General features: G+C 71.3%; 53 protein-coding genes (1 of these 53 cut by a window edge). 32 read left to right on the forward strand and 21 right to left on the reverse strand.

The window, feature by feature from the left end:
- From ABZ928_RS38495 to ABZ928_RS38505, 3 genes are all read right to left on the reverse strand, one after another.
- Positions 1 to 1,093 carry the 5' portion of a thiamine pyrophosphate-binding protein gene (locus ABZ928_RS38495; RefSeq protein ID WP_361529290.1) on the reverse strand. Its footprint begins 602 nt before the window's first position, so 1,093 of the gene's 1,695 nt are visible here — the first part of the coding sequence; it begins with the start codon at positions 1,091 to 1,093; the stop codon falls past the left edge of the window.
- A gap of 195 nt (positions 1,094 to 1,288) precedes the next feature.
- Entirely contained in the window at positions 1,289 to 2,272 is a 984-nt protein-coding gene (locus ABZ928_RS38500) for an NAD(P)-dependent alcohol dehydrogenase (RefSeq protein WP_361529293.1), read from the reverse strand.
- Positions 2,269 to 3,456, reverse strand: a complete 1,188-nt coding sequence (locus ABZ928_RS38505; protein ID WP_361529296.1) for an FAD-dependent monooxygenase — start codon at positions 3,454 to 3,456, stop codon at positions 2,269 to 2,271. Before ABZ928_RS38505 ends, ABZ928_RS38500 begins: the two co-directional genes overlap by 4 nt.
- A 138-nt stretch (positions 3,457 to 3,594) precedes the next feature.
- Here ABZ928_RS38505 and ABZ928_RS38510 point away from each other — a divergent pair, with 138 nt between their 5' ends.
- On the forward strand, positions 3,595 to 4,374 hold the full coding sequence (locus ABZ928_RS38510; RefSeq protein ID WP_361529299.1) for an IclR family transcriptional regulator: 780 nt from the start codon (positions 3,595 to 3,597) through the stop codon (positions 4,372 to 4,374).
- Positions 4,375 to 4,402: 28 nt separating this feature from the next.
- Here ABZ928_RS38510 and ABZ928_RS38515 read toward each other — a convergent pair whose 3' ends face one another.
- Entirely contained in the window at positions 4,403 to 4,801 is a 399-nt protein-coding gene (locus tag ABZ928_RS38515; protein WP_361529302.1) for a nuclear transport factor 2 family protein, read from the reverse strand.
- A gap of 13 nt (positions 4,802 to 4,814) precedes the next feature.
- A complete protein-coding gene (locus ABZ928_RS38520) occupies positions 4,815 to 6,503 on the reverse strand; it encodes an MFS transporter (RefSeq protein ID WP_361529305.1) in 1,689 nt (562 codons plus the stop codon).
- A gap of 266 nt (positions 6,504 to 6,769) precedes the next feature.
- On the opposite strand from ABZ928_RS38520, the gene ABZ928_RS38525 reads away from it, so the two are divergent.
- Positions 6,770 to 7,516 carry an SDR family oxidoreductase gene (locus ABZ928_RS38525; protein ID WP_361529308.1) on the forward strand — a complete coding sequence of 249 codons (747 nt, stop codon included), beginning with the start codon at positions 6,770 to 6,772 and terminating at the stop codon, positions 7,514 to 7,516.
- 166 nt (positions 7,517 to 7,682) lie between these two features.
- On the opposite strand, the gene ABZ928_RS38530 is transcribed toward ABZ928_RS38525, so the two are convergent.
- Both ABZ928_RS38530 and ABZ928_RS38535 read right to left on the reverse strand, forming a co-directional pair.
- Positions 7,683 to 8,447, reverse strand: coding sequence for an SDR family NAD(P)-dependent oxidoreductase (locus ABZ928_RS38530; RefSeq protein WP_361529311.1), 765 nt, complete (start codon positions 8,445 to 8,447; stop codon positions 7,683 to 7,685).
- A gap of 9 nt (positions 8,448 to 8,456) precedes the next feature.
- A complete protein-coding gene (locus ABZ928_RS38535) occupies positions 8,457 to 9,722 on the reverse strand; it encodes an MFS transporter (RefSeq protein WP_361529314.1) in 1,266 nt (421 codons plus the stop codon).
- A 135-nt stretch (positions 9,723 to 9,857) separates the two neighbouring features.
- Here ABZ928_RS38535 and ABZ928_RS38540 point away from each other — a divergent pair, with 135 nt between their 5' ends.
- Positions 9,858 to 10,427, forward strand: coding sequence for a TetR family transcriptional regulator (locus ABZ928_RS38540; protein ID WP_361529317.1), 570 nt, complete (start codon positions 9,858 to 9,860; stop codon positions 10,425 to 10,427).
- 180 nt (positions 10,428 to 10,607) lie between these two features.
- On the opposite strand, the gene ABZ928_RS38545 is transcribed toward ABZ928_RS38540, so the two are convergent.
- The gene (locus ABZ928_RS38545; RefSeq protein ID WP_361529320.1) at positions 10,608 to 11,306 is read right to left on the reverse strand and encodes a Type 1 glutamine amidotransferase-like domain-containing protein; all 699 of its coding nucleotides are present in this window, start codon (positions 11,304 to 11,306) and stop codon (positions 10,608 to 10,610) included.
- Positions 11,307 to 11,421: 115 nt separating this feature from the next.
- The gene (locus ABZ928_RS38550) at positions 11,422 to 12,237 is read right to left on the reverse strand and encodes a phosphotransferase (protein WP_361529323.1); all 816 of its coding nucleotides are present in this window, start codon (positions 12,235 to 12,237) and stop codon (positions 11,422 to 11,424) included.
- Between the two features lie 159 nt (positions 12,238 to 12,396).
- Here ABZ928_RS38550 and ABZ928_RS38555 point away from each other — a divergent pair, with 159 nt between their 5' ends.
- Positions 12,397 to 12,789, forward strand: a complete 393-nt coding sequence (locus ABZ928_RS38555; protein WP_361529326.1) for a hypothetical protein — start codon at positions 12,397 to 12,399, stop codon at positions 12,787 to 12,789.
- A 213-nt stretch (positions 12,790 to 13,002) separates the two neighbouring features.
- Here the strand turns inward: ABZ928_RS38555 and ABZ928_RS38560 are convergent, their stop codons facing one another.
- The 4 genes from ABZ928_RS38560 to ABZ928_RS38575 are packed head-to-tail and all read right to left on the reverse strand — an operon-like array spanning position 13,003 to position 18,119.
- On the reverse strand, positions 13,003 to 13,818 hold the full coding sequence (locus ABZ928_RS38560) for an ATP-binding cassette domain-containing protein (protein WP_361529329.1): 816 nt from the start codon (positions 13,816 to 13,818) through the stop codon (positions 13,003 to 13,005).
- On the reverse strand, positions 13,815 to 15,575 hold the full coding sequence (locus ABZ928_RS38565; protein ID WP_361529332.1) for a dipeptide/oligopeptide/nickel ABC transporter permease/ATP-binding protein: 1,761 nt from the start codon (positions 15,573 to 15,575) through the stop codon (positions 13,815 to 13,817). The genes ABZ928_RS38560 and ABZ928_RS38565 overlap by 4 nt, the downstream gene beginning before the upstream one ends.
- The gene (locus ABZ928_RS38570; RefSeq protein WP_361529335.1) at positions 15,572 to 16,516 is read right to left on the reverse strand and encodes an ABC transporter permease; all 945 of its coding nucleotides are present in this window, start codon (positions 16,514 to 16,516) and stop codon (positions 15,572 to 15,574) included. Before ABZ928_RS38570 ends, ABZ928_RS38565 begins: the two co-directional genes overlap by 4 nt.
- A gap of 10 nt (positions 16,517 to 16,526) precedes the next feature.
- Positions 16,527 to 18,119, reverse strand: coding sequence for an ABC transporter substrate-binding protein (locus ABZ928_RS38575; protein WP_361529338.1), 1,593 nt, complete (start codon positions 18,117 to 18,119; stop codon positions 16,527 to 16,529).
- A gap of 381 nt (positions 18,120 to 18,500) precedes the next feature.
- On the opposite strand from ABZ928_RS38575, the gene ABZ928_RS38580 reads away from it, so the two are divergent.
- The 3 genes from ABZ928_RS38580 to ABZ928_RS38590 are packed head-to-tail and all read left to right on the forward strand — an operon-like array spanning position 18,501 to position 21,160.
- Positions 18,501 to 19,118 (forward strand): TetR/AcrR family transcriptional regulator, encoded by a 618-nt coding sequence (locus tag ABZ928_RS38580; RefSeq protein ID WP_361529341.1) that lies wholly within the window; start codon positions 18,501 to 18,503, stop codon positions 19,116 to 19,118.
- Positions 19,115 to 19,912: a sugar phosphate isomerase/epimerase gene (locus ABZ928_RS38585; RefSeq protein WP_361529344.1), complete on the forward strand. Its 798-nt coding sequence runs from the start codon at positions 19,115 to 19,117 to the stop codon at positions 19,910 to 19,912. Before ABZ928_RS38580 ends, ABZ928_RS38585 begins: the two co-directional genes overlap by 4 nt.
- A gap of 54 nt (positions 19,913 to 19,966) precedes the next feature.
- On the forward strand, positions 19,967 to 21,160 hold the full coding sequence (locus ABZ928_RS38590) for a family 1 glycosylhydrolase (RefSeq protein WP_361529347.1): 1,194 nt from the start codon (positions 19,967 to 19,969) through the stop codon (positions 21,158 to 21,160).
- 33 nt (positions 21,161 to 21,193) lie between these two features.
- Here the strand turns inward: ABZ928_RS38590 and ABZ928_RS38595 are convergent, their stop codons facing one another.
- From ABZ928_RS38595 to ABZ928_RS38625, 7 genes are all read right to left on the reverse strand, one after another.
- Positions 21,194 to 23,863, reverse strand: a complete 2,670-nt coding sequence (locus ABZ928_RS38595; protein ID WP_361529350.1) for a family 78 glycoside hydrolase catalytic domain — start codon at positions 23,861 to 23,863, stop codon at positions 21,194 to 21,196.
- A 74-nt stretch (positions 23,864 to 23,937) separates the two neighbouring features.
- Positions 23,938 to 25,290: an MFS transporter gene (locus ABZ928_RS38600; protein WP_361529353.1), complete on the reverse strand. Its 1,353-nt coding sequence runs from the start codon at positions 25,288 to 25,290 to the stop codon at positions 23,938 to 23,940.
- Between the two features lie 224 nt (positions 25,291 to 25,514).
- Entirely contained in the window at positions 25,515 to 27,326 is a 1,812-nt protein-coding gene (gene uidA, locus ABZ928_RS38605; protein ID WP_361529356.1) for a beta-glucuronidase, read from the reverse strand.
- Between the two features lie 51 nt (positions 27,327 to 27,377).
- The gene (locus ABZ928_RS38610) at positions 27,378 to 28,193 is read right to left on the reverse strand and encodes an SDR family oxidoreductase (RefSeq protein ID WP_361529359.1); all 816 of its coding nucleotides are present in this window, start codon (positions 28,191 to 28,193) and stop codon (positions 27,378 to 27,380) included.
- A 26-nt stretch (positions 28,194 to 28,219) separates the two neighbouring features.
- Entirely contained in the window at positions 28,220 to 29,422 is a 1,203-nt protein-coding gene (locus ABZ928_RS38615; RefSeq protein WP_361529362.1) for a family 1 glycosylhydrolase, read from the reverse strand.
- A gap of 259 nt (positions 29,423 to 29,681) precedes the next feature.
- Positions 29,682 to 30,290 (reverse strand): TetR/AcrR family transcriptional regulator, encoded by a 609-nt coding sequence (locus tag ABZ928_RS38620; protein ID WP_361529365.1) that lies wholly within the window; start codon positions 30,288 to 30,290, stop codon positions 29,682 to 29,684.
- A gap of 112 nt (positions 30,291 to 30,402) precedes the next feature.
- A complete protein-coding gene (locus ABZ928_RS38625; protein WP_361529368.1) occupies positions 30,403 to 30,996 on the reverse strand; it encodes a helix-turn-helix domain-containing protein in 594 nt (197 codons plus the stop codon).
- A gap of 99 nt (positions 30,997 to 31,095) precedes the next feature.
- On the opposite strand from ABZ928_RS38625, the gene ABZ928_RS38630 reads away from it, so the two are divergent.
- The 13 genes from ABZ928_RS38630 to ABZ928_RS38690 all read left to right on the forward strand — a co-directional run bounded on the left by ABZ928_RS38630 (position 31,096) and on the right by ABZ928_RS38690 (position 43,349).
- Positions 31,096 to 33,423, forward strand: a complete 2,328-nt coding sequence (locus ABZ928_RS38630) for a xanthine dehydrogenase family protein molybdopterin-binding subunit (protein ID WP_361529371.1) — start codon at positions 31,096 to 31,098, stop codon at positions 33,421 to 33,423.
- A complete protein-coding gene (locus ABZ928_RS38635) occupies positions 33,420 to 34,295 on the forward strand; it encodes an FAD binding domain-containing protein (RefSeq protein ID WP_361529374.1) in 876 nt (291 codons plus the stop codon). The genes ABZ928_RS38630 and ABZ928_RS38635 overlap by 4 nt, the downstream gene beginning before the upstream one ends.
- On the forward strand, positions 34,288 to 34,767 hold the full coding sequence (locus ABZ928_RS38640) for a (2Fe-2S)-binding protein (RefSeq protein WP_361529377.1): 480 nt from the start codon (positions 34,288 to 34,290) through the stop codon (positions 34,765 to 34,767). Before ABZ928_RS38635 ends, ABZ928_RS38640 begins: the two co-directional genes overlap by 8 nt.
- Positions 34,764 to 35,402 carry an SRPBCC family protein gene (locus tag ABZ928_RS38645; RefSeq protein WP_361529380.1) on the forward strand — a complete coding sequence of 213 codons (639 nt, stop codon included), beginning with the start codon at positions 34,764 to 34,766 and terminating at the stop codon, positions 35,400 to 35,402. The genes ABZ928_RS38640 and ABZ928_RS38645 overlap by 4 nt, the downstream gene beginning before the upstream one ends.
- A gap of 75 nt (positions 35,403 to 35,477) precedes the next feature.
- Positions 35,478 to 36,314 (forward strand): mycofactocin-coupled SDR family oxidoreductase, encoded by an 837-nt coding sequence (locus ABZ928_RS38650; RefSeq protein ID WP_361529383.1) that lies wholly within the window; start codon positions 35,478 to 35,480, stop codon positions 36,312 to 36,314.
- 25 nt (positions 36,315 to 36,339) lie between these two features.
- On the forward strand, positions 36,340 to 37,533 hold the full coding sequence (locus ABZ928_RS38655; protein WP_361529386.1) for a cytochrome P450: 1,194 nt from the start codon (positions 36,340 to 36,342) through the stop codon (positions 37,531 to 37,533).
- Positions 37,530 to 37,784 carry a ferredoxin gene (locus ABZ928_RS38660; protein WP_361529389.1) on the forward strand — a complete coding sequence of 85 codons (255 nt, stop codon included), beginning with the start codon at positions 37,530 to 37,532 and terminating at the stop codon, positions 37,782 to 37,784. The genes ABZ928_RS38655 and ABZ928_RS38660 overlap by 4 nt, the downstream gene beginning before the upstream one ends.
- 124 nt (positions 37,785 to 37,908) lie before the next feature.
- Positions 37,909 to 38,583, forward strand: a complete 675-nt coding sequence (locus ABZ928_RS38665) for a TetR/AcrR family transcriptional regulator (protein ID WP_361529392.1) — start codon at positions 37,909 to 37,911, stop codon at positions 38,581 to 38,583.
- Positions 38,584 to 38,624: 41 nt separating this feature from the next.
- Positions 38,625 to 39,410, forward strand: a complete 786-nt coding sequence (locus tag ABZ928_RS38670; RefSeq protein WP_361529395.1) for an SDR family oxidoreductase — start codon at positions 38,625 to 38,627, stop codon at positions 39,408 to 39,410.
- Complete coding sequence (locus ABZ928_RS38675; RefSeq protein WP_361529398.1) at positions 39,407 to 40,183, forward strand: SDR family oxidoreductase; 777 nt, start codon at positions 39,407 to 39,409, stop codon at positions 40,181 to 40,183. The genes ABZ928_RS38670 and ABZ928_RS38675 overlap by 4 nt, the downstream gene beginning before the upstream one ends.
- A complete protein-coding gene (locus ABZ928_RS38680; RefSeq protein WP_361529401.1) occupies positions 40,180 to 41,028 on the forward strand; it encodes an NAD(P)-dependent oxidoreductase in 849 nt (282 codons plus the stop codon). The genes ABZ928_RS38675 and ABZ928_RS38680 overlap by 4 nt, the downstream gene beginning before the upstream one ends.
- Positions 41,029 to 41,067: 39 nt before the next feature.
- Positions 41,068 to 42,543, forward strand: coding sequence for an aldehyde dehydrogenase family protein (locus ABZ928_RS38685; protein ID WP_361529404.1), 1,476 nt, complete (start codon positions 41,068 to 41,070; stop codon positions 42,541 to 42,543).
- Between the two features lie 29 nt (positions 42,544 to 42,572).
- Positions 42,573 to 43,349 (forward strand): carboxymuconolactone decarboxylase family protein, encoded by a 777-nt coding sequence (locus ABZ928_RS38690; protein ID WP_361529407.1) that lies wholly within the window; start codon positions 42,573 to 42,575, stop codon positions 43,347 to 43,349.
- 48 nt (positions 43,350 to 43,397) lie between these two features.
- Here ABZ928_RS38690 and ABZ928_RS38695 read toward each other — a convergent pair whose 3' ends face one another.
- Positions 43,398 to 44,036, reverse strand: a complete 639-nt coding sequence (locus ABZ928_RS38695; protein ID WP_361529410.1) for an XRE family transcriptional regulator — start codon at positions 44,034 to 44,036, stop codon at positions 43,398 to 43,400.
- 137 nt (positions 44,037 to 44,173) lie between these two features.
- Between ABZ928_RS38695 and ABZ928_RS38700 the strand changes: the two genes are divergently transcribed.
- The 12 genes from ABZ928_RS38700 (at position 44,174) to ABZ928_RS38755 (ending at position 55,740) form a co-directional block, all read left to right on the forward strand.
- Complete coding sequence (locus ABZ928_RS38700) at positions 44,174 to 44,695, forward strand: flavin reductase family protein (protein WP_361529413.1); 522 nt, start codon at positions 44,174 to 44,176, stop codon at positions 44,693 to 44,695.
- Positions 44,692 to 45,576, forward strand: coding sequence for an MBL fold metallo-hydrolase (locus ABZ928_RS38705; RefSeq protein WP_361529416.1), 885 nt, complete (start codon positions 44,692 to 44,694; stop codon positions 45,574 to 45,576). Before ABZ928_RS38700 ends, ABZ928_RS38705 begins: the two co-directional genes overlap by 4 nt.
- 1 nt (position 45,577) lies before the next feature.
- Positions 45,578 to 46,783, forward strand: a complete 1,206-nt coding sequence (locus ABZ928_RS38710; RefSeq protein ID WP_361529419.1) for an amidohydrolase family protein — start codon at positions 45,578 to 45,580, stop codon at positions 46,781 to 46,783.
- Between the two features lie 118 nt (positions 46,784 to 46,901).
- The gene (locus ABZ928_RS38715; protein ID WP_361529422.1) at positions 46,902 to 47,669 is read left to right on the forward strand and encodes an ABC transporter ATP-binding protein; all 768 of its coding nucleotides are present in this window, start codon (positions 46,902 to 46,904) and stop codon (positions 47,667 to 47,669) included.
- Positions 47,666 to 48,541, forward strand: coding sequence for an ABC transporter permease (locus ABZ928_RS38720; RefSeq protein ID WP_361529425.1), 876 nt, complete (start codon positions 47,666 to 47,668; stop codon positions 48,539 to 48,541). The genes ABZ928_RS38715 and ABZ928_RS38720 overlap by 4 nt, the downstream gene beginning before the upstream one ends.
- 52 nt (positions 48,542 to 48,593) lie before the next feature.
- Positions 48,594 to 49,766 (forward strand): hypothetical protein, encoded by a 1,173-nt coding sequence (locus tag ABZ928_RS38725; protein WP_361529428.1) that lies wholly within the window; start codon positions 48,594 to 48,596, stop codon positions 49,764 to 49,766.
- Positions 49,766 to 51,148: an FAD-binding protein gene (locus ABZ928_RS38730; RefSeq protein WP_361529431.1), complete on the forward strand. Its 1,383-nt coding sequence runs from the start codon at positions 49,766 to 49,768 to the stop codon at positions 51,146 to 51,148. Before ABZ928_RS38725 ends, ABZ928_RS38730 begins: the two co-directional genes overlap by 1 nt.
- Positions 51,145 to 51,936, forward strand: coding sequence for a creatininase family protein (locus ABZ928_RS38735; RefSeq protein WP_361529434.1), 792 nt, complete (start codon positions 51,145 to 51,147; stop codon positions 51,934 to 51,936). The genes ABZ928_RS38730 and ABZ928_RS38735 overlap by 4 nt, the downstream gene beginning before the upstream one ends.
- Before the next feature lie 10 nt (positions 51,937 to 51,946).
- Positions 51,947 to 52,378, forward strand: coding sequence for a cupin domain-containing protein (locus tag ABZ928_RS38740; RefSeq protein WP_361529437.1), 432 nt, complete (start codon positions 51,947 to 51,949; stop codon positions 52,376 to 52,378).
- A 2-nt stretch (positions 52,379 to 52,380) separates the two neighbouring features.
- A complete protein-coding gene (locus tag ABZ928_RS38745) occupies positions 52,381 to 53,907 on the forward strand; it encodes an amidase (RefSeq protein ID WP_361529440.1) in 1,527 nt (508 codons plus the stop codon).
- Positions 53,900 to 54,676 carry an isochorismatase family cysteine hydrolase gene (locus tag ABZ928_RS38750; RefSeq protein WP_361529443.1) on the forward strand — a complete coding sequence of 259 codons (777 nt, stop codon included), beginning with the start codon at positions 53,900 to 53,902 and terminating at the stop codon, positions 54,674 to 54,676. The genes ABZ928_RS38745 and ABZ928_RS38750 overlap by 8 nt, the downstream gene beginning before the upstream one ends.
- Complete coding sequence (locus tag ABZ928_RS38755) at positions 54,673 to 55,740, forward strand: acetamidase/formamidase family protein (protein WP_361529446.1); 1,068 nt, start codon at positions 54,673 to 54,675, stop codon at positions 55,738 to 55,740. Before ABZ928_RS38750 ends, ABZ928_RS38755 begins: the two co-directional genes overlap by 4 nt.
- The last annotated feature ends 148 nt before the right edge of the window (positions 55,741 to 55,888 follow it).

Genomic DNA, 55,888 nt, shown 5'->3' on the forward strand with positions numbered 1-55,888 from the left:
CCTCGTGGTCGTCGGTCTCGGCGGCGAGCGCGGAGCGGCGGGTGGCCGAGATGTCCCGCAGGGTCTTCAGCCACGCGTCGCGGCCCGACGGGACAGGCGTGTCGCCCAGCCGCTCGTTCAGCAGACCGACCGTGCCGACCGGGTCGGCCTGGACGCCGAGTTCGACGTCCTGCAACCGGCCGAGCTCGCGCCCGTCGGGGTCGATCTGGAAGAGCCGGGCGCCCTTGGGGAGCAGTCGGCCGGTGCCGAACTGGGTGGTCATGCCGAACCGCAGCCCGAGCATCAGGACCAGGTCGGGGCGCTCGTCCGCAGGGACGGTGGCGAGGGTCTGGACGAGACCGACCTGCTGGTCGGAGCCGGCGATCGCGCCGAGACCCTCCCAGTCGGAGAACAGGGGCACCCCGGTACCGGCGGCGAACGCGTGCAACTGCGCGCGGGCTTCGTCGGTCACGAAGGACTTGCCCACCAGCGCGACCGGGCGCCGGGCGGTGCTCAGCGCCTGGAGGACACGGTCGACGGCACCGGCGGGGGAGACGCCGGTGCCGTCGACCTGGACGCGGTAGTCGTCGACCTCGTCGACGTCCACCGACTGGCGCAGGACGTCCCAGGGGATGTCGAGGAGCACCGGGCCCCTGGGCTCTGACAGCGCGGTACGGACCGCCTGGGCGACCAGGCGGGGGATCAGCTCGGTGCGGGTGACGCGGTGCGCGAACTTGGTCACCGGGGTGGCCATGGCGACCTGGTCGAAACCGGCCTGCTGGTCGTTGACCTGGTCCGTCTCCAGCGGACCGGAGCCGGCGATGTACAGCACGGGGGTGCGGTCCAGATGGGCGTTGGCGATCGAGGTCAGGACGTTGGTGAAGCCGCCGCCGGCCGTGACGACGGCGACCCCCAGATCCCCGGTGACGCGCGCGTATCCCTCGGCGGCATGCCCGGCGTTCACCTCGTGGCGCACGTCGACGACGCGGAGTTTGGCGTCCAGGGAGTCCTGGAGGATGCCGTCGATGTGCGCTCCGGGCAGCCCGAAGGCCACGGTGACTCCGGCTCGCTGAAGGGTCCGAACGACGAGTGCGCTACCGGTTGCGGTTGCCATTCGATGGTCCGCCTCTCTGGGCGATTCAAGATTTCGACAAATGTGGGGGAGGGGCCACGTGCCCGGCCCCGTACCGGAGTCTCCGACCCCTCCTGGCCTGGGACAATGGCAGTGTTCGTTGGACGGTCAACACCTTGATCGACAGCGGCGGATCGCGACCGCCGGGCCGGGCGGTTCGCGGAAGCGATCTCAGCTCTACGGCATCCTGAGCACGGCTTTGATCACGTGGCCCTCGGCGGTCCGCGTCCACGCCGTGGCGAAGTCGTCGAAGGGGAACCGGCCCGCCCTCCAGTACTCGACCAGCTGGGGGATCAGGACGTGGGGGTTGGCCGAGCCGCCGATGATCCCCTGCAGCTTGCGACCGCCGGCCGGCAGGAAACCGGTGGACGGCGCGTTCGCGGTGACGTACGCGAAGTCGAAGCCGTCGGGCTCGATCCGCAGCAACTCCTTGTCGGCGCCGGTGTCGCCCGGTACGGCGTCGGTCGCGCCCAGCTCCACGGCGAGTTCGAGCCGAGGCCGGTTGACGTCCACGGCGACTACACGCCGGGCGCCCGCGAGGCGGGCCGCCATCACGGCCGCGAGGCCCACGCCCGCGGTGCCGAACACCGCGATCGACTGCCCGGGCCGGAGCCGGAACGCCTCCAGGACCGACCCGGCGCCCGTGATGACGCCGCAGCCGAGCGGTCCCGTCAGGTGCAGGGGCACGTCCTTGGGGAGCAGGACCGCGCTGCGGGCCGGTGCCAGCGCGTACGTCGCGAAGGACGACTGTCCGAAGAACATCGCCGCGACCCGCTCCCCGGACCGGGTGACCGGGGAGCTGCCGTCGAGCCGGGCTCCGCCGAAGGCTACGCGCATCGCCTGCCGGCAGTCGGTGGGCCGTGCGTCGAGACAACGCGGGCACGTACCGCAGGAGTTGCCCGAGAGCACCACGTGGTCGCCGGGCGCGAGACGTGTCACGCCGGCGCCGACCGCCGCCACGATTCCCGCGCCCTCGTGTCCGAGCACGATCGGGCGGGGCACGGGCAGGCCGCGGCCCTCGTGCGCGTTGATGTCGGTGTGGCAGATGCCGGTGGCCACGACGCGCACGAGGATCTCGTCCGGCCTCGGATCTTCCAGATCGACCTCTTCGAGCCCGGGGACGGTCGCGGCCTCGCGGGACACTGCGGCGGTGATCTTCATGAGAGGGCGACCTCAGGGTCGTAGGCGTAGATCCAGCCGTTCGTCCGCAGCGGGTCGGACTGTGCGTACGACCGGTCGCGCTCCTGCTGCTCGGGGCCGTCCGGGAGGTGGTTGATGTGCGACCTGCCGTGCGACACCTCCTGGAGGCGTGCCGTGCGGGGGCGGCGCAGTTCCTCGTAGCGGCCCAGCGCCCGGACCGGGGCGTCGGGGTCCGCGGCGAGGCAGAGGGCGAGGGCCGCCGCGTCCTCGATCGCCTGGGCGGCGCCCTGGGCGAAGAACGGGAACATCGGGTGGGCCGCGTCGCCGAGGAGGGTCGCGTTGCCTCGGTTCCAGTGGTGGAGGGGCTCGCGGTCGAGCAGGGCCCAGCGTCCCGGGGTCTCGGCGGCCCTGATCAGCTCCACCAGGCGCGCATCCCAGCCTGCGAACTCGTCGAGGAGTTCCCTGACCGTCGCGGTGGCCGTCCATGACTCGACGCTGTCGGTCCCGGCCGGGGCGAAGGCGACGAGGTTGACGTACTCCTCGCCGGAGACCGGATAGTGCACGAGGTGGTGGTCGGGGCCGATCCAGAGGGTCTGGGCGCGCCGCCGGGCGAACTCGGGTGCCTTGTCGGCCGGTACGAGAGCCCGGAAGGCGCAGATGCCGGACTCCCGGGCGTGTGTGGGGCCGACGACGGCGCCGCGCACGCGGGAGTGGATGCCGTCGGCGCCGATGAGGATGTCCGGTCGCACCGTCTCGCCGTCCTCGAAGCGGAGCACCGCCCGGTCGTCCTCGAACTCGACCGCGACGCAGCGCTTGCCCAGGTGGATCGAACGCTCGGGGACGGCCGATCGCAGGGCGCCCAGGAGGTCGGCGCGGTGGGCGGCGTAGGTGTGCTCGCCGTACAGGCTGATGCAGCCCTCCTCCAGGTTCTCCGCGGAGAGCACGGCGCCGTTCTCCCAGCGCCGGAACTCCCAGCCGATCTCCATGCGCACGGCCCGCTCGACGAACCGGTCCAGTACGCCGAGGCGGCGGAGCAGGCGGGCGGCGTTGGGGGCGATCACCAGGCCTGCGCCCACCTCGGTGAGGGCGGCGGCCTGTTCGTAGACCTCGCTCTCGAAGCCCTGGTCATGCAGGAACGCGGCGGCGGCGAGACCCCCGATACCGCCACCGAGGATCGCGATCTTGGGGCCGTGTGCTGTGCTCATGGTCTTTCACTCCCGTTGGCCTTGAGGGCTGGCTGCACGCAAGCGTCCGCCGTGATGTGCGTTGATAGAACAGATCTATCCATCCAACGAACATCGTGGGTAGGGTGAGTGGGGTCACGAGCCGCAGAGGAGAGGCCCATGCCTCGCGCCAACGAACCCGGACGGTCAGTCAGCTCCCGGCTGTGGGACCTGCTGTTCGCCTTCGACCCCAACAACACCGAACTGAGCCTCGCCGACCTGGTCCGGCGTACCGGCATGCCGCACGCCACCGCCAGGCGCCTCACCCTCGAACTCGTCGAGGTCGGCGCGCTGGAGCGCACCACCGACAACCGGTTCGCCATCGGCCTGCCACTGTGGCGCCTGGGGACCCTCGCGCCGCGCGCCGAGACACTCCGCAGCGCCGCGCAGCCGTTCGTCGAGGACCTGTACACGGCGCTGCGCCAGCATGTGCAGCTGGCCGTCCTCCAGGGCGACCAGGCCGTGATCATCGAACGGCTGTCGGCAGTCAACGCCGTCGGCCTGACCTCGCAGGTCGGCGGCCTGCTGCCGCTGCACTGCTCGGGTGTCGGCAAGGTGCTGCTGAGCCACAGCAGCCCGGCCTTCATCGACGAGGTGCTGGCGGGAAGACTCCAGCGCTTCACGCCCAGGACGATCGTGGACCCCGCCGAACTCCGCCGCGAACTGGCGTCCTGCCGGGCGACCGGCACCGTCGTCGTCAAGGAGGAGCTCAGCGAGGGGGCCGAGTCGGTCGCGACCCGGATCATCGACGGCACCGGCAAGGTCGTCGCGGCGCTGTCGGTGGTGGTGGCCGCCGGGTCCATCAAACTCCAGGCGGCGGTTCCCTCGCTGGTCGCGAGCGGACTGGGACTGTCCAGGAGCCTGGGATGGCGGCCGGGCATTCCCCTCCGCACCTCGTGACCGCCCGCGAAGCGGGGGAACCGGCGCGTCATACGGACGGCTGGCGCCGGGAGAGCTGCATATGGCCCAGGCGCCAGCCCTCGTCGGTCGCGAACCACACCCGGGTGGCCACGGCCTGCACGAGGAACGGCGGCAGATCCGGTACGCGCCTGATGCTCATCTTCTGATGGCACGTCACGACGGCCCGTCCCTCCCGCTCTTGACACGTCACGTTGCTGGTCTCGGCCTTGAGGGTGGCTCCCATGGACGCGTTGTAGTCGAGGAAGCGTTCACGGTCGTGCACGTTGCCGACCGGGCCGTGGACGATCACGCAGTCGGCCAGCATGAGCGCACGCTGCTCCTCGTCGCCCTGCGTGAGCGCGATCAGCCACGCCGCCTCGGCCTCGGCGACCGTGGCGGTGCCGGCTTCCGGATGTGCGATGGTCATGGTGCGACTCCTGTCAGTCGTCGAGATGCGTCTCCTGCGGACCGCCGCGCCCACCCAGGAGCGTCAGCGCCGCCGCCACGAGTGCGGCCACGCCGCCGAGCACGTACGCGTGGGAGTAGCTGTTGCTGAGGGCCTGGAAGGCGACGTCCTTGAGCGGGTTGAAGGGGATGACCTGACCGTCCGGCGAAGTGACGGTGGCCGGCACCGAGTTGGCGCCGAGCGGGCCCGAGGCCACGGCGTCAACGGCCGCCTCCAGTTGCGGTTTCTGGTCCGCGGGCGCATGGTCCGGAGCGGCCTGGAAGGCCGCGTAGGCCTTGCTCAGGGCGGGATTGGCGGCGACTTCGCGGGCCATCTCCTTGGCGGCCTGGCTCAGCGCGACCGCGCCCGCGATCGCGGGACCGAAGGCGAACCCGAGATCCCGGAACGTGCTCGTGGCACCGCTCGCCATCCCGGCGAGATGGTTGGGCAGCGAGTTGACGGCGACCGCGCTCATGGCGGCGAAGGCGAGTCCCGATCCGACACCGGCGAGGATCAGCGGTCCGACGATGGACGTCAGCGCCCGGTCACTTGCCGGGACTGTGGCGAACCACAGCCCGCCGACACCGATCAGGCTCAGGCCGGCGAAGAGGACCCACCGGGGGTTGAAGCGCTCCAGCAGCCTGTACGTGAGGGGCAGCAGTACGAAGCCGATGCCTCCGAAGAAGAGGTAGGCGACGGAGGACTTGAGTGGGCTGAAGCCCTGGACGCTGGTGAGGCGGATGCTGGTGGAGTACATGATCGCGAGGAAGCCGAACATGCCGATGACGGTGGCGACCGAGTTCACGGCGAACGCCCGGTTCTTGAAGGCGCTCAGCAGCAGGAGCGGTTCGGCCGCGCGTCCCTCCGCGAAGACGAACAGCACGAGGAAGACGCCCGCGGCGATGAACGCGATGACGATCCGCGGGCTGCCCCAGCCGCTCTCGGGGCCCTGGATCACCGCGTACAGCAGGGCGAAGAGGCCGAGCGCGGCGGTGATCTGCCCCGGCCAGTCGAGCGAACGCCACTTCGGGGAGGCGGAGTTCTGGGCGAGGAGCAGTGAAAGGAGCACGCTGATCGCGGCGATGACCAGGACACCGACGTAGGCCCAGCGCCAGTTCCCGGTCCCGTCCCAACCGGTGTGGATCTTGGCGGCGACGCCGGCGAGCAGCGGGCCGAGGAAGCCGCCGATCGACAGCGCGGCGGCCCAGACGGCCACGCCACGCGCGCGGGTGGCGGTGGTGTGCGTGCCGGCCGCCACCATGGCGAGGCTCGTCGGGAAGATGGCTGCGGCTCCGACGCCGCTGAGGACCTGGGCGGTGATCAGCAGCGTCACCCGGGTGTCGGTGGAGGACCCTTCGCCCGGTACCAGGACCGCCAGAGCCGAGCCCGCGACGATGAGGGCGGCGCCCCCGACGAGCAGGCGCTTGCGGCCGAAGAGGTCACCGAACACTCCGAAACCCAGTTCCAGCGCGGCGACGGGGATGAAGAAGGCGTCGACGATCCACGTCAGCTGCGCCGAGGACGGCGCGAGATCCTGCTGGATCAGCCCGGTGATGAGCGAGGGCACGGAGAGGGTCATCTGCGCGAGGCACACGGCGAGAACCACCGCGGCCAAAGTGCCGCGTCCCAGGGTGTATCTGTCACCCTCTCCCCGTGTCGCACGGGGCGAATCGGTCTGAACCATGGACGACTCCTTGCGCGCCAAGCGCTGCTGACGGAACCGGCGTCCGCCACCGGCCCCTGCTGTGAATGCTTCTTCGCGGCCCTTCGGCCAGACCTGATGCGGAGGCTCGGCGTGGTGACGGACCAGCGAGCAGCGACAACGTAGGAAGTGACGCCCGTCACGCTCAACGGACATGTTCATTGGACGGACAAGCGGCTCCCGCCGGCGGCCCTACGGCGCACGATCCAGTGACGGCCCGCGCGGGCCGAAGCGAGGAGTGATGAGCCATGGCGGGCAGACTGACGGGACGGACGGCCGTCGTGACCGGGGGCAGCGCCGGCATCGGGCAGGAGATCGCCCGCCGACTCGCTTCGGAGGGCGCGGACATCGCGGTCGCGGATCTCGACCCGGCGGACGAGACGCGGGAACTCGTCGCGGCGACCGGCCGGCGGTTCCTCGGCGAGAAGGTCGACGTGTCCGACGAGGCCGCGGTCCAGGAGTTCGCCGCGCGGGTCGGCGCCGAACTCGGCGGCGCCGACATCCTGGTGAACAACGCCGCCGTCGTCCTGCTCGCGGACATCGACCAGGTGACCTACGAAGACTGGCGCCGCACCTTCGCCGTCAACGTCGACGGACCCTTCCTGGCCTCCAGGGCGTTCCTGCCGCAGCTGAAGGAGTCCAAAGCGGGACGGATCATCAACATCACGTCGTCCAGCTACTGGACCCCGCCGCCACCCTTCGTCTCCTACGTCGCGGCCAAGGGCGCCCTGAACGGACTCACCTCGGTCCTGTCCGCCAACCTCGCCGCCCACGGCATCACGGTCAACGGCGTCGCGGCGGGCCTCGTCCGCACGGCCGCTGCTGTGGCCAACACGGACGAGGCCTTCTTCGAGCACGCCGTGCGGGGCCAGGACATCAAGCGCGTCCAGCTGCCGGCCGACGTCTCCGGCGTCGTGGCGTTCCTCGCCTCCGACGACGCCGCGTTCATCACGGGGCAGCTGGTTGTCGCGGACGGTGGGAGCACGCGCCGCTAGGACGGGGATTCATGGTGGCGCGCTACCGGACGGCGGGCAGGTGCGGCCGTCGACGGTGGTGGTCGGCGTCCCGGTCGCCTGGAACTTGTCGGTGCCCACCGGACGCGGGCGCGGCTGTGAGGCGCAACTGGCCGGGCCCGTTCGAGGGCGGCGTCGGCCCGCGGGTTCAGCGGGGATGGAGGCCGCCGTCCAGCGTGATCACCTTGTTGGTGAGATAGCCGTTGGTGACCATCGAGGTGGCCATGGCGGCGACCTCGTCGGGCGTCCCGAGACGTCCGACCGGGATGGGCGCGGGCAGTTTCCCGCCCTCGCCGGCGTCGGCGGGCAGCATCCCGGTGCCTCCGACCAGCGCGGGGGCCAGGGCGTTGACCGTGACGCCGGCTGCGGCGACACCGGCCGCCAAGGAGTGGGTCAGCCCGTGCAGGGCGGCCTTGCTGGCGGCGTAGTGCGCGCCGATGATGCCGCCGTTGAGGGCCGCGATCGACGAGATGAACAGGACGCGGCCCCAGCCGCGCTCGACCATCCCGGGAAGGGCGGCCTGCGCCATGAGGAAGGGCGCGCGCACGTTGACGGCCATGGTGGTGTCCCACGTGTCGGCGTCGACGTCGGCCCAGGCCAGCTGCTTTCCGACGCCCGCTCCGGCGATGAGCACGTCGACGGGGGCGAGAGCGAGGGAGGCGCGGTCGACCAGTTCGGCAGCGGCCGTCGCCTCGGACAGATCGGCCTGGAGGCTGACCGCCCGGCCGGAGCCGTGAAGCGCGTTGATCCGGGTGACGGTCTCCTCGGCGTCCTGGCCGTGGCTGCCGTACGCGAGGGCGATCCGGGCTCCGGCGTCCGCGAGGCGCAGGGCCACGGCGGTTCCGATGCCGCCGGAGCCTCCGGTGATCAGTGCGGTGCGGCCGGCGAGCGGGGTGGGGGAGATGTCGTTCATCAGGTGTCCTCAGGTGAGTCGCTGCGATTGCTGGTGGTCCGGCACAGCCGGGTGCAGCGGATGCGTGCTGTGTCGTTCGCGGCTCCCGGCCACGTACACCACGGCGGCCGACGCCACCGCGAGTGCGATGAGGGCGCAGACCGCCCACCAGCCGAGGTGGGTGTAGGCGCGGGTACCGAGCCATGATCCGGCGCTCGCGCCGAGGAACGAGCAGGTCATGTAGCCCGTGTTGAGTCGGCTGTGGGCCTGCGGGCGCAGGCTGAAGATGCGGGCCTGGTTGGCGACCTGGCCGCACTGCACGGCCACGTCGATCAGCAGCAGCCCGGCGGCCAGAGCCAGGAGCCCGGCGGCGCCACCGAGCGCGCCGGCTGCCAGTACCCCCGCCGCGGCGAGCCCGGCCCCGACGCACCACAGGTTGACGCGGTCCGGGCCGTACCGGTCCACCCACTTCCCGGCGGCGGGAGCGAACAACATGCTGCCCGCGCCGACCAGGGCGAGCACCCCTACGGCCTGCGTGCCCATGCCGTAGCGCGGCCCGGTGACCAACAGTGCGACCGCGGTCCAGGCGGCGCTGAACCCGCCGAAGACGGTGATCTGGAAGAGCACGGACCGGCGCAGTTTCCTCTCCGTACGCAGCATGCGCAGGGTGTCGGACAGCAGTGCTGGATAGCTGTCGCGGACCGCCGGGACTGTTGTCGGCAGGGCGGCGCCGAGCACCACGGCGAGCAGCGCGGTGAGCGCGGCGGCGACCAGATAAGGGGCCCGCCAGCCCAGGTGCTCGCCGAGGACGCCGCCGAAGGCGCGGGCCAGGAGGATGCCGCCGATGAGCCCGGCCTGCAGAGTGCCGATCACACGGCCGCGCCGCTCGGGTTCGACGAGCCCGGCCGCCATGGGAAGGAGGATCTGCGGCACCACGGTGGCCAGGCCGACGAGCGTGCCGGCGGCGAACAGCAGGCCGGTTCCGGGGGCGAGACCCGCGGTCAGCAGGGCCAGGCTGGTCACCGCCAGCAGCACGGTGATCAGCGGTCGCCGGGGCAGGCGGTCTCCCAGCGGCACGAGCAGGAAGATTCCGACGGCGTAACCGAGCTGGGTCAGCGTCGCCAGGGTCGTGGCCGTGGTCTCGGAGACGGCGAGACCACGGGCGACCAGGGGCGTGACGGCCTGCGGGAAGTAGGCGTTGGCCACGGTGACACCGCAGGCCAGGGCCATGACGACGGGGAGCCTGCGGCCGAGGTCCGTCGGCGCGAGGGACGGGCTGGGCGTGTCACGGGGCATGACGACCGAGTGCTCCTGTCGACGTGCGAACGGTCCCGTGGGACCGATCGAACGAACTAGATGGTTCGGTTGACTCGTCCAGCGTCGCACGCCGCGTCAGACAGGTCAAACGAACCAGTTCGTTAGCATGGGCGCATGGCATACGACTCCGCGGCCACCAAAGAGCGCATCATCACGGCGGCGACCGCCGAGTTCGCGGCTCACGGAGTCGCCGGCGCCCGCGTCGACCGCATCGCCGCCGCGGCCCGGGCCAACAAGCGCGCGCTCTACGACTACTTCGGCGACAAGAACGCACTCTTCGCTGTCGTCCTGGAGCGTCGCCTCGCCGAACTGGCCGAGGCGGTCCCCCCGTCGGAGGACCTGCCCGGCTACGCCGAGCGGCTCTTCGAGTACCACCGGGCGCACCCCGAGGCTCTCCGCCTGGTGATGTGGGAGGCCCTGGAGGTCGGCGACGGACCGGTCCCCGCGGAGGAGGAGCGCACCGCGCACTACGGCGACAAGGTGACCGCCGCGCAGGCCGGCGCGCCGGACGAGGACGCCCGTGCGCGTGTGTTCTTCACTCTCGCCCTGGCAAGCTGGAGCGTCGCCATGCCGCAGCTGCGGCGGATGGTGCTCGGCCCGGACTACGGCATGGACCGACTCCGCCAGGAGATCGCCCGGGCGGTGGCGGCGCTTCCTTCGGCGGGCGAGCGCGACGCAGGCTGAGGGACACCGGCACCGGGAGTGCGGCTACGTGCCGTCGGGCGCAGTGATGCCCTTCCGCATGAACGGCTTCAGCAGCCGGAGCGGATCGTGCGAGGGGCGGATCGTGCGGGGGATCGAGGAGGGCCTGGATCCGCGGTCCGTCCATCATGGCGAGCACCATGACCGCCCTGTCGCCATCGTTCAACTCCCCACCGGCCTCCTCGGCGCGCGAGGTGTCGTCCGCCGCCACCGGCCTTCAGAAATGACATCCAGCTTGCCGTCCCTGACGCGAACGGCCGTGGCGTCGTCGATGAAGTAGATCGGGAAGTCGGCACGCGCTGCGATGCGATCGGCCCAGGCGTCGTCCCGCTCGGGGAAGTCCGGTGAGTACAGGTGGGGCTTGAGATACCAGTCGAAGAGGCCGAACGGCGGCTCCACGGTCGTCGCGCCGAGCACATGGAGGTCCGCGGTGTCCCCGATGACGTCGGCGGAGTGACCGGTGAGATGACGGCTGAAGATCATTGATCCGGCGCTGAATCCCACATAGACCCGGCTCTCCAGCGCCTTGAGGAAGCCGTCGGCCAGGCCGTTGCCGGTGATGCTGCGGGCGAGGTGGTAGTGGTTGCCGCCCCCGACGTAGATGACGTCGGCGTTGAGCAGCCGGTCGAGCACCAGCTGCCGGGGGAGGCCGTTGAGCTCCAAGACGTCGAACTCCCGCCAGCCCAGCCCGTGCAGCCGGTTCATGTCCGCGATGAACCAGCCGTGGTCCCCGGGCTCGGCGACCGATGCCGTGGGCACGTACACGACGTTCGCCGACCCGAACGGCCTGCCCAGCATGTCCCGCAGTGCGTCCCGCAGCGTCTCGTTACTCAGGCCACTCGCCGTCAGCAGAAGGTTCATCGGGTGAGCCAAGCACGGCTGACGGGCGGGTGCAACGACGCCTGGACGCGCCCGTGCCGTCGCGCCGTGGCCGTATCAGGAAGGGGTACTTGTCCCGCGCCTCACCTTGAGCTCCTCATGCCAACAGGGCCGCCGTGAACAACTCGCGGTGCGCCGTCAGCCACTTCTGGATGCGGTCCCAACGCTGCCAGCCACCGCGCTCGGACAACGCCTGGAGGTAGACGGGGTCACCGTCGGCCACGCGGTGAGCGACGAAGGCCCGGCAGGACGCGGTGGCCTGTTCGATGACGCCGGGCAGTTCAGCGCGCTCCTGCGGCGAGAGGCCGTAGCCGTCGGCGAGGATCCGGAGGCGTACCGGGGCATCCAGCCCGGGTGGATAGAAACCTGCCGCGGACGTGGGATCGAGCATGGGCACCCAGTAGCGGGCGGTCATGGCGACGTCCCACACCGGCCGGCCGGGGGCCGCCAGGTCGAAATCGATCAGGGCCGCGGCCTGGCCGTCGCGGAAGACGACGTTCTCCGGGCACACGTCGTTGTGGCACAGCATCGTCCCTCCCTCCGGGTCGGCCAGAGACCGCGGCCACTCGGCGGATGCGTCAACCGCGATGGCCGCGCTCGCGTCGTGCAGGCGCCGCAGCAGGCTGCCCACCGAGCTCAACGCGGTCTCGGTCATCGCCCAGCGCGGAAACGGCGGGAGAGGGACGTCGCCGGGGAGGAAGGTCAGCTGCTCTCGGCCGTCGGCGGTGAGACGGATCGGCCGCGGCGCCGCGTCGAAGCCCTGCTCTTCGAGCGCGAGGAGATGGGCATGGAGGGCGCGCGCGGTGCGCGGAGCCGGGCGTTCCACCAGGGCGCCGTGGCGGAAGACCGCACCCGTGTTCACCATGCCACCGACCAGGGCTTCGCCCTCTGCTGTCCCGCCCTCAGCCGTCATTTCGATCACGCTACCGTCAGGTCGGCCGGGATCGTGCCGAAAAAGGCGGCAGGCGGCTGCACGACCGGGCCCGATCAGCCGCACTCGCTGAGACCTTTCGGTTCGTTCCGGACCCGGTGGTTGCGGTTCCGGGGACTTCATGACAGGGACTGGGCGTCGATGGAGCACGCGTACGGTTCGGCCGAGGAGGTGCCGACCCTGCTGACGGCGCTGCGCTCCCCGGACGCCGGGATACGCCGCGAGGCTCTCGACCGCTTCTACGGCGCGGTCCACCACCAGGGCAGCGTGTTCCCGCCCACGGCAGCAGCCTTTTCTTCCTGTTCGAGCGGGTCGCGGACTCGGCCACGCCTGACCGGGCTGCCGTGGTCGCGCTGCTGGCCAGCATCGGCCAGGAGTCCCGGCCTGGCCGCGGTTGCCGGGCTCGGTCTCTTCGTCGATGACGCCGGGTTCGCCGTCGCGGTGCTGCGCGAGCGGCTGGGCGCCGAGCACGGCATCACGGTCCGGCTGCGGATCGTCGAGGCGGCGGCCATGTTGGCGCTGAAGTCAAGCTGAGTCGTCGGCGTCACCGTCGAAGCAGCCGCACGCCATCTGATGGCCGGCCGCCTCGACATCACCGGCAGCGACAGGAGTGTGCCCGGCGCCGAAGCCGTACGCAGCCACCTCAGTTCGTTGCGCGGTCGCCAAGTTCATTGGCAGGCACGGCGGCCGGGGGGACCTCATGACGCGGACGGTGCGGAACTCGGGGGACGTGGTGCGAAGCGCGGGTCACAGATGTTGCCGTGCCGCGCGCCGGCGGTGCTGTTCGGCCGGGTTCGCGACCGGGGCGGCGAGCAACAGCCTTTGTGTGTAGGGGTGTTGTGGGGTGGTGGTGATCTCGCCCGCCGGTCCGGTCTCGACGATGTCGCCCCGGTGGATGACGCTGACGCGGTGGCTGATGTGCCGGATGACGGCCAGATCGTGCGAGATGAAGAGGTAGGCGACGCCGGTGCGCCGCTGGATGTCGATGAGGAGTTCGAGAACGCGGGCCTGGGTGGTGAGGTCGAGGGCGGAGACGGGTTCGTCGCAGACGATGAGCTGGGGGGCGGGCGCCAGCGCTCGGGCGATGGCGACGCGCTGGCGCTGGCCGCCACTGAACTCCCGGGGCAGCCGCTGGGCCGCGTCCTTCGGCAGCCCGACCTGGTCGAGCAGCTCCGCGACCCGCTGCCGGGCCTCACCCGCCGCGGTGCCCTGCACGACCAGCGGCTCGCCGAGGATGTCGCCGATGGTGAGGGCCGGGTTGAGGGAGGAGTACGGGTCCTGGAACACCACCTGGATGTCCCGGGCCAGCGCGCGCCGTTCCTTGCGCCCGGCGTGGGTGATGTCGTGTCCCCGGAAGCGGACCGTGCCGCCGCTGGGCGTGGCCAGGCCGAGCACGGACCGGCCGATGGTCGTCTTGCCGGAGCCGGACTCGCCGACGACGCCAAGGGTCTCGCCCTGGCCCACGGTGAGCGACACACCGTGCAGAACCTCGTGCGGGCGGGCCCTGAAGCCCCGTCCCGGGTAGGTGACGCACAGGTCGCTCACCTCCAGCAGGGTGGTCATCGGATCTCCTTCTCGAGCGCGCCCACGGACGCGGCGGGCGGGTCGGTGCGCAGTGTGGTCTCGTCGAGGATCGAGTCCAGGAGGCCGCGCGTGTACGGGTGTTGGGGCGCGGCGAACAGTTCCTTCGTCGAGCCGGTCTCCACGACCGTGCCCTCCCGCATGACGGCCACGCGCCCGCAGATGTCCGCGACCACGCCGAAGTTGTGGGTCACGAGCAGTACGGCCATGTTGAGGTCCTTCTGGAGGTCGCGCAGCAGGTCGAGGATCTCCGCCTGGATGGTGACGTCGAGGGCGGTGGTCGGTTCGTCGGCGATGAGCAGCCGGGGTTTGCCGGCGACGGCGCCGGCGATGAGGACCCGTTGTGCCATGCCGCCGGAGATCTGGTGCGGGTACGAGCGGAAGGTGCGCTCGGGGTCGGGGATGCCGACCCTGGCGAGGAGCGCCAGGACCCGTTCCCGGGCCTCGTCCCTCGGCATGGGCGTCGCGGCGCGCACCCCCTCGACCAGCTGGGCGCCCACCGTGACGGACGGGTCCAGGTTGGACATCGGCTCCTGAGGCACGTACGCGATGGACGTCCCCCGCACCGCGCGCAGTTCGCGCTCGCTCAGGCCGAGCAGTTCACGGCCGTCGAGCCGGATCGAACCGCGGGTGACGACCGCCTCCGAGGGCAGTACGCCGAGCACGGCGAACGCGGTCTGTGTCTTGCCCGAGCCGGACTCGCCGACCAGGCCGAGGGTTTCCCCGGCCGTGACGCTGAGGGTGACGCCGCTGACGACCTCCTTGAGTTCGCCGGTCGGCGTCGGGTAGGCGATGGCCAGGTCCTCCACGGTGAGCAGTCCGGAGACGGAGGCCGCCTGGGTGGCCGGTGGCCGGTACTCGGTCGCGGTGACGATCCGGACCGGTTTGGGACGGCCGCCCTCCAGAGCGTCCCGCAGCGCGTTTCCGAGCAGTACCAGCGAAGCGGTGATGACGCCGAGCACGAGGCTGGGCCACAGGAACTGCAGTGGTTCCTCGTACAGGTTGGAGAACCCCTCGGAGATCATCGCGCCGAAGCTGGGCACCGTGTTCGAGCCGACGCCCAGGAAGGCCAGGCCCGACTGGACGGCGATCGAGGATCCCGCGAGGAACGCCGTGGCGATGACCACAGGACCGCGCACCACCGTGAACACATGCCGCCGCAGGATCCGCCGGTCGGGCAGTCCCGACACCCGGGCGGCGTCCACGTACAGCTCGTTCCTCACGCCGAGGACCAAGTTGCGTACGAGGCGGTAGACGCCCGGGGAGAGCAGCACCCCGAAGATCAGCATGGTGGCCTTGTAGTCGCCCTTGGTCACCGGCATCAGGACGATGAGCAGGAGCAGCCCGGGGAACGTCATGATCAGGCTGAACAGCCACTCGGTGACTCCGCGCACGCGCCGGCCGAAGTACCCTCCGACCAGTCCGGACGTGATCCCGATCGCCAGGGCGATGCTCGTGCCGATGAGCGCCGAGACCACGCTCGTGTTGATGGAGAACAGGAGTCTGGCGTAGATGTCGCGTCCGCTCTTGTCCCCACCGAGCGGGTAACCGTGGTCGCCGACACCTGCGTTGACGGCGTCCAGGTTCGCCTCGTTGGCGCCGTGGCCGGTGAGGACGGGGGCGAGCAGCCCCAGCAGCACGATGACGATCAGCAGGCCGGCGCTTGCGACGGCAAGCGGGTCGGAGAGCAGCCGCCGCAGGGTCGAGCGGCGGCGCGTGCCGGCGTTCGGCGTTGTCAACTCGTCATCCTCGCCTTCGGGTTGAGCCAGCCGCCCAGGAGATCGACGACGAGGTTGACGGCCACGACGAGCAGCACACCGAACAGGCTGATGCCCATGATGATCGGCACGTCGCCCTGGAGGGAGGCGTTGAACGCGTACTGGCCGAAGCCGGGCAGAGCGAAGATCTGCTCGATGATCAGCGCGCCGCCGAGCATCTGGATGAACTCCAGGGACAGCACCGTCAGGGCCGGTCCGGCGGCGTTGCGCAGGGCGTGGCGCAGCACGATGGAGCGGGTGGGGATGCCCCGGGTGCGCAGGGTGCGGACGTAGTCCTTGCGCAGTTCGCCGATCATGGCGCCGCGGATCTGCGAGGTCAGGCTCGCGACCCCGCCCATCATCAGGGCGACCACGGGGATGGCGATACTGCTCGCCCAGCGGGCGGGGCTCTCGCCGAAGTCCGTGTAGCCGGTGGCCGGGAACACATGCAGCTTGATGGCCAGGACGTAGACCAGCGCGATGGCGACGAGCAGGCTCGGGACGAGGTAGCCGGTCATCGCGGCGGCCTGTGCGAAGCGGTCGACGGCACCACCGCGCGCGGCGGCGGCCACCCCGAGGGCGACACTGATGACCGAGGTGGCCAGCAGGGCGACGACGACGATGGACAGGGTGACGCCGAGCCGGGCGGTGATCGCGGAGCGGACCGGCTCACTGGTGAAGTAGGAGGCGCCGAGGTCACCGCGGACGGCGTGCGAGAGCCAGTCGGCGTACTGGACCGCCAGGGGCCGGTCCAGGCCCATCCGGGCCTTCTGGGCGACGACTTGCTGGGGCGTGGCGCCGTTGCCGAGGACGCTGCTCGCGACGTCGTCGAAGGAGGTGCTGAGCAGCAGGAACGTGATCATGGTCACCAGGACCGCGAGCACGAGGCCCGCGGTCAGGCGACGCAGCACATAGAGCGTCATGGGTGGCGGCTCACCCTCCGGACTTGGACGAGCCGGCCACGCCGAACTGCCGGATCGTGGACATCGTGGAGGAGCCGTCGCCGAGGTAGGTGATGCCCTTCTTGGTGGCCCAGTCGCTGCCGAGGTAGAAGACGGGGGACAGCCAGGCGTTCTCGACGCCGAACTCGTTGATCTCCCGGTAGATCGCGGCGGACTTCGCCGGGTCGAGCTCCTTGGCGGCCTGGTCGAGCAGCCCGGTCAGCTTCGGGTCGGTGGTGCGGAAGACGTTGCGGAAGCCGGTCGGGGTGTAGAAGCTGCGGGTCATGATCGCGTCGGAGGCGAGGCCCTCCACGAGGAGGAACATCGGGTACTTGCCCGACGCGACGGCGGAGGCGGTCTGCTGGGCGGGCACCGGCTCCCAGGTCACCTTCACGCCGATGTCGGCGAGTGCCTGGGTGAAGAGCGGTTCGAAGGACTTGGTGAAGACGAGACTCGGCATGGTGACCGAGAAGCCCTTCGGGTAACCGGCCTCGGCCAGCAGCTTCTTGGCCCGGGCGACGTCGTAGGGGTACTTGGCGTTGAGCGCCTCGTCGTAGGCCTTCCCCTTCGGGTTGAACAGCTGGTCGGTGGCCTTGCCGGAGCCCCGCAACACCTGGGTGACCATCTTCTGCCGGTCGAAGGCCATGTTGACGGCCTGGCGGACGCGCAGATCGCCCAGGGGCTTCAGCTTGGTGCCGGCGCGGTCGCCGAGGACGAGGAAGGCGCCGGCGGTCGCTTCCACATGGGTGATCTCGAAGCCGGCCGCCTTGAGCGCCGACAGCTGCGAGACGTCGGCGGTGCCGGCGTTGGTCTGGCCTGCCTTGAGGGCGTTGGCCGACGCGGTCGGGTCGGTGATCACACGGATCTTGACCGTCTTGAAGGGGTACGCCTTCTTGTTCCAGTAGTCGTCGCGCCGGTTGAGGACGTACACCGAGCCGTTGACCGTCGCCTTGGTGTCGAGGGTGTAGGGGCCCGAGCCGACCGGGTCGAGAGCCGTGCTCTTGGCGGCCATGGTCTTGGGGTCGCCGATCACCCCGGGTGCCGTCGACAGGGCACCGAGGAGCGACGCGTCGGGCCGGGAGAGCTTGAGGACGACGGTCGAGGCGTCGGGGGCCTCGACCGAGGCGACGGAGGCCAGCGACAACTGGCTCTGCCCGGGAGTCGAGCGGATCCGCTCCAGGGTGGCCTTCACGGCGTTCGCGTCCACCGGGTCGCCCGAGCTGAACTTCATGCCCTGGCGGAGCTTCAGGGTCAGCGTGCGGCCGTCGGCCGAGTAGGACCAGCTCTGCGCGGCGCCGGGGCGCAGTTCCCCCTTGTTGTCCATGAGGAGGAGCGTGTCGAAGATCGAGTCCCAGACGTAGGTCTGCTGGCCCTCGATGAGCTGGGCCGGGTCGAACGAGTTGGGCGTGCCGAGGATGGACAGCGCGAGCGTCGCGTCCGCGCCGGAGTCCGACGTGGCGGCCGGGGCGCTGTCGCACGCGGCCGTGGCCGTCGCCAGCAGCGCGACGGTGGCGACGGCGGCCAGGGTCTGCGAGCGCCGGCGCGGCAGTGGCCCGGGCCGGGAATGCGAGGGGCGGATGCGCATGGGTGGATTCCTTCGTCCTGGAACCTGACGGATGCATGCCTGCTGCCGATGCACGCGTGGGCTGTGCGGCGGAGCCCTGGGTGAAAGGCCGGTATGCGGTGGTGGACAGGGCCGCCGCGCCGGTCGTTGATCCGCCGGTGCGCCCCGTCACGCGAACAGTTACCACGTGGTCGAATTTCACTCGGAAGGTAAGCCTCGACGAAGGGTGCGGGAAGAGTGCGGGCCGCGTTCGTAACCAGAGCGTTATCCGGCGGAAAATCGCCGGGCCCTGCCCCTTGTGTTCGCGGCGGTCGCCGCCCACACTCCCAGCAGACCTTGAAAATCTAATCCCTGGAAGGTTTTTGAACACGTGCCACGGGATCCGGGAAGAGGAAGCGCACTGTGACCCAGGCCAAGGCCCGCGGCCAGTACACCAAGACCCCTGCCAGGCGAGCGGAGATCGTCCGGGCGGCGCGCGAGAGCTTCGCGGAACACGGGTTCACGAAGGCCTCGTTGCGGGACATCGCCGAGCGGGCCGGCATCACCCACGCCGGGCTGCTGCACCACTTCCGCACCAAGGACGACCTGCTCGCCGCCGTGCTCGCCGAACGCGACACCGAGGAGCGGCGGTACGCCGAGTCGAAGGTCCCGGACATGGACCACCTGGCGCCGTACCTCGGCGACATGCTGCGCCACCATCAGAAGGCGCCCGAGCTGATGCGCCTGTGGCTGGAGCTCGCGGTGGCCGCCTCACGCCCGGAGCATCCCGCGCACGGTTACTTCGTCCAGCGCTACGCCTGGGGAAGCGAGCAGTTCGCGCGGGGCATGCGCGGCAAGGCCGACCGCGGAGAACTGCACGAGGCGCTCGCCCCCGAACACGCCGCCACTCTGCTGCAAGCCGTCCTCAACGGCCTGCAGTTGCAGTGGCTGCTCGACCAGGAGCTCGACATCGTGGGCCCGGTCCTGGCCTTCATGCGGATGACCTTCCCGAAGACCGCACCACCAGAGGACGAAGCATGAGACCCGGCACCCTCGCCGTCCAGCTCTACAGCGTGATCGACGCCCTGGAGGCCGACCGCCCCGGCACGCTCGCGCGCCTGGCCGCGCTCGGCTTCCACCACGTCGAGCCGTTCGCGCAAGGCCTGTGGAACACCGCCCCCGACGAACTGGCCGCCTCCGCACGTGCGTTGCGCGCGGACCTGGACGAGGCCGGTCTCGGTGTCAGCTCCGCGCACATCGCCGTCTCGGCGGACAGTCAGGCATCCGCGATCGAGATCTGCCGCATCCTCGGCACGGACACCGCCTTCGTGCCGATTCCCTGGCTCGTCGACGGCTTCGACGAGCGGTCCCTGGAGACCCGCGACGGAATACGGGCCTTCGCCGGCCGTCTCAACGAGGCGGCGCGGGAGATGGCCGGGGCGGGGATCCGGCTCGGCTACCACAACCACCACTTCGAATGGGCCCGGCTGCCGGACGGCGCCCGGGCCTTCGACGTGCTGTGGGAGCTGCTCGACCCCGAGATCCTCGCCGAGGTCGACGTCTACTGGGCCGCCGTGGCGGGCCAGGACCCGGTCGACGTCATCAAGCGCCTCGGGGAACGCGCCGTGACCGCCCACCTCAAGGACGGCCCCGCCGAACGCGACACCCCGCAGACACCCATCGGCACCGGGGACATCGACATCCCGGCGGCGTTGCGCGCGGGCACCCATCTGCGCTGGCACATCACGGAGATCGACCAGACGGAGGCCGACCGTTTCGAACTCCTCGCGGCCAACCGACAGACCCTGCTGGAGGGCGGACTGACCCAGCCCTGACGAGGGGTGCGTCCGACCTCGCCCAAGATCACACCCATACCTCCGGGAGCGCCCATGCGCGGGAGCACGCCGTTCCTTTGGGGAGCCTCCAGCTCCCCGCACCAGACCGAAGGCAACAACGTCAACAGCGACTGGTGGGTGATCGAAGGACGCACGCCGGGCCTGGAGAGGAGCGGCGACGCGCTCGACAGCTACCACCGCTTCGAGGAGGACATGCGCCCGCTCGCGGACGCCGGCCTCAACGCCTACCGCTTCGGCATCGAGTGGGCACGCGTCGAACCGGTGCCCGGACACTTCTCCCGGGCCGAACTCGCCCACTACCGGCGCATGATCGACACCGCCCTGTCGCTCGGCCTGACGCCCGTCATCACACTCCACCACTTCTCCAACCCGCGCTGGTTCGCCGAGGAGGGAGGTTGGCTCGGGGAGAAGGCGGTCCAGCGGTTCACGCGCTACGCCGAGGCCGTCACGGACATCCTGGGCGACGTCCCCTGGATCGCCACCATCAACGAACCCAACATGCTCGCGATGATGATCACCATCGAGCGCCAGGGTCCGGCCGGTCCGAGCGGCGGCTCCCAGGGTCTGGCCGCGGCCGACAACACCCGGCCGAAACTGCCCGCCCCCGACCCGGAGATCGGCGCCGCCCTGGTCGAGGCCCACCACGCTGCCCGGGAGGTCGTCCGCGCCAACACCGACGCCGGCGTGGGCTGGACCGTCGCGAACCGCGCCTTCGCCGCACGGCCCGGCGGCGAGGACAAGCTCCGCGAGATCGAGTACGACTGGGAGAACCTGTACCTCGAAGCCTCGCGGGGTGACGGCTTCGTCGGTGTCCAGTCGTACTCCAGCGAGTGGGTCGGACCCGACGGCATCGAGCCGCATCCGCCGCACCCCGACAACACCATGGCGGGCAAGGCATACCGGCCCGACGCTCTCGGCGTGGCGGTCCGCCACACCTGGGACGTCACCGGCGGGGTACCGATCCTCGTGACCGAGAACGGCATCGCCACCGCCGACGACGATCGACGGATCGCCTACACACAGGAGGCCCTCGACCACCTGTTCGCCGCGATCGACGACGGTATCGACGTACGGGGCTACCTGCACTGGAGCGCCCTCGACAACTACCGCTGGGGCGACTGGAAGGCGACTCTCGGCCTGATCGCCGTAGACCGTGAGACCTTCGAGCGCCACCCGAAGCCGAGCCTCGCCTGGCTGGGCGCCACCGCCCGGCGCGGGCGCCCCTGAGGCCCGGCCCGCCGGACCGGGCCCCAGTTGGCCTCAACCCGCCTTCCCCACCCGCCGAGTGGCACTGAACCTGCCGCAGGGGAGCGGCTCCACGACGGTGCCGTCAGGGAACACGACGCGTGCCGTGGTGGCCGGGGGGACGTCGACCGTGACGGTGAGATCGTCGCCGGACATCCGCCACTCGACGGCGATCGTGCCCTGCGGGGACTCGTGGGTTCCCCGGGCCCAGGGCACGGACGGGTGCGGGACGGGCGCCACCTCGAAGGACTCCCAGGCGATCGACCCCGGCGTCTGCCGCAACCCCAGGACGTGGGTGTGCAGGAAACGGACCACCGCGCCCTTGCTGTAGTGGTTCAGGGAGTCGTGGGCGATGCCGGACTCGTCGACCCCCTCCCAGTCCTCCCAGACGGTGGTCGCGCCCCGGTCGAGCATGTACAGCCAGGACGGCGCGGTGCGCCGGAGGAGCAACTCGTAGGCGACGTCGGGGTGACCGGTGTCGGCGAGGACGGGCAGCAGGTCGCCGGTCGCGAGGAAGCCGGTGCCCAGATGGGTGCCGGCCGCGCGGATCAGCTCGACCAGGCGCGCGGCGGCGGCCTCGCGCAGGTCGCCGGGAACGAGTCCGAGGGACAGCGCGCGCACATAACCGGCCTGGGTGTCGCCGGCGGTGCGTCCGTCGGGGGACAGGAACTCGGTGCGCCACGCGTCACGGACCCGCTCGGCGATCCCGGCGTAGCGGTCCGCGTCTTCGGGGCGGTCCAGTACCCGGGCGACGTGGGCCAGGGTTGCCGTCGAGCGGTACAGGAAGGCCGTGCCGATCTCGCCCTTGTCGGACAGGAACCAGGCGACGGGATCGTCCTTGACCGGGTCGACGCGGGTGCCGTCGGCCGCCTTCGCCCTCGGCTCGGTCCACTCGCCCCAGTGGAAGGAGCCGTCCCACAAATACCGTTCGTGCGGCAGCGGTTCGGGCGAGCGCTCGGCCCGGGACGGGTGGCGGGTGGTGCGGGCGGTCATGAGCGCCCACTCCACCCAGCGGACCATCGCCTCCCAGTTCTCGGCCAGGATCTCCCGGTCGCCGTACGACTCGTACAGTTCCCACGGGACGGCGACGACGGCGTCTCCCCAGCCGGCCGAGCCGGTCATCATGGCGAACTGGTCGTCGAGGTGGTGTTTGATACGGCGTCCGTCGGGCGAGAAGTTGGCGATCCGGCCGTCGGGCAGCTGGTCGTCGCGGACGGAGCGCAGCCACTTGCGGCTGAAACCCAGGACGTCGTACAGGCGGGTCGCCGTGGGGGCGAAGACCTGGTAGTCGCCTGTCCAGGCGAGGCGTTCGCGGGTCGGACAGTCGGTGGGTACGTCGACGGCGTTGCCCCGGAAGCTCCACTCGGCGATCTCGTGGAGGCGGTCGAGATCACCGTGCCCGCAGGCGAACGTGCCAGTGCGGCGCAGGTCCGTGTGGATGACGCGCATGACGAGGCTGGCCGGGTCGAGCGGGGCACCGTCGCGGCGGACCCGGACGTACCGGAAACCGTGCACCGTGTGGCGCGGTTCGAACGTCTCGCCACCGCCCGCGGAGACGACCTCGTCGCGCTGGACGAAGGGGATCGGGGCCTGGCCGGGGCGCGTGGCGTCCAGGTGGGCGGTGGTCAGGTCTCCGTCGGGGCCGAGGAGCTCACCGTGGTCGACGACCGTACGCGTGCCGGCCGGGCCCAGGTCGCTCAGGGCGATCCGACCGGAGGCGTTCTGGCCGAAATCGGCGATCCACAGGCCGTCTTCGAGCTGTTCGACGGAGTGCGCCGGGCGCGACTGGACCACGCGTACCGGCGGCGCCGGCGACCAGTCGATCGCGGGCGCGGCCACCTGGTCGAGGAGGACGGGTCTGCCGGTACCGGGCGGCAGGCGGAAGTCGGTGGTCTGTCCGTCCATGAGGTCGGCCCGGGTGATGGCCGACTCGACGCTCGTCCACGTCCCGTCGGTGCGGACGACCTGCCGTGCGCCGTCCTCGTAGACGAGGTGCAGCTCGGCCCGTGCGCCGAGCACGGTGCCCCAGCCGGCCGGCTGGCGGAACGCGCCGACCTGCCCCCGGTACCAGCCGTCGGACAGCAGGATCTCCAACCGGTTGTCGCCCGCCTGGATGGAGGTCGTGATGTCGGACGCCTGGGCGTAGAGCGTGCGGTCGTAGGAGGTGGAACCCGGCGATAGTTCGGCGGTACCGGCCCGCGCACCGTTCACGTACGCCTCGTACACCCCGAGTGCCGTCGCGTACAGCCGTGCCGAGCGCACCCCGGCCAGCGCCTCGAACCGGGCCGACAGGACGTACGCGGGCCGGCTGCCGTATCCGCGATCGGCGGACTCGGCGGGACTGATCCAGCGCGCCCGCCAGTCGGCGGCGAGCAGACCGGTCTCGAACGTATGCCGCCGTGACCACGGCGAGTCGCCGTCGCCGTCGGTGCCGAGCGCCCGGACCCGCCAGGTCACGCGCCGCATGCTGTCCAGCGCCGCCCATGGCCAGGGGACGAACCGGTGACCGCCGACGGCGATGCTCACCACGGACCGTGCCTCGCCGTCGACGGCGCCTTCCACCTCGTACGCCACCGGGCGGGCCGCGTCCGACGGCGGCTTCCACGACAGCCGGGGCGTGGGCCCCGATACGGCGAAGGTGTCCCCGCCGCTGTCGATGCCCAGGTCGTACGGTGCGTTGCGCATGCTGTGCCTTCTCGGAACTCGGTGGGACGGGAAGCTTCTCGGGACGCCGACTGGACGCCGACTGGACGGCGGCGCTACCGGACCGACCTGACCTTGGACTTGACGATGAGGCCACCGGCCAGTGCCAGGGCCGCGCCGATCAGATAGAGCTGGGTGTAGTTCTTCTCGCCGCCGTCGCTGACGCCGAGGGTGATGACGAGCGGGGCGATCAGCGGGGCGACGGCGCTGGGAATCTTCTGCGCGAAGGCGACGACGGCGAGGTAGCGGCCGGCCTCGGCCCGGTCCGGGAGGACGGCGAACACGATCGCCTGGTCGACGGCGCTGAACACCGCGATGGCGAACTGCATCAGCACCGAGCCGACGACCAACTGGGGCAGCGAGTGGGCGAACGCCTCGGTGACTGCCCCGGCGACGAACACCGCGGAGCCGATCACGGCGAACAGCTTGCGCCGGCCGAGCTTGTCGGAGAGGAAGCCGCCCCCGACGGCGCCGCCCGCCGCGGCCACCACGCCGACGGTCCCGATCACCGCCACGATCCCGGCGACCTCCTTGACCGGCAGGTCGAGGCGCTGTGCGTAGAAGAAGGTGCCGAAGGCCGTGTTGAAGTACAGGCCCATGAAGAAGACGAAGCGGCCGAGCCAGTTCCAGCCGAAGTCCGGGTACTTGCGCGGGTTGAAGCCGTAACTGGCGACCAGGCGCCTCAAGGTCACGCCGCCGGTGTGCACCAGTGCGCGGGAGTCGCCCTCGGGCTTGAACACCGGGAACAGGATCACCAGGGCGGCGCCCAGGACGCCGGGGACCAGAAACACCAGGAAGGTGCTGGAGGCCACCCCGTAGGCGAGACCGATGCCGATCACGGGGGCGATCTGGGTCATGACACTGGTCAGGGCCGAGACCCGGCCGCGCTGCTCCTCGGGCACCCGGTCCGCCTGGATGTTCTGTATGGCCTGTCCGGCCGTGGCCCAGCCGATCATGCCGACCGCCCACGCCACGCCTAGCAGGAGGACCGACGGTGCGAGGGCGACCCCGACGAGCGCGACGGTGCCGAGCAGGGCGCCGCCGACCATGAAGGGGGCGCGGCGGCCGAACCGGGAACGGGTCCGGTCGCTCCAGAGTCCGATCAGAGGGCTGAGGACCAGGTAGAGGAACTGGGCGGACCCGGTCACGTAGCCGAGCCGCTCCTCGTGTCCCGGCGCCAGGTCGTCGATCCGCACCGCGAGCGAGTAGGACAGGGGGACCATCAGGGCCAGGGAGCCGCCGAAGCCGGCGGTCATCAGCCAGAGGAGATAGTCCCTGCCGACCTTTTGCAGCGGCGGTGCCTCGGTCTCGGGCGTGGCGGGCGGCTCGGTGGGATGTCCGGCGGCGCTTCGAGGTGACGCCGGGGGATGAGGAACCGTCACGCTGACGTCCCGGTCGTCGTGAGGCATGTGGACTCCTTTGTCCATGATCGCAAGGGGCGGCGCCGAAGCGGTGGTTGCCGGGATGCCGGCGGCACGGTCGATGCCGTGCCGCCGACCGGACCCGCTGCGGTGCGGGACCGGGAATCCGGAGACGCCGGTGAGGGACGACCGGGGCGGCGCCTGCGCACGGGCTCCCCTCGTCGGTCGTTGCGACAGGGCGGCCTCGGGGTGCCAGGGAGTGCCGGCGGGTTTCAGTCGGCCGCGTTCTGGCCGGGCTTGTGGCCGGCGAGGCCGTGCCAGCGTCGGCGCAGGGCGAATGCGGCGGACTTGGGTTTGCGGTCGCGGGTGAACACGCCCTTCTTGTTGCCGTCGACCCGGTGGATGCCGGGCGAGGTCTGGAAGTCGGCGAAGTTCCACACGTGTTCCCCGACGAACTCGGGGATGCGGTCGAAGACCCGGTGGTACATGGCGAGGAAGTCGCTCTGGTACTCCTCGCTCCACGGGGCGTCCCAGACGGAGTGCAGGCCGGGCTGGGTGTCGGCGCCGTACTCGGACATCATGACCGGCTTGCCGAAGCGCTGGACCCACCCGCGCAGATCCCGCTCCAGATACCCCTCGGCGGTCGCGAGGTCGCCGGTGAAGAGGTACCAGCCGTAGTAGCGGTTGATGCTCAGTACGTCGAACAGGTCGCCGATCCGGTCGTTCTGCGGCGTCGCGAACATGACGGCGGCGTAGGTGAGGGGCCGGGTCGGGTCGAGCTTGCGAGCCAGTTCGACCAGCGGTTCGAAGTATTCGCGCGCGCCCTCCTCGTTGGAGGCCGGCTCGTTGGCGAGACACCACATCACCACGCTCGGGTGGTTCCTGTCCCGCTCGATCAGCTCCCGCAGATGCTGGGCGTGGACGTCCCGCGTCGTCCCGCCGAAGTTCTCCGGCGCGAACGTGGGCGTCGGCGGAACACCGGTGAGGCCGCCCTGGACGCCCAGGTTGAGACCGACGGCCGCTGTCTCGTCGATGACGACGATGCCGTGGCGGTCGGCGAAGTCGAGGACCTCCTCGGCGTAGGGGTAGTGGGAGGTGCGGAAGGAGTTGGCGCCGGTCCACTCCATCAGCTGGAAGTCGTGCACGAGGTAGGCGTCGTCGTGGCCCTTGCCCCGGACCGGGGTGTCCTCGTGCTTGCCGAAACCGGTGAAGTAGAACGGCTCACCGTTGATGAGGAAGTCGGTGCCCCGCACCTCGACGGTACGGACGCCGAAGGGCTGGGTGTAGCTGTCGACGGTCTCACCGTCCACGGCCGGCTCCACGACGAGGTCGTAGAGGTAGGCCAGGCCCGGCTGCCACAGCGTGACGTCCTCGATGCGCAGGACGCCCTCGGCGCCTTCCCCCTCCGCGACGGTCCGGCCCGCCTCATCGATCACGCGCACCCGTACCGTGGCCGTGTCGGCGTGTGCGCCCGCGGTCTCCACGCGGTAGCTGACGGTGCCGGCCGTGCCGTCCCGTCCGGTGACGACGGTGACGTCCTCGACGAAGGTCGTCGGGGTGCTGTACAGGCGGACCGGGCGTGCGATGCCGGCGTAGTTGTAGAAGTCGTGCAGGTACGACTGCCGTTCACGTCCGTCGGGGCTGGTGGTGACGGTGCCCGGCGGGATGGTCACGTTCGTCAGGCGGTTGTCGACGCCCACCGTCAGCCGGAACTCCTCGCCGGGGCGGACGATTCCGGTGAGGTCTGCCTCGAACGGTGTGTAGCCGCCGCTGTGTTCGGCCACGAGCCGTTCGTCCACATAGACCCGCGCGGCGTGGGTGACGGACCCGAAGCGCAGGACCACGCGCTCGCCGGTCCAGCCGCGCGGTACCCGCACGTCGCGCTGGTACCAGACGACTCCGACGTGGTCCCGGATCTCCGGGTCCACGAACAGGTCGTTGTAGCTGGCGGGGACGGGGACTTCGAGGGGCGGGGCGAGCCGTGACGTCCACGGCGCGGTGCCGGCCCGGGTGTCGAGGGCGAACCGCCACAGGCCGTCGAGGCCGACGATGTCGCGGGTGGGACTGGTACGGGGCGAGAGCATGAGGTTCCTAGGCGTCGTCGCGGAACGATGGCGGGGGTGTGGCGGGGCGGATCAGGCCGTCTCGCCCGCATCGGCGAGCAGGGTGCTGCCCGTCATGAAGGCCGAGAGGTCGCTGGCGCAGAACAGCACCACGCGGGCGATGTCGTCGGGCACGCCCAGGCGGCCGAGCGGGCCCGGTTGCATCACGGACAGGAACGCGTCGCCGGGGACGCCGGCAGCGGCGGCGGCCGCCATGTTCCCCTCGGTCGGCACGAACGTCGGCGCCACGCCCAGGACGCGGATGCCGAACGGGGCGAATTCCAGGGCGAGTTGGCGGGTCAGGCCGCGTGCCGCGTGCTTGGAGCCGACGTATGCGGCGAGCCCGGGCCCCGTCCCCCGGAAGCCGGCCGTGGAGACGACGTTGACGATGACGCCCCCGTGTCCGGCCTCGGTCATCCGGCGCGCCGCCTCCCGGGAGCCGAGGAAGACTCCGCGCGCGTTCACGGCGAACACCTCGTCCCACGTCTGGTCGGACATCTCCAGCGCGGGTACGGCGGGGAAGATCCCGGCGTTGTTGACCCAGATGTCGACCCCGCCGAGTTCCTGATCCGCGAGATCGGCCGCCGCGGCCACGCTCGCGGCGTCGGTGACGTCGAGGTGGGCGGCCAGCGCCCGGCCCGCACCGAGGGTGCCCAGGTCCTTGGCGGCAGCGGTGGCCAGTTCCCGGTCCAGGTCCGCGACGAGGACGTCCGCTCCGGCTTCGGCCAGACGCTGGGCGACGGCGCGGCCCAGTCCGCGGGCCCCGCCGGTGACGACGGCGCGCCGCCCGGACAGCGAGACGAGTTCGGCCAGGGACTTCGACGAGACGTCGGGTACGGAAACCTGCATCGTGTGTCCTTCCGGTGGCGGGGCGGTCAGATCCGGCCGCGGCGGGCGGTTTCGCCCAGCCACGCGAGGGACGGCTTGGGGCGGCGCTCGAACGTCTCGCGGTCGACCTCGACCAGGCCGAACGTCGGCGCCCAGTGGCCCCACTCGTAGTTGTCGAGCAGGCTCCAGTGCAGATAGCCGCGTACGTCCGCCCCGTCGGCGATCGCCTTGCCCAGGTGTTCCAGGGCTTCGCCGGTGTAGGCGATGCGGCGGGTGTCGTCGCCGGTGGCGATACCGTTCTCGGTGATCAGGATCGGCAGGCCGCCGGTGAACTCGGCGGTGTGCCGTACCGCGATGCCCAGGGCGTCGGGCCGGTAGGCGGTGCCCACGAGGGTGTTGTCCGGGTGCGGCGGGTACGGTTCGAGGCCGTCCGGGCCGACCCACTGGCTGGAGTACGACTGCACCCCCACGAAGTCGTCGCCGTGTGCCCCCTCCAGGTAGAGGTCCTCCCAGACGTGCTCCAGTTCCCGCTTCTTCTCCTCCGCTCCCGGGCGGGCCACGAAGGCGCGGTTGGCGACCGTCCAGCCGACCTTGGCGCCGGTGCGCTCGCGCAGCACCTCCCGCGCGGCACGGTGCGCCTCGATGAGACGCTCCCCGATCGCGGTGTCGGGGGCCGGCAGCGGTGGACGCGGGCCCTCGTGGTCGAGGGTGGGGCTCTGCCATTCCCCGTCGGCCTGCGGGTTCTGCATCGCCCGCGCCATGCCGACCATGATGGCCAGCATGTTCGGCTCGTTCATGGTGACGACCCACTCGACGCCGTCGAGGATGGGCGCGACCGCCTCGACGTAGCTCCGGAACCGGTCGACCGCGCGCTCGCCGAGCCAGCCGCCCTCCTGGGCGAACCAGAGCGGGCTGGTGAAGTGGTGCAGCGTCACGACCGGAGTCAGGCCGAGCTCGAAGGCCGTTTCGATCATGCGCCGGTAGTGGGCGAGTTCGGCGCGCGAGACCAGGCCGGGGACGGGCTCGACACGGGCCCATTCGATGCCGAAGCGGTAGGCGTTGAGCCCGGCGTCGGCGAGCAGCCGCATGTCCTCGCGGTACCGGTGGTAGCTGTCGCAGGCGTCGCCGCTGCGCTCCATGCCCGGGACGCGCCCTTCGTTGGCCCAGAAGTCGCTGTTGAGGTTGTTGCCCTCGATCTGGTGCGGCGCCGTGGAGGCTCCCCAGAGGAACCCGGGCGGGAATTCGGTCATCGTCGACTGCTTTCTGACGGGTGGCCCCAACCAACTCTTACCGTGTGGTTAGTTTTCGTTGGGACGGTAGACCGGGGTCGCGAGGGCGGGAAGGATGCCGTCCGGCTTCGTGATCGGAACGTTATGTGGAGTGGCCGCCCGCATTTCGGGCGCGGGAAATCGCAAGCCGGCGGAGCGTGACCTGGCGTCGGCCGTGGAGGTGCGCTCGGCGCACGTGATCACCCCAGGGGCGTGCGGCGCGCGCTGCTAGCGAATGCGTTTACTCTGCGGCGCCGTCGTGGCCGAAGAGCAGGTGTACGAAGTCGGTGACGGGCCCGGTGATGTCGAGGTCCTGGTCCAGCACCCACTGCAACTGGAGCCCGTTGAGCACGGCGTGGAAGAGGATCGCCGCGCTCTCCGGGCTGACGCCCTCGCGCAGCCCGCCGCGTGCGGCCTCGTTGTCGAGTCCCTCGGCGAACTGCGCGCGCCCGCGTTCGTAGCGTTCGACGAAGTAGGCGTGGGCGGGGTGATCCGGCCGCGAGGCCGCGGCGGCGAGCTCGATCCACAGGCGCATCAGCTCGGGCGCCTTCTGGTGGTGGCGGATCAACTCGCCGAGGTAGGGGGCGAGCTGGTCCAGGCTGTCCACCGCTTCCAGGCCCTGCTGCCATTCCTCCGCGTCGCGTTGGGCGAGCACCTCGGCGAGGAGTTCGTCCTTGTTCCGGAAGTGGTGCAGGAGGCCGGCGTGGGTGATGCCGGCGCGTTCCGCGATGTCACGCAGGGAGGCTTTGGCGTAGCCGTTCTCGGCGAAGCTGTCGCGTGCCGCTCGCACGATCTCCGTCCTGCGGGCCGGCGTCTTGGCGTACGGTCCCCGCGCTTTGGCCTGACCCACTGTGAGCTCACTCTCCTTGATCAAGTCGGTCCGGGACGGCCGTACGCCGCAGTTGAGCGACTAAAGCTTCCCATACGGTCGGGATTCACGCTCCACTCCGCGTCGACTGCCTTCAGCTGTCGGCGGGGGCGCCCTCGTAGCGCTGGAGGAACCGCTCCACGAACTCGAGGGCCTCCGCGTGCCGGGCGGTCATGCCCATCGTGTTCTCCATCATGAGGATCCGGCCGAGCGCGTTGGTCAGCATGAGCAGCACGGCGGGGGTCACCTCCGGCGGCAGTTCGACGCCTGTGTCCGCGAGACGGCGTGTGAGCGCCTCCAGTTGGGCCTCGCGGTAGCGCTCGGCGCGGGCGGCGAGTTCGGCGCGGATCGCCTTGCGGTGATTGGCCAGAGCGGTGAACTCCGTGGTCAGAGCGTTTCCCGGGTGGCTGGCGATCTGCCACAGGGCGTGTATCGGCTGCGGGCCGTCCAGGCGGCGGACCACCCGCTCCAACTCCTCGTCGCCACGCCGTCGCAGCACGGCGAGGAAGAGGTCGTCGAGGGTGCGGAAGTAGTAGAGCACCAGCGCCGGGGCGACCTCGGCCTCCCGTGCCACCCGGCGGACGCCCACGGCGGCGTATCCCTCCCTGAGCATCAGCCGCTCGGTGACGTCGAGCAGCAGCAGGCGCGTCTTCGAGTTCTCGGTGCCCATACGGCGAGGTGCGGTCATGCCGCTCATTCTCCTTGACGGCCTGCCGAGGGCGCTGTTAAACAGATGTTCAGCGCTCGTGTTAAACACTCGTTCAGTCCGAACGGAGGGGCACGGCACATGGCTCGCTCTACGGGCACCCGCACCCTGCGCGTCGAGGACCCACGGCTCCTGACCGGCACCGGCACCTATGTCGACGACGTCGTACGGCCCGGAATGCTGCACGCCTGCTTCGTCCGCAGCCCGGTCGCACGGGCGCGCATCGCCGGCATCGACATCACGGAGGCGCTCCGACTGGACGGCGTACACGCCGTGTTCGTCGCTCAGGACCTCAACCCCGGTGTGCGCGAGCAGTGGTACACGTTGAACGGGCGCGACGACCCCGACACCCCCCGCCCGCCGCTCGCCGAGGGCGAGGTGCGGTTCGTCGGGGACCCGGTGGCGATGGTCGTCGCCCAGGACCGCTACACGGCCGAGGACGCGGCCGAGCTGATCGTCGTCGACTACGACGAGCTGCCCCCGGTCGTCGACTACGCCACCGCGCTGGAGTCCCCCGAGTCGGTGCACGCGACCCACCCCGGCAACCTGGTGGGGGAGCTCACCGGACGCCCGATGGCGGACCTCGCACCCGTCTTCGACGCCGCGCCGCACGTGGTGGGCGTGACCGTCCACCAGCAGTCCTACGGCCCGGTCCCGATGGAGACCCGCGGCCTCGTGGCCGAATGGGCGGCGCCCGCCGGGGAGATGACCATCTGGGCGGCGACGCAGTCCCCGCACGAGGTCCGCTCCTTCTGCGCCCGGCTGCTCGGCGTCGACGAGCACCGGGTGCGGGTGGTGACGCGGGACACCGGCGGCGGCTTCGGACAGAAGGTGCTGCCGCAGCGCGAGGACATGTGCGTCATGCTCGCGGCCGTCAAGCTGCCCGCCGCGCTCAAGTGGATCGAGGACCGGCAGGAGCATCTGCTGGCGGCCGGACAGGCACGCCACGAGCACGGCGAGGCGAGACTGGCCCTGGACGCCGACGGCCGCATCCTGGCCGCCACCCTCGACCACGTCCAGGACGCCGGTGCCTACCCGACCCCGTCGCCCGTGCAGAGCGGCATCGCCGTCGGCCTGCTCTTCCCCGGCCCCTACCGCATCCCCGAGGGCACCTTCCGCTCCCGGTTCGTGTTCTCCAACACCAGCGGCCGGGTGGCGTACCGCGGGCCCTGGCAGTTCGAGTCGATGGCCCGTGAGGTCCTCCTCGACACCGCAGCCCGCCGGCTCGGCATGGACCCGGTCGACCTGCGCCGCCTCAACATGCTGCGCCGCGAGGACCTGCCGACCGCCAACTTCAACGGCATGCCCTACGACCACATCACCCCGTACGAGACCTTCGAGCAGGCGCTGGAGATGCTCGACCACCCGGCGTTCCGGCGCGAGCAGGAACGGGCCCGCGCCGAGGGCCGCTACCTGGGCGTCGGCACCTGCACCTATGTCGAACCGACCGCCGGGGCCACGCCGTTCCACGGCACCGAGGGAGCGACCATCCGTATCGAGCCCTCCGGCAAGGTCAACGTCTATGTGGCCGGGGGATCGTGCGGCAACAGCCTGGAGACGACCGTCGTCCAGCTCACCGCCGACGCGCTCGGCGCGGCCATCGAGGACGTCAGTACCGTGCAGGGGGACACCGCGATCACCCCCTACGGCGCCGGAACCGGGGGCAGCCGGTCCGGCTCCATGACCGCCGGTGCGATCGCCGAAACGGCGGCCGGACTGCGGGCCCGCATCCTCGCGATCGCCGGGCACCGGCTCGAAGTGGCCGTGGAGGAGCTGGAGTTGTCGGACGGCCGGGCGTCGGTCAAGGGCGACCCCGACAAGGCCATCACCCTCGCCGAGATCGCCGACATCGCCTACTTCCAGGTGCACGCCCTGCCGCCGGGTGTGCCGGCGGGGCTGGAGGCCAGCGGCCGCTACCACACCCCGCACCTGATGATCTGGGCCAACGCGACCCACCTGTGCACCTGCGAGGTGGACGTGCTCACCGGCGCGGTGAAACTGCTGAGGTACATCGTCAGCGAGGACTGCGGGCCCATGATCAACCCCAGCGTGGTGGAGGGACAGATCTACGGCGGCACCGTCCAGGGGATCGGCGGCGCCCTCTACGAGCACCTCGTCTACGACGGCGACGGCAACCCGCTCACCACCACCTTCATGGACTACCTGCTCCCCACGGCCGCCGAGGTGCCCGTCATCGAGCTCGGCCACATCGAGACGCCGAGCCCAGGTCCCGGCGGGTACAAGGGAGTCGGCGAGGGCGGGGCGATCGGCGCCGCCCCGGCCGTCGTGAACGCGGTCGCGGACGCCCTCGCACCGCTGGGCGTCGAGATCACCCGGCTGCCGCTCACACCGGCGTCGATCGTCGAGCTGGTCGAGGAAGCCCGGCAGCGAGGGACGGTGACCGCGTGAAGCCCGCGCCGTTCGAATATCGCGTCCCCGACACCGCCGAGGAGGCGGTCGCACTGCTTGCCGAGCTCGGGGACGAGGCGAAGGCCATCGCCGGCGGCCAGAGCCTGGTGCCCATGCTGGCGCTCCGCCTCGCGGCCTTCGGACACCTCGTCGACCTGCGCCGGCTGGACGAACTGCGGGGCATCGAGCACCAGGGCCAGGCCGTGTGGATCGGTGCGGGAACCACCCAGGCCGCCATCGAACGCTCCGACGCGGTGCGAACCGCCGTACCGCTGCTCGCCCGTGCCACCCCGCTGATCGGCCACTTCCAGATCCGCAGCCGCGGCACCCTCGGGGGCTCGCTCGCCCATGCCGACGCCGCGGCCGAGTACCCCGCGGTGGCACTGACCCTGGACGCCGGACTCGAAGCACTCTCGCCCCGCGGGCGCCGCACCATCCCCGCCGCGCGCTTCCTCACCGGTACCTGGAGCACCGCGCTGGCGGAGGACGAGCTGCTGACCGGCGTCGTCTTCCCGGCCCGGAACGGCAGATGCGGGTTCGCGGTCGAGGAATTCGCCTGCAGACGCGGGGACTTCGCGATCGCCGGCGCCGCCGTCGCCGTGGGGCTCGGCGACGACGGGACCATCGCGCGGTGTGCCATCGGCCTGTTCGGACTCGGCCCGACCGCGTGCCGGGCGGCCGAGGCGGAGGCGGCACTCGTCGGTTCCGAACCCGCCGAGGCGGAGGCCGACGACATCGGGCACCTGGCGATGTCGGGCCTCGACTCGGTCCCGTCCGACCTGCACGGATCGGCCGGCTATCGCAGACGCGTGGGCGCGGCCGTGGTGGCCCGCGCCTGGCGGCACGCCGTACAGGAGGCAGTCCATGACTGACATCGACATCCGGTTACGGGTCAACGGCATCCCGCGCCGGGACACCGTGCCGCCCCGGCTCACCCTCGCCGACTTCCTGCGGGTCAACTGCGGCCTGACCGGCACCCACCTGGGCTGCGAGCACGGCGTCTGCGGAGCCTGCACGGTGCTGCTCGACGGCGAGGCGGTCCGGGCCTGCCTGGTGTTCGCGGTGCAGGCCGACGGCGGCGAGGTCGTCACCGTCGAAGGGCTCGCCTCACCCGGCGGTGAACTCTCCGTCGTACAGGCCGCGTTCCGAGAGCACCACGGTCTCCAGTGTGGATTCTGCACCCCGGGCTTCGTCGTCTCGGTCACCGCGTTCCTCGCCGAGAACCCCAAGCCCACCGACGAGGAGATCCGCGAGGCCCTGTCCGGGAACCTGTGCCGCTGCACTGGCTACCAGGGCATCGTCAACGCCGTCCGGGCCGCCGCCGACCGCGAGGACTCCGTATGAAATTGCACAACACGCTCACCGTTCCCGCGTCTGTCGAGGAGGCCTGGCGGGTCCTGCTCGACATCGAACGCGTGACTCCGTGCGTGCCCGGGGCAACGCTCACCTCCCGGGACGGCCACCGCTTCGAGGGCCGGATCAAGGTCAAGCTCGGCCCCGTCAGCCTGACCTACCAGGGCACGGTCACGTTCCTGGCGCGGAACGAGGCGGACAGGACAGTGGTGCTGGAGGCCGGCGGAAGGGAGACCCGCGGCAACGGGACGGCCAAGGCGCGGGTGACGTGTCGTCTGGTGGCCTCGGGCACGAACTCCACCGACGTCCTGGTGGACACCGACCTCGCCATCACGGGCAAGCCCGCCCAGTTCGGCCGCGGCACCCTCGCCGCGGTCGCGGGAGCCCTCACCGGGCGGTTCGCCGAGAACCTGGCCGCCGAACTCGCCGTACCCGCCCCGGGAGCCGAGGCCGAACCCGCCCTGCGGACCGCAGGCGCACCCGCTCCCGTCGTCGCCGAACCCCTCGACCTCATCGACGCCGCAGGCTCGGGCGTCCTCAAGCGCATCGGGCCGCCGGCCACCGTGCTCGCCGCGCTGCTCCTCCTCGCGCTCCTCGCGCGCGGCCGCCGACGCACCGACCGGTGACCAGGCCTCCCCGCCACCGTCACCTCACCCCACCCGCTTCAACCCACCACCCCGCCCCAGGAATCGAGGTCACTCATGCCCGGACGAGTCGAAGGCAAGGTCGCCTTCATCACCGGTGCCGCCCGCGGTCAAGGCCGCAGCCATGCCGTACGGCTGGCCGAGGAGGGCGCCGACATCATCGCCGTCGACGTGTGCAAGCAGCTCGACGGCGTCACCTTCCCGATGTCGACCCCCGAAGATCTGGAGGAGACGGTCAACCAGGTCCAGAAGCTGGGCCGCCGGATCCACGCCGTACAGGCCGACGTCCGCGACCACGACGCGCTCAAGGCCGCGGTGGACGACGGGGTCGCCGAGTTCGGGCGGCTCGACATCGTCGCGGCCAACGCGGGGCTCGGCAGCGACGGAGCCACGCTCGACGCGATGGAGGAGAAGACCTGGCGCGACATGATCGACGTCAACCTGACCGGCGTCTGGCTGTCCGCCAAGGTCGCCATCCCGCACATCGTCGCGGGCGGACGCGGTGGCTCCATCATCCTGACCAGCTCCGTGGGCGGCCTGAAGGGCTACGCGAACATCGGCCACTACATCGCCGCCAAGCACGGCGTGGTGGGCCTGATGCGCACGCTGGCGGGGGAGTTGGGGCAGCACGGCATCCGCGTCAACAGCCTCCATCCCACCCAGGTGAACACGCCGATGGTGATGCACGAGGGCACCTACCGGATGTTCCGCCCCGACCTGGAGAACCCCACCGTCGACGACTTCGCGGCGGTGTCCCAGGGCATGCACATGCTCCCCACGCCGTGGGTGGAGCCGCTGGACATCAGCAACGCCGTCCTCTTCCTCGCCTCCGACGAGGCCCGTTTCGTCACCGGCGTGACGCTGCCGATCGACGCCGGCGCCCTGCTCAAGTGAGCCGCACACAGAGGGAGTTACATCCATGACCACTGCCGACACCATCTACTGGGACCCCTACGACCCGGCCCTCGCCCGCGACCCCTATCCCCTCTACGCGCGCCTGCGCGAGGAAGCCCCGCTCTACTACAACGAGCAGCACGACTTCTACGCCGTCAGCCGCTACGCCGACGTCCAGCGCGGCCTCGCGGACTGGCAGACCTTCTCCTCCGCGCGCGGCGACATCCTGGAGATCGTGCAGGCGGACATCGAACTCCCGCCCGGCACGCTCATCTTCGAGGACCCGCCCGTCCACGACATCCACCGCAAGCTGCTCGCCCGGGTCTTCACCCCGCGTCGCATCGCCACCCTGGAGCCCCGCGTCCGCGCCTTCTGCCGGCGCGCGCTCGAACCGGTCGCTGAGGCCAAGAGGTTCGATCTCGTCGAGGTCGTCGGCGCCGAGATGCCGATGCGGGTGATCGGGATGTTGCTGGGTATCCCGGAGTCCGACCAGCCCGCCATCCGCGACTACACCGACGACACGCTGGGCACCGAGGGCGGCGGAAAGATCAACCATGAGGAGATCCTGAGCACGGACGCCTTCAGGGACTACATCGAGTGGCGCAAGGAGCACCCGTCGGACGACCTGATGACCGAGCTGATGACCGCCGAGTTCCAGGACGAGAAGGGCGTCACCCGTACCCTCACCGACGAGGAGGTCCTCACGTACTGCACGGTGGTCGCCGGCGCCGGGAACGAGACGACCGGCCGCCTCATCGGCTGGTTCGGCGCGTTGATGGCCCGCTATCCGGAGGCGCGCCGGGAGCTGGCGGCCGACCCGTCCCTCATCCCGGGCGCCATCGAGGAGATCCTGCGCTTCGAGCCGACCGGCCCGTTCACCGCCCGGCATGTGACCAAGGACGTCGAGCTGTACGACCGGACGGTGCCGGCCGGCAGTGCCATCCTGTTCATCCAGGCGGCCGCCAACCGCGATCCCCGGCGCTTCGACGACCCGGACCGTTTCGACATCCACCGGGTCACCCAGCACATGAGCTTCGGTGTCGGCGCCCACTACTGCCTGGGCGCGGCCCTGGCCCGGCTGGAGGGGCGGATTGCGGCCGAGGAGATCCTCAAGCTGTTCCCCGGCTGGGACGTGGACTGGGATCACGCGGAGCTCGCGCAGACCTCGACCGTCCGCGGGTGGAAGACCTTGCCGCTGGTCATCGAAGGAGCCCGATGACGACCGACCCGATGACGACCGAGCGGTGGAACGTCACCGTCGACAAACGCATGTGCGTCCGCACCGGGCTGTGCGCCGCCTCCGCGCCCGAGCGGTTCGAACTCGACGAGAACGGCCAGGGGCACGCGAGGTCCGCCACCCTGCCCGCGTCCGAAGAGGTCCTGGAGGTGGCTGAGTCCTGCCCGATCGAGGCCATCGGCATCAGGGACGCGGACACCGGTGAGCGGGTCTTCCCGCCGTCCGGCGCCTGAACATTCCTCCATCTGACTGACTGCTAAGGCAGTTGACTTCACACCGCTCCATAACTAGATTCCTGTCATGCGGAAATGAAGTTCTCGAATCTGCGTAACACTGCTCTCCAAGGAGTCTGGTGTCGTGGTTCAACCGTCCGTGAAGGAACAGATCGTCCTGGCCGCCGAGCGGCTCTTCGCCGAGCACGGCCTCGACGGGGTGTCTCTGCGTCAGATCAGCGCGGCGGCCGGGAACGGCAACAACACGGCGGTGCAGTACCACTTCGGCACGAAGGAACACCTCGTCCAGGAGATCTTCGAGTACCGCCTGCCGGAGCTGAACGAACGACGCAGGCTGCTGGTCGCGCGCCGGCGCCCGGACGATCTCAGATCATGGGTGGAGTGCCACCTCCTGCCCGTCCTGGAACAGGGCGAGCAGGAGGGCAGCCACTACCTCAGCTTCGTCGCGATGCTCCAGCAGCACGGCCGCCGCGACGTCTTCGAACGCCTGCCAGGCGAACTGAGCAAGCCCACTCTTGACTTCGTCGAGCGGATCGGCACCCTGCTGCCCCACCTTCCCGAGCCGCTGCGCGGCCACCGCATCTCGCAGGCCCTGGCCTTCGGCGTGCATGCCGCCTCCCAACGCGAACGAACCCGGGCCCGCGGCAGGCCCGTGCTGTCCTTCGCCGCCCATGTCGGCGACCTGCTCGACGGCCTGGTCGGCTTCCTCCAGGCCCCGGTGTCCCCGACGACCTCGTCCGTGCTCGACGAGACCGGACCGAGCCAACCGGTCCTGCCGCTCCATCCCTTCCACCTCTGAAGAGCCGCCCTCCCGACCGCGAGCGGAGGAACGACGTCGCGATGAGTATCGATCTGCACAACGCCGTGGCGGTGGTCACCGGCGCCGGCAGCGGGATCGGCCGGGCCGCCGCCCACGCCTTCGCCCGGCGCGGCGCGCGCGTCGTGGTCACCGACCTCGTCGGCGAGCGGGCGCACACCGTCGCCGGTGAACTCGGCGACCGGGGTGTGTCCGTGAGGTGCGACGTGACCAGCCTCGACGACCTGCGAGCGGTCCGGGACCTGGCCCTCGACCGCTTCGGCCGCATCGACCTGGTCATGAACAACGTCGGCATCCTGGCCGTCGGCCCGGTCGAGGACATCCCTCTGGATGCCTGGCAACGCGTCATCGACGTCAACCTGTTGGGCGTCGTGCGCAGCAACCTCGTCTTCCTGCCCCACCTGTTGGCGCAGGGCTCCGGCCACGTCGTCAACACCGCCTCCACGGCGGGCCTGTTGCCCTACGGATTCGACCGCCTGCCGTACACCGCGACCAAGCACGCGGTCGTCGGCCTGTCCGAGGCACTCGCGCTGTACCTGCGCCCGCGCGGCATCGGCGTCTCCTGCCTGTGCCCGGCCGGCGTGGCCACCAACATCGTCGAGCAGATCAGCTTCTACGGGGAGCCCGCACCGCCCCGAGGCCCCGACTTCCCGGTCCTGGACGCCGATTCGGTCGGCGAGCTCGTCGCTGAGGGAGTCACCCACGACCGCTTCCTCATCCTCACCGCACCGCAGGCCGCCGACGAACTGCGCGAGCACGGTGCCGATGTCGACGCCTACCTGTCCCGTCTGACGAAGGATGCCCCATGAGCAGCACACTCGACCGGCTCCGCCTGGACGGCAAGGTCGCCGTCGTCACCGGGGGCGCCGGCGCCATCGGCCAGGTCTACGGCCGGGCCCTGGCCGAGGCCGGCGCCTCCGTCGTCCTCGCGGACCTCAATGGCGAAGGCGCCGAGCAGGCCGCCAAGACGCTGGCCGCCGACGGCCTGCCCACGCTCGGCGTGCAGGCCGACATCACCGACCGCGCCTCCGCGGCCGCCATGGCTGCGAAGACCACCGACGCCTTCGGCGGAATCGACATCCTGGTGAACAACGCCGCCCTCATGGCCGAGATCCCCCAGGTCGACATCCTGGACCTGCCCACGGAATGGTTCGACAGGGTCATGCGCGTCAACGTCCTCGGCGCCGTCATCTGCGCGGGCGCGGTGAAGGCCTCGATGGTCGAGCGCGGCGGCGGACGCATCATCAACCAGGTCTCCGCGGGCGCCTTCATGGGCGGCGGCATCTACGGCGTCAGCAAACTCGCCCTGGTCAACGTCACCGTCGGCCTGGCCCGCTCCCTCGGACCGCTCGGCATCAACGTCAACGCCGTCGCCCCCGGCCTGGTCGAGAACGAACCCGGCCTGCGCAGCCTCCCGGCCGACCACCCCGCACGCGCCGCCCTCACGGCCGCCATCCCGGGCAAGAAGTCCGCGCCCGCCGAGGACCTGCTCGGCACGCTGCTGCTGCTCGCCTCCCCGGCCGGCGAGTGGATCAACGGCCAGACCATCAGCGTCGACGGCGGCTGGGTCACCCGGCTGTGACGCGCGCCGGGACACCCAGGACCCGGGTCGGCTTCATCGGACTGGGCAGCCAGGGCGCACCGATGGCCCGCCGCATCACCGAGGAGTCGTTCCCCCTGACACTGTGGGCGCGCCGCAGCACCTCGACGGACGCGTTCACCGACACGGCCGCCACCGTGGCGGCCACACCGGCCGACCTGGGCGCGGCCAGCGACATCGTGTGCCTGTGCGTCGTGGCGGACGCGGATGTCGAGGACGTACTCCTGCGGCCCGACGGCGTACTGACCGGCATGGCTCCCGGCGGGGTCGTCGCCCTCCACTCCACCATCCACCCCGACACCTGCCGGCGCATCGCCGAAGAGGCCGCCAAGCGGGACATCGCCGTGGTGGACGCCCCCGTCAGCGGCGGAGGCGGAGCGGCCGCGGAACGCAGGCTCCTGGTCATGGCCGGCGGACAGGAGGCGGACCTCGCCCGCTGCCGCCCGGTGTTCGACACCTTCGCCGACCCGGTCATCCACCTCGGACCGCTGGGCAGCGGCCAACTCGCCAAGCTGCTGAACAACTTCGTGTTCACCGCCCAGGTCGGCCTGGCGCTGGACACCTTCGCCCTCGCCGACGGACTCGGCATGGACCGCCCCGCGGTCGCCCAGGTACTCGCGCACGGCACCGGCGGCAGCCGCGCCGCGGCCATCCTCGCCGCTTCCGGCTTCAATACGAACGGGCTGCGCCAGGCCCTGCCGCTGCTGCGCAAGGACGTCGGCCTCCTGCTCGACGTCGCCGACACGGCCCGGGCCCCCAGGCCCCCGACGCTCGCGGACCTCACCGCGCACACCCTGTCGACGCTGGGCGAGTTTCCAGCGCCCTGACCACCAGCCCCACCCGGACGACCCCAAGGCGGCACCGACATGACCACGTCCCTGTCCCACGACCTCGGCACCACCGGCCCCCTCGTCGACGGCACCTGGCTCGACACCACCTCCGCCGGCCGACAGGACCACATCAACCCCGCGACCGCCCGCGCCAACGGCACCGTCCTGCTCGCCGGACCACAGGAGGTCGACGCGGCCGTCGCCTCGGCGAAGAAGGCCTTCCCCGCATGGCGGGCCATGTCCCCGGACCAGCGCCGCCGCATCCTCCAGCGCGTGGAGGAGCTGATGCTGGAGCGCGTCCCCGAACTCGGCCGCCTCAACACCCTCGAACTCGGCGTCCCCTTCCGAGTGTCGGCGGCACTGGCCCATCTGTCCGCGGGCTGGTTCGGCTACTACGCCGGCTGGGCCGACAAGCTGGAGGGCGCCACCATCCCGCCCAGCCCGCGCATGGTGCCCGGCCTCGACTACACCGTCCCCGAGCCGTACGGCGTCGTCGGCACCATCCTGACCTGGAACGGCCCGATCATGTCGGTCGGCATGAAGATCGCCCCCGCGCTCGCCGCCGGGAACTGCGTCATCGTCAAGTCGCCCGACCTGGCGCCCTTCACCGTGGCCCGGTTCGCGGAGATCGCCCTGGAGGCCGGGCTGCCCCCGGGCGTGCTGCACGTCCTGCCCGGCGGTCCGGAGGCCGGCGAGCGGCTGGTCCGCCATCCCGACGTCGCGAAGATCTCCTTCACCGGCGGCATCCCGACCGCGAAGAAGATCCTCGACGCGGCACGGCACACCCTCAAGCCCGTCCTGCTCGAACTCGGCGGCAAGACAGCCAACATCGTCTTCCCCGACGCCGACCTCGACGCGGCCGTCGCCGAGACCGTCCGCTCCTGCTACACCCTCTCCGGCCAGGGCTGCAACCTCACCACCCGCATGCTGGTCCACCGCGACGTGTACGACCAGGTGGTCACGGCCACCGCCGACGCGGCCGCCGCACTGCGCGTCGGAGACCCCTTCGACCAGGCGACGGCCCTCGGCCCGGTCATCGGCGAGGCGGCCCACGAACGCATCCTCGGAGTGATCGAACGCGCGGCCAAGGACAGCCGCGTCATCACCGGAGGCCACGCCACCGACCCGTCCACGCTGCCCCCGGACAACCGCGACGGCTACTTCATCGACCCGACGGTCCTCGCCGACGTCGACCCGCACAGCGAGGTCGCACAACACGAGGTCTTCGGCCCGGTGCTGTCCCTGATCCCCTTCGCGACCGAGGACGAGGCGGTCGAACTGGCCAACTCCACCCCCTACGGCCTCGGCACCGCCGTCCACACCCACGACGTGTCCCGCGTCCAGCGCATCATCCCGCACCTCCAGTCGGGCACCGTCCTCGTCAACGGCGCCTCGGGCCAGCCACCGGGCGCCCCGTTCGGGGGCTACAAGCAGAGCGGCTACGGGCGTGAGGGCGGAAAAGAGGGTCTGTACGAGTTCCTCCAGACCAAGAACGTCTTCATTCGCGCGTGATCAGCCAACCAAAAACTCTCGGAGGCCTGATGGACGACGCCCAGGCGGACCGCACCCTGGCGGAGGTCCTGCCCACCCATGAACCGCCCTCGACCGCCACCCCCTTCGGCCGTGCCGCACGCGACTTCCTCTACGGCGAGGTCTGGTCACGCCCCGGCCTGAGCCGCCGCGACCGCCGCTGGGTCACCCTCACCTGCGTGGCCGCCGCCGATGCCCCGCAGCCCATCGAGGACCACGTCCACGCGGCGCTCGCGAGCGGCGACATCGACCTGGAGGCCATGCTGGAACTCGTCCTGCACTTCGCCGTGTACTGCGGCTGGCCCAAGGCCTCCCACCTGGAGGGAGCCATCGCCCGCCAGTGGGACCGCATCCACCGCGAACGGGGTGAACAGACCCCGCCCTGGCCGCAGTTGAGCAACGACACCCTCGGCCCCGCCGCCTGGGGCGAACGGCTCAAGCGCGGTGTGGAGGAGTTCATCGACGTCAACCTCACCCCCGCACCGCCCATGAACTCGCCGTACCGGCACGCCGGCATCCTCAACTTCGTGTTCGGGCACGTCTGGCAGCGCCCCGGGCTGACCCGGCGCGAGCGCCGGATCATCACGGTCGCCAGCGTCGCCCTCGACGACTCGCCCGTCCCCCTGCGGACGCATGTCAGGGCCGCGCTCCACTCCGGAGATCTCGGCAAGGAGGAGATGGACGAGATCGTGCTGCAGTTCGCCGCGTACTACGGCTTCGCCAAGGGGGAGGCCCTCGCGGACGCGGTGGAGACGGCGTGGGCGTCCTTTGAGCCGCCGACCCCCTGACCTCCACGTGTGGGCGGGGGAGCGCCGGCCGGACGCCCGGCGGTCGGGTCAGGAGTGGTGGTCGGACGGCGTGGCGTTCTGGACGGTGAGGAGCCGCACCAGAGATCCGTCACCGACCGCGCGCCAGCGGTGCGGCGTGACTCCCGGGTAGCAGATGCTGTCTCCCGGGCCGAGGACGTGGGATTCGGGCCCGTCGGCGCCCCGCAGTTCGATCTCGATCTCGCCTGCCACGACGTAGACGAACTCGTCGCCGGGGTGGTCGTAGTACTCCTCGAACCGTTCCGGCGCACCGATGTGCTCCACGGGGTGGACGGAGAAGCCGGGGGCGCCGAGCATGCGTGCCGTGCCGCCGGACCTGGCGACGTTCAGGCCCTCGCCGGAGCGCACGACGTGGGCCGAACCGGCGGGGCCGTCGGGGCGCGGCACCGCCGCCGTGGCCATGAGGGCCTGTTGGGTGGTGCCGAGGGCGCGGGCGATGCGGTGCAGGGACGGCATGCTCGGGCGGGTGAGCCCGCGCTCCAGCTGGCTGAGGAACGGGTGGGACAGCGCGGCCCGCTCGGCGAGCTGGACGAGGGTCAGTCCTCGCTCCTTGCGCAACTTCCGGATCGCGCCGCCGAGTTCGGCGCGCAGCAGGGCGTCGGTGTCCCCGGCGGAGGGCGACGTGCTCTGGGCGGGTTGGGCCGGCATGGCAGGAATCCTAAAGGGTCGGGCGCGGCGGGCCGGGAGAGGCCGGGGGAGCGCTGAGAGAGGGTTTACGCCCGTGAAACACCCGGGCCCTACGCTGAATGTTGATGGCACGAACATTCTAGCTCCAGGGAGCCCTCATGGCCGCGGCCACCTCCGACCGTTCCGTCGTCTCCCCGCCGGACTCCGTCTTCCTCGACGCCATGGCAACCCTCGCCGGGGGCGTGTGCGTCGTCACCGCCCTGACGGCCGAAGGGCACCCGGTGGGCTTCACCAGCACCGCCGTGATGAGCCTGAGCCGTGCGCCGCAGCTGCTCGCCATCGGGGTGGGCCGCAGCGGCCGCTCGCTGCCCGCGCTCCTCGACAGCCGCAGGTTCGCGCTGAACATCCTGCACTCCGGAGGCGAACACATCTCCCGGCGGTTCGCCGACCGCACCGCGGACCGGTTCGCGGACCTGGAGTGGTCGGCCGAGGAGCACGGCGGGCTACCGCTGCTGCTCGCGCACAGCTCGTACGCGGTGCTGTGCCGCGTCGTGCGCGACCTCCCGGCCGGCGACCACCACCTGATCGTCGCGGCCGTCGACGACGTGGTGACCGGAACCGGCGGACCGACCGCCCTCGTGCACCACGACCGGCGCTACCACGCGCTCGGCGCCGCGTGAGCGGCCCCGCCTGGTTCCAGGTCGCCGAGACCGGGCCGGGCGCCTTCGTGATCGCCGAGCCCGGCCACGTCAACAGCTACCTCGTGCTCGGCGACGACTTGGCCCTGCTCTACGACACGGGCATGGGCATCGCCGACATCGGCGAGCAGGTCCGCCGGCTGACCCGGCTGCCGTTGCTCGTCGTCAACTCGCACCACCACTTCGACCACCGCGGCGGCAACGTCTCCCTTGCCGCGTACGCCGAGGACATCGCCGTACACGTCGAGGGGGCCGCGCTCCACACGGATCCGGCTCCGCACGAGTGGCTGGAGGCGTACGGGCACATCGCGCATGACCTGAGGAAACGGTACGAGGAGTTCCACGCCCTGGACGCCGGCGGGTTCTTCCTGACCGACTCCCGCGTCGAGGTGCGGCCGGTCCCCGACCTGGCCGACTGGCGGATCGAGGCCGTACGCCCCACCCGGCTGCTGCGCGAGGGAGACGTCTTCGACCTGGGCGGCCGCAGCCTCCAGGTCCTGCACACCCCCGGGCACTCACCGGACGGCATCTGCCTGTGGGAGCCGGAGACCGGGCTGCTGCTGGCCGGTGACACCCTCATCAGCGGCACCTTCTTCGCCCATGTGCCCGGCGCCGACGTCAGCGCCTTCGCCGCCTCGACCCACCGGCTCGCCGAACTGCCCGTCGCCACCGCGTTGCTGGGCCACAACCTGCGGCACCGGGAGTCGGCCGACTTCGTGGCCCGGGTCGCCGGCGCCTTCGCGGCCGTACGGGACGGCCGCACCCGCCCGTACGCTTCCACGGACATGTTCGGTGCCCCCGTACGCCGTCACGACTTCGACGGTTTCGCGGTGCTCACCGCGCCGCACGGAACGGAGCGCTGACATGACCGCTCTGCTGCTGCGCGGTGCACAGGTGCCCGGGGGAGAGGTCCGTGACGTCCTCCTCGACCCGGGCAGCGGGCTCGTCGCCCAGGTGGCCCCGCCCGGTGTGCTTGCTCCCACCGCGGACGAACTCGACCTGAGCGGCTGGCTGCTGCTGCCCGCCGGCGCCGAACCGCACGCCCACCTCGACAAGGCCCTGACCTGGGACCTCGCGGGTGCCCCGGCGGGCGACCTGCTCGCCGCCATCGACGCCTGGCGCGCGTATGCCGTGCGGGTCACCGAGGACGACATCTTCCGGCGGGCCGCGACGACGGCCGACGAACTGTGCGCGAACGGCGTGACGGCGATCAGGACCCACGTGGACCTCCTCACCACGGGCGGCGATCCGCTGCGGGGCCTGCGCGCCCTGCTGCGGCTGCGCAAACAACTTCGGGGACGGGTGCGGCTCCAGATCGCCGTCCTGCACGTCGACGCCCCGGAGGAACTCCTGCACGAGGCCCTCGACCTCGGCGCGGACCTGCTGGGCGACTGCCCACACCTGTCCACCGACCCCGCCGCGTCCGTGCGCCGCACCCTGCGCATCGCCGCCGAGCACCACGTCGGCGTCGACCTGCACGCCGACGAGACCCTCGACCCGGATGCCGGGGACCTGCGCCTGCTCGCACGGGCCGTCCGCGAACAGGACTTCGCCCACGGTGTCACCTCGAGCCACTGCGTCAGCCTGGGCGCGGTGGCGCCGGACGAGGCGGCCCGTACCGCCAAGGAGGTCGCCGCGGCCGGGATCGGCGTGGTCACCCTCCCGCTGACGAACCTCTACCTCCAGGGGCGCGGGCGCCCGTCGTGCACGCCGCGTGGGCTGACCGCGGTGCGTGCGCTGCTGGACGCGGGTGTGCCGGTCGCGGCCGGTGGTGACAACATCCGCGACCCGTTCAACCCCGTGGGCCGGGCGGATCCCCTGGAGACCGCGTCCCTGCTGGTCACGGCCGGTCATCTCACCCCGGACGAGGCGCTGCATGCGGTCACCACGGGCGCCCGCGCGGTCCTCGGGCTCCCGCCGGCGGGACCGTACGAGGGCGCTGTGGCCGACCTGCTGGCGGTGCGCGCTCGGTCCGTCTCTGAGGTGCTCGGTGCGTCCTGCCCCGAGCGGCTCGTGTTCGCGGGCGGGCGGCTCGTCAGCCGGACGTCGGTGGTCCGCGAGTTCTTCTGAACCGAACCTTCGGCTGAGCGGGACCGCGGCGGCGAACAGATACGGCCAGGACACTGGCCGGAAACAATAAATGTTCATGCTATCAACATTCCTGACTGTGGCACTGAAGGGAGCTGATGTGCCGACCACCGCCGAAGAGACGCGAGAGACGCTCGACGCGACGCTGCGATTCGAGAGCGTCGACAAGCACTTCGCCAATGGGACCACCGCCCTCACCGGACTCGAACTCTCCATCGCCCCGGGCGAGTTCGTCGCCGTCGTCGGCCCCTCGGGCTGCGGCAAGTCCACCCTGCTCCGCCTCGCCTCCGGCCTGGACATCGCCACCGGCGGCACGGTCCACGCCCCCGTGGACTCGGTCGGCTACGTCTTCCAGGACCCGACCCTGCTGCCCTGGCGGACCGTCCTCGCCAACGTCGAACTCCCCGCCGAACTCGCCGGGACACCGAAGGCCGACCGCCGCGCACGCGCCCTGGACGCCCTGCGGCTGGTGGGGCTGGAAGGCGCCGAGAAGCAGCTGCCGGGACAGCTGTCCGGCGGCATGCGCATGCGGGTCTCCCTGGCCCGCGCCCTCATGACCCGGCCGTCCCTGTTCCTCCTCGACGAACCTTTCGGCGCCCTGGACGAGATGACCCGCCTGCGCATGCAGGAAGAACTCCAGCGCATCTACGCCGAGACCGGCTTCGCCGCCCTCTTCATCACTCACTCGGTGACCGAGGCCGTCTTCCTGGCGAGCCGGGTCGTGGTGATGTCGGCGCGGCCCGGCCGGATCACCGCCTCCTTCGACGTCCCGTTCCCCCATCCCCGTCCGGCCGAGCTGCGCTACGACCCCGAGTTCGGCCACATCGCCGGCGAGGTCTCGGCAGCTCTGCGAGGAGGTTTCCAGTGAGCGCCGACATCACCGCCCGCGCCGAAGTGACCGTCCCCGCGACGGATGTGACGACGACCGAACCGGAGCCGTCGGCACGTCGGCGCCGCATCCGGCCCGCCGCGGTGCTCACCCCGCTCGGATCGCTCGGTGCGGCCATCGGCATCTGGTACGCCGCGAGCTATCTGCTGCTCAGCCCCGCCCGGCGCTTCCTCGTCCCGCCGCCCGACCAGGTCCTCACCGTGTCGTTCCTCGACTGGACCCACCTGCAGCCGATGCTCCGGGCGCTGTGGCTCACCGCCCAGGTCGCGCTCGTCGGCCTGCTCATCGCCTCCGCGCTGGGCGTGACAATGGCGGTGCTGATGAGCAGGGCACGCTGGCTGGAACGCTCCCTGTACCCGTACGCGGTCATCCTGCAGACCGTGCCGATCCTCGCGATCGTGCCGCTGATCGGCCTCTGGTTCGGCTTCGGCTTCACCAGCCGGGTGGTCGTGTGCGTCCTGATCGCCCTCTTCCCGATGATCGCCAACACCCTGTTCGGCATCCAGTCGGTCGACCGCACCCACCACGACCTGTTCACCCTTCAGCGGGCGAGCCGCTGGGCCCGCCTGCGCAAACTCGAACTGCCCGCCGCCCTGCCCTCGGTCTTCACCGGTCTGCGCACGTCCTCCGGCCTGTCCGTGATCGGCGCGATCGTCGGCGACATGTTCTTCAAGCAGGGCGAACCCGGCATCGGAACCCTGCTCGACGTCTACCGCTCCCGGCTCCAGTCCGAGGACCTCTTCGCGGCGATCATCCTCGCCTCCCTCTTCGGCGTCGCGGTCTTCGCCCTCTTCACCTTCATCGCCCGGCTCGCCGTCGGCTCCTGGCACGCCTCGGCCGACCGTCCGTAGACCCGCCCCCCGCTCTTCCCTCATCTCCCCCCGTCCCTCAGGGAGTTCAGCCATGCCCACATCCACCAGACGCGTCGCCGTCGCGGGCGTTTCCTCCGCAATCCTCCTGGTCTCCGCCACCGCCTGCGGCGGTGGTTCCACGGCCGCCACCGGTACCGCCGACAAGCTCCCGGCCGCCCCCGCCGCCCAGCGCCTGGCCGGCGTCTGCCCCAAGACGGTCGTCGTCCAGGTCGACTGGGAGCCCGAGGCCGAACACGGCCCCCTCTACCACCTCGTCGGCCCCGGATACAGCGTCGACGCCGACAAGAAGCGGGTCACCGGGCCGCTGGTCATCGGCGGCAAGGACACCGGCGTCGACATCCAGATCAGGGCCGGCGGCTCCGCCATCGGCTACCAGAGCGTCCCCTCGCAGATGTACGTCGACAAGAGCATCACCCTGGGCACGGTCACCACCGACGTGGCCATCTCGGCCTCCGCCAAGCAGCCGGTCACGGCCGTGGCGGCGCTGATGAAGAAGAGCCCGCAGGTCCTGATGTGGGACCCCGCGACCCACCCCGACTGGAAGTCGATCGCCGACATCGGCAAGACGAACGCCAAGGTCGTCTACGTCAACGGCAGCACCTACGCCTCGCTGCTGGTCTCCAAAGGACTGATCAAGAAGAGTCAGCTGGACGGGAGTTACGACGGCGCACCCGCCCGCTTCGTTGCCAACCCCGACATCGCCCAGCAGGGCTTCGCCACCGCCGAGCCGTACATCTACCAGCACGAGGTGGCCGCCTGGAAGAAGCCGATCAAGTACCAGCTGCTCTCGGACGTCGGCTTCACCGTCTACCCGGAGTCCCTTTCCGTGCGCAGCGGCGAACTGACGTCGCTCAGCCCCTGTCTGAAGCAGCTCGTCCCCGTCCTGCAGCAGTCGACCGCCGACTTCGCGGCCGAGCCGTCGGCCACCGTCAAGCTCATCAGCGACCTGGTTCAGCAGTACAACACCGGCTGGGTCTACTCCGAGGGCACCGGCGCCTTCGCCGCGAAGCAGATGGTCAAGCTCGGCATCCTCGGCAACGAATCCGACGGCAGCGTCGGCGGCTTCGATATGAACCGCGTCGCCTCGGTCCTCAAGACCTTCACCCCGCTCGTCGAGCAGAGCGGCGCCAAGGTCAAGCCGGGCCTGACGGCGAAGGACCTGGCGACCGACGAGTTCACCGACCCCTCGATCGGACTGAAGTGATGACGACCACCGACCTGACCGCCCGCACCGAACTCGTCGCCGACCAGAACTCCGGATCAGGCGATGTGACGGAACGTCAGCCCACACCCGGCATCGAGGAGTTCTGCGCCGAAGCCGCCGCACTCCTCGGCCCCGACGGCGTGCTCCGCGACCCCGCAGCACGGGAGAAGGCCTCCTGCGACTGGGCCCACATGTCGCCCATCCTCGCCGCGAAACTCCCCGCGGGCCACGCCGAGGCCGTCCTGCGCCCCACCGCGCACGAGCAGATCCCCGGCCTCCTCGCCCTGGCCCACCGCCACCGCATCCCTCTCACCCCGCGCGGCAAGGGCACCGGCAACTACGGCCAGGCGATCCCGCTGTACGACGGTGCCGTGCTCGACCTCACCGGCTGCGACCGCGTCCTGGAGGCGGGCGACGGCTGGATCCGCGCCGAGGCCGGGGCGAAGATGTCCGACCTGGAGGCGCACGCCCGCACCCTCGGCCAGGAGCTGTGGATGTTCCCCTCCACCTTCGGCACCACGCTCGGCGGCTTCCTCTCCGGCGGCAGCGGCGGCACCGGCTCCCTCGTGCACAAGACCAACAGCGACGGTTTCGTACGGGAGTTGACGGTCGCGCCCTGCACGGCCGACGCCGAGCCCTTCACCGTCCAGGACGCGGACGCCCTGCCGTACATCCACGCCTACGGCACCACCGGCATCATCACCACCGCCACCGTACGGCTCCAACGGGCCCGCACCTGGACGGGGTTGTTCGCCGCCTTCACCGACTGGACCTCCGCCACCGCCGCGCTCGACGCACTCGTACGCCTCGAACCGGCGCCGCGCCTCGCTTCGCTGGACGAGGCCGGCCTCGTCGGGGCTTACCCGCCCGACCCCGCACTGGACCCCGCGGCCCTGAACCTGCGCGCGATCATCGAGGAGGAGACCGCCGACCAGGCGAGGGCGATCGTCCGGTCGTACGGCGGCGAAGTTCTCGGCGTCCGGCCCGCCCCCGACGGCCCCGCCCTGATCAGCTCGCTGTCCTTCAACCACCCCACCTACTACCTGATGAAGGCCGAAGAGGGCTGGTTCCACCTGGAGATCCGCGGCGACGTCCTGCTCGGCGACACCACCGAGATCAAGCAGGTCTTCCCGGACACCCTGCTGCACCTGGAAGGCATGCGCTCGGGCACGGTCGGCATGCTCATGGCCCACTACCAAGGCGAACAGAGCGTCTACGACGGCATCACCGCCCTGGAGGCCCTGGGCGTCGGCGTGCACAGCCCGCACAACTGGCACGTGGACCGCCGCCTGGACCTGGTCCGGGAGACGGCCCGCACCGCCGACCCGCTCGGCCTGCTCAACCCCGGCAAGATTCCCGCCCCTTCGCAGGAGACGCCGTGACCTTCACCCGCTTCATCGACCTCAGCGGCCCGGAGATCGAACGGTTCGGCGCGGACACCGTCGCTGTGCTGCCCGTCGGCGCGATCGAACAGCACGGCCCCCATCTGCCGGTCGCCACCGACCACTACATGGCCGAGGCCGTCGCCGAAGGCGCCGCCCGGCTGGCGGGGGAGAGCTGCGACATCACGCTGCTGCCGGGCCTCGCCTACACCAAGTCCGACGAACACGCCTGGTCCGCGGGCACGTTGTGGCTCACCGCCCGCACCCTGCTGTCCGTCGTCGACGACATCGGCCGCTCCCTTGCCGCCGGTCCCGTGCGACGGCTCGCCTTCCTCAACGCGCACGGCGGCAACAGCGCCCTGCTCGGCGTCGCCCTGCGCGAGCTGCGCACCCGCCATGGCCTGCGTACTTTCCTGCTGCACGCCTCGCTCCCCGCCGACCAGGGCGGCGCCTCCCCGGCCACGGAACTCGGCATGGGCGTGCACGGCGGCCTGAAGGAGACCTCCGCCATGCTCCATCTCCGCCCGGACCTGGTCGACATGAGCCAGGCCCGCCGCGCCGTCCCCGAACACCTCACCGCCTACGAGCACATCGGCTTCGGCAAGCCGGTGTCCTTCGGCTGGACCAGCGACGACTTCGCCACCGGCACCGGCACCGGCGTCGTCGGCGACCCCACCGGCGCCACCCCGGAACTCGGCCGCAAACTCGTCGACGCCTCCATCGCCGCGGCCGCCGCCGCCCTGCGCGAATGCGCGCGCTTCCGGCCCGACCGCCCCGTGTCCTCCTAGGGAGCCCGCCATGGCCAACCCCCCGCTGCACACGCCGCTGCGCGACCTCACCGCCCACCACATCACCGCAGGCGACACCGTCAAGCTCGCCGTGCTCACCGGCCCCTGGGACGGCTCGCCCACCACCGTCGTCTTCGAGGTGTGGGAACCGGGCGGCGCCCAGCCCTTGAACTGGCACCCCGAGTCCGTCGAGACCTTCGTCGTGCTCGCCGGCCACGGCCGTGCCGCCAGCGACGAGCACGAGCGCGACCTCGCCCCCGGCGACGTCCTGGTCCTGCCCACCGGCTCGAAGCACCGCATCGTCAACACCTCGGCCACCGAACGCCTCTACACCCTCACCGTGATGTCCCCCGACGAAGGCTTCGCCGACCTCATCGAACGCGGACCGCTCGCCACGCTGGACGAGCAGGACCTGGCCGTGCTGCGCGCGGGAACATCGTGACCATGGATCTCCTCGACGCCTTCTGGGCCTACGAACGGGCCCTGGCCGCCAACGACGTGGCGGCCCTGGACCACTGGTTCCTGGACGCACCCGACACCCTGCGCGCCGAGGGCGACACCGTCCTGGTGGGCCACGCCGCCATCGCCGACTTCCGGCGGGGCAGGGGCGGGGCTCCGGCGCGGGTGGTCGAGCGGGTGCACGTGGTCCGGCCGGCCCCGCAGGTCGCGGTCGTCACGGCCGAGACGCGGCGCCCGGACGGAACGCGCGGGTTGCAGACCCAGGTGTGGCAGCACACCGACGCCGGGTGGCGGATCGCCGCCGCGCACGTCAGCGCCGTCTCCGCACCCGCGCCGGACGACCGCCCGGATCCGGCGGTGTGGCGGGTGGCCGGCCCGCTGGTGGCGTCCACCGGGCAGGGCCCGCTGGCGCACGTCCGCCTCGCCGTGAAGGACCTGTTCGCCGTGGCGGGACAGCGCGTCGGCGCCGGAAACCCGACGTGGCTGGCGCAGGCCCGCACCGAAGAGGCGCACGCCGAGGCCGTACGACGCCTGCTGGCGGCGGGTGCCGAACTCACCGGCATCGCCCAGACCGACGAACTCGCCTTCAGCCTCGCCGGGACCAACGCGCACTACGGAACCCCCGTCAACCCCGCCGCACCCGGCCGCATCACCGGCGGCTCCAGCAGCGGCCCGGCCGCCGCCGTGGCCCGCGGCCGGGCGGACCTGGCGCTGGCCACCGACACGGCCGGCTCGATCCGCGTCCCCGCCTCCTACTGCGGCCTGTACGGCTGGCGGCCCACGCACGGGACAACTCCCGCCGCAGGCCTGCTGGCCCTGGCGCCCTCCTTCGACACCGCAGGACTCCTGACCCGCGACCCCGCCCTGCTGCGGACAGCGGCCGAAGCACTGCTGACCGCCGCCGCAACACCCGTGCCGGTCACCGAACTCGTGGTGGACGAGGAACTGTTGGCGTTCGCCGAACCCGAGGTCCGCGCCTCCTTCAAGGCCGCCTGCCGCGCCTTGCTCCCGCCCGTGACGACAGCGGCCACCGGGGTGGTGGAGCACCTGGACGATTGGCTCGCCGCCTTCCGCACCGTCCAGGCCGCCGAGGCCTGGCAGCAGCACGGCCCCTGGATCACCGCACACCCCGGCGCGCTCGCCCTGGACATCGCCGCACGCTTCGACAACGGCCGCCGGGTGACCGAGGCCGAACGGGCGCAGGCGGAACAGACCCTGGCGGACGCGCGGAAGGCGCTGGACGCCGTACTGCCACCCGGCACCGCCCTGCTGCTGCCCGCCACCAGCGGCCCGGCCCCCCGTGCCGACGCGCCGCCCGAGGAGGTGGAGGCCGTACGCGCCGCCACCCTCCGCCTGACCTGCCTCGCCTCACTGGCCGGGCTGCCGGCGGTCGTCGCCCCGCTGCTGCGCGTGCGGTCGCTGCCCGTGGGCCTGTGCGTGGTGGGCGGCCGGGGGACCGACCGCGCCCTGCTGGACCTCACCACCGGTTGGAGGAGCCCCGCACATGCCTGACGCCCAGGGCCTGATCGGGCCCAACCCCCGCAACGCCTGGAGAGCCGACGGCGCGACCGTCGTCCTCGCCCGCCCGCACCGGGAGCCGCGCCCGGTCACCGTCGAGGCGCTGCCGCGAACCGTGGTCGCAGACCTCACCGCCACCGCGCTGATCGTCGTCGACATGCAGAACGACTTCTGCTCTCCCGACGGCTGGCTCGCCTCCATCGGCGTGGATGTGACCCCCGCCCGCGCCCCGATCCCTGTCCTCGCCGGCCTGCTGCCGCCGCTGCGGGCCGCCGGCGTCCCCGTGATCTGGCTCAACTGGGGCAACCGCCCCGACCGGGCCAACCTCCCGCCCGGCGTGCTGCACGTCTACGACCCCGACGGCACCGGCGCCGGCATCGGCGCCCCGCTGCCGGGCGGCCGGGTCCTGGAGCAGGACAGCCCCTCGGCCGCGATCGTCGCGGGCCTGGAGACGGCGGACGGTGACCTCCACGTCTCGAAGTACCGGATGAGCGGCTTCCAGGACACCGAGCTGGACAGCGTGCTGCGCAACCTGCGCGTCGACACCCTGCTGTTCACCGGCGTCAACGCCGACCAGTGCGTCCTGGCCACCCTCATGGACGCCGCGAACCTCGGCTACGACGTCCTCATGGTGGAGGACGGGGTGGCCACCACCTCGCCCGCGTACTGCATGGACGCCACGCTGTACAACGTCCGCCAGTGCTTCGGCTTCACCCTCACCGCCGAGGCCTTGAAGGACGCGCTGAAGGAGGCCCTGACGTGAAGCTCCTCCAGCCCGGAGCCGGCCCCCTCGACGGCGACCACTACCTCCCCGCCGACCCCGCCCGGGTGCACTGGGGCCTGCTGCCCAACGCCACAGCGAAACCGGCGCTGACCATCCGCTCGGGCGAGACCGTCACCTTCGACACCATCAGCCACGAGGGCATCCTCGAAGACCAGGGCCGCGACCCGGCCGGCTTCTTCGGCGCGGCCGGCATCCTGACGAGCGAGCTGCTGTACGACACCGTCGAGCTGGCCGCCTCCGCACGCGAACACCTGCCGCACACACAGGGCCCGCACGTCGTCACCGGCCCCGTGGCCCTGCACGGTGCACGGCCCGGCGACGTCCTGGAGGCCGAGATCCTCACGCTGCACCGCCGTGCGCCGTACGGCGTGATCAGCAACCGGCACGGCAAGGGCGCCCTTCCCGGCGAATACCCACAGACCCCGGCGGGCCGCCCTGCCAGCTTCATCGCCACGGTCGCGGAAGACGGCCGGGGCCGCCTCCCGATCGGCGACGGCCGCCAACTCGCTTTCCCGCTCCGGCCCTTCCTCGGCATCATGGGGGTCGCCCCGGCCACCGACTTGCCCGTCCACTCCGTCCCACCGGGCCCGCACGGCGGGAACATCGACGTACGCCACCTCGGCACCGGCGCCCGCCTCTTCCTCCCCGTCCAGGTCCCCGACGCCCTCTTCTACGTCGGCGATCCGCACTTCTCCCAAGGCGACGGCGAAGTCGCCCTCACCGCCTTCGAAGCCCCGCTGCGCGCCACGCTCCGTCTCACCGTCCACAGCGACCCCGCCACCCGCTCCCTGGCCGCCCGCCTGCGCGCCCCCTTCGCGGAAACCCCGGCCGAACACATCGTCCTGGGCCTGGACCACGACCTCGACGAGGCCCTGCGCAACGCCGTACGCGACGCGCTGACGCTGCTGACCGACCGGTTCGCCATCCCCGGCCCCGTCGGCCTCGCCTACCTCAGCGCGGCGGCCGACTTCCATGTCTCCCAGGTGGTCGACATCGTCAAAGGGGTCCACGGGCGGATCTCCAAGGCGGACCTGCCGGGGTGAACCGGCGTGGATCTGAGGGACGGCGAACTTCTTCCGTGGCGCGGTGGTGGTGTCGACGGCGGTCGGATTCGCCGGCTCGACTGATGCGACTGATTCAGCCGACACGACGGAAATCTACTCTCGGACGGGACATCCAAAATGCGAGGGG

This window comes from Streptomyces sp. NPDC046909 (genome assembly GCF_040644695.1).
Taxonomy (GTDB): Bacteria; Actinomycetota; Actinomycetes; order Streptomycetales; family Streptomycetaceae; genus Streptomyces.

What these genes read in the sequence shown, in the direction of transcription:
- ABZ928_RS38510 (WP_361529299.1), top strand. Translation starts at nt 3,595, where the DNA reads ATGCCTCGCGCCAACGAACCCGGACGGTCAGTCAGCTCCCGGCTGTGG.
- ABZ928_RS38575 (WP_361529338.1), bottom strand. Translation starts at nt 18,119, where the DNA reads ATGCGCATCCGCCCCTCGCATTCCCGGCCCGGGCCACTGCCGCGCCGG.
- ABZ928_RS38745 (WP_361529440.1), top strand. Translation starts at nt 52,381, where the DNA reads ATGGATCTCCTCGACGCCTTCTGGGCCTACGAACGGGCCCTGGCCGCC.
- ABZ928_RS38505 (WP_361529296.1), bottom strand. Translation starts at nt 3,456, where the DNA reads ATGAGCACAGCACACGGCCCCAAGATCGCGATCCTCGGTGGCGGTATC.
- ABZ928_RS38550 (WP_361529323.1), bottom strand. Translation starts at nt 12,237, where the DNA reads ATGACGGCTGAGGGCGGGACAGCAGAGGGCGAAGCCCTGGTCGGTGGC.
- ABZ928_RS38545 (WP_361529320.1), bottom strand. Translation starts at nt 11,306, where the DNA reads ATGAACCTTCTGCTGACGGCGAGTGGCCTGAGTAACGAGACGCTGCGG.
- ABZ928_RS38525 (WP_361529308.1), top strand. Translation starts at nt 6,770, where the DNA reads ATGGCGGGCAGACTGACGGGACGGACGGCCGTCGTGACCGGGGGCAGC.
- ABZ928_RS38615 (WP_361529362.1), bottom strand. Translation starts at nt 29,422, where the DNA reads ATGACCGAATTCCCGCCCGGGTTCCTCTGGGGAGCCTCCACGGCGCCG.
- ABZ928_RS38540 (WP_361529317.1), top strand. Translation starts at nt 9,858, where the DNA reads ATGGCATACGACTCCGCGGCCACCAAAGAGCGCATCATCACGGCGGCG.
- ABZ928_RS38710 (WP_361529419.1), top strand. Translation starts at nt 45,578, where the DNA reads ATGACCGCTCTGCTGCTGCGCGGTGCACAGGTGCCCGGGGGAGAGGTC.
- ABZ928_RS38600 (WP_361529353.1), bottom strand. Translation starts at nt 25,290, where the DNA reads ATGCCTCACGACGACCGGGACGTCAGCGTGACGGTTCCTCATCCCCCG.
- ABZ928_RS38570 (WP_361529335.1), bottom strand. Translation starts at nt 16,516, where the DNA reads ATGACGCTCTATGTGCTGCGTCGCCTGACCGCGGGCCTCGTGCTCGCG.
- ABZ928_RS38725 (WP_361529428.1), top strand. Translation starts at nt 48,594, where the DNA reads ATGCCCACATCCACCAGACGCGTCGCCGTCGCGGGCGTTTCCTCCGCA.
- ABZ928_RS38690 (WP_361529407.1), top strand. Translation starts at nt 42,573, where the DNA reads ATGGACGACGCCCAGGCGGACCGCACCCTGGCGGAGGTCCTGCCCACC.
- ABZ928_RS38640 (WP_361529377.1), top strand. Translation starts at nt 34,288, where the DNA reads ATGACTGACATCGACATCCGGTTACGGGTCAACGGCATCCCGCGCCGG.
- ABZ928_RS38685 (WP_361529404.1), top strand. Translation starts at nt 41,068, where the DNA reads ATGACCACGTCCCTGTCCCACGACCTCGGCACCACCGGCCCCCTCGTC.
- ABZ928_RS38650 (WP_361529383.1), top strand. Translation starts at nt 35,478, where the DNA reads ATGCCCGGACGAGTCGAAGGCAAGGTCGCCTTCATCACCGGTGCCGCC.
- ABZ928_RS38630 (WP_361529371.1), top strand. Translation starts at nt 31,096, where the DNA reads ATGGCTCGCTCTACGGGCACCCGCACCCTGCGCGTCGAGGACCCACGG.
- ABZ928_RS38730 (WP_361529431.1), top strand. Translation starts at nt 49,766, where the DNA reads ATGACGACCACCGACCTGACCGCCCGCACCGAACTCGTCGCCGACCAG.
- ABZ928_RS38625 (WP_361529368.1), bottom strand. Translation starts at nt 30,996, where the DNA reads ATGACCGCACCTCGCCGTATGGGCACCGAGAACTCGAAGACGCGCCTG.
- ABZ928_RS38590 (WP_361529347.1), top strand. Translation starts at nt 19,967, where the DNA reads ATGCGCGGGAGCACGCCGTTCCTTTGGGGAGCCTCCAGCTCCCCGCAC.
- ABZ928_RS38560 (WP_361529329.1), bottom strand. Translation starts at nt 13,818, where the DNA reads ATGACCACCCTGCTGGAGGTGAGCGACCTGTGCGTCACCTACCCGGGA.
- ABZ928_RS38655 (WP_361529386.1), top strand. Translation starts at nt 36,340, where the DNA reads ATGACCACTGCCGACACCATCTACTGGGACCCCTACGACCCGGCCCTC.
- ABZ928_RS38675 (WP_361529398.1), top strand. Translation starts at nt 39,407, where the DNA reads ATGAGCAGCACACTCGACCGGCTCCGCCTGGACGGCAAGGTCGCCGTC.
- ABZ928_RS38585 (WP_361529344.1), top strand. Translation starts at nt 19,115, where the DNA reads ATGAGACCCGGCACCCTCGCCGTCCAGCTCTACAGCGTGATCGACGCC.
- ABZ928_RS38515 (WP_361529302.1), bottom strand. Translation starts at nt 4,801, where the DNA reads ATGACCATCGCACATCCGGAAGCCGGCACCGCCACGGTCGCCGAGGCC.
- ABZ928_RS38530 (WP_361529311.1), bottom strand. Translation starts at nt 8,447, where the DNA reads ATGAACGACATCTCCCCCACCCCGCTCGCCGGCCGCACCGCACTGATC.
- ABZ928_RS38610 (WP_361529359.1), bottom strand. Translation starts at nt 28,193, where the DNA reads ATGCAGGTTTCCGTACCCGACGTCTCGTCGAAGTCCCTGGCCGAACTC.
- ABZ928_RS38695 (WP_361529410.1), bottom strand. Translation starts at nt 44,036, where the DNA reads ATGCCGGCCCAACCCGCCCAGAGCACGTCGCCCTCCGCCGGGGACACC.
- ABZ928_RS38645 (WP_361529380.1), top strand. Translation starts at nt 34,764, where the DNA reads ATGAAATTGCACAACACGCTCACCGTTCCCGCGTCTGTCGAGGAGGCC.
- uidA (WP_361529356.1), bottom strand. Translation starts at nt 27,326, where the DNA reads ATGCTCTCGCCCCGTACCAGTCCCACCCGCGACATCGTCGGCCTCGAC.
- ABZ928_RS38750 (WP_361529443.1), top strand. Translation starts at nt 53,900, where the DNA reads ATGCCTGACGCCCAGGGCCTGATCGGGCCCAACCCCCGCAACGCCTGG.
- ABZ928_RS38660 (WP_361529389.1), top strand. Translation starts at nt 37,530, where the DNA reads ATGACGACCGACCCGATGACGACCGAGCGGTGGAACGTCACCGTCGAC.
- ABZ928_RS38535 (WP_361529314.1), bottom strand. Translation starts at nt 9,722, where the DNA reads ATGCCCCGTGACACGCCCAGCCCGTCCCTCGCGCCGACGGACCTCGGC.
- ABZ928_RS38670 (WP_361529395.1), top strand. Translation starts at nt 38,625, where the DNA reads ATGAGTATCGATCTGCACAACGCCGTGGCGGTGGTCACCGGCGCCGGC.
- ABZ928_RS38740 (WP_361529437.1), top strand. Translation starts at nt 51,947, where the DNA reads ATGGCCAACCCCCCGCTGCACACGCCGCTGCGCGACCTCACCGCCCAC.
- ABZ928_RS38700 (WP_361529413.1), top strand. Translation starts at nt 44,174, where the DNA reads ATGGCCGCGGCCACCTCCGACCGTTCCGTCGTCTCCCCGCCGGACTCC.
- ABZ928_RS38500 (WP_361529293.1), bottom strand. Translation starts at nt 2,272, where the DNA reads ATGAAGATCACCGCCGCAGTGTCCCGCGAGGCCGCGACCGTCCCCGGG.
- ABZ928_RS38555 (WP_361529326.1), top strand. Translation starts at nt 12,397, where the DNA reads ATGGAGCACGCGTACGGTTCGGCCGAGGAGGTGCCGACCCTGCTGACG.
- ABZ928_RS38595 (WP_361529350.1), bottom strand. Translation starts at nt 23,863, where the DNA reads ATGCGCAACGCACCGTACGACCTGGGCATCGACAGCGGCGGGGACACC.
- ABZ928_RS38520 (WP_361529305.1), bottom strand. Translation starts at nt 6,503, where the DNA reads ATGGTTCAGACCGATTCGCCCCGTGCGACACGGGGAGAGGGTGACAGA.